Origin of the sequence: Pseudomonas sp. GL-B-19 (assembly GCF_019956415.1) — a bacterium.
Lineage (GTDB): Bacteria > Pseudomonadota > Gammaproteobacteria > Pseudomonadales > Pseudomonadaceae > Aquipseudomonas.
In genome coordinates, this window is record NZ_JAHBDK010000033.1 from 1 (window position 1) to 57,671 (window position 57,671).

46 protein-coding genes, 4 tRNA genes and 1 pseudogene (1 of these 51 running past the window's edge) are annotated in these 57,671 nt (G+C 59.2%); 37 read left to right on the plus strand and 14 right to left on the minus strand.

What is annotated here, in order from left to right:
- Positions 1-305: 305 nt before the first annotated feature.
- From KGB06_RS14415 to pyrF, 8 genes are all read left to right on the plus strand, one after another.
- Positions 306-1,973, plus strand: a complete 1,668-nt coding sequence (locus tag KGB06_RS14415) for an AMP-binding protein (RefSeq protein ID WP_223516810.1) — start codon at positions 306-308, stop codon at positions 1,971-1,973.
- A gap of 32 nt (positions 1,974-2,005) precedes the next feature.
- A complete protein-coding gene (locus tag KGB06_RS14420; RefSeq protein ID WP_223516812.1) occupies positions 2,006-2,449 on the plus strand; it encodes a hotdog fold thioesterase in 444 nt (147 codons plus the stop codon).
- 291 nt (positions 2,450-2,740) lie between these two features.
- Positions 2,741-3,547 carry an alpha/beta fold hydrolase gene (locus KGB06_RS14425; protein ID WP_223516814.1) on the plus strand — a complete coding sequence of 269 codons (807 nt, stop codon included), beginning with the start codon at positions 2,741-2,743 and terminating at the stop codon, positions 3,545-3,547.
- Entirely contained in the window at positions 3,544-4,398 is an 855-nt protein-coding gene (locus tag KGB06_RS14430; RefSeq protein ID WP_223516816.1) for an alpha/beta hydrolase, read from the plus strand. The genes KGB06_RS14425 and KGB06_RS14430 overlap by 4 nt, the downstream gene beginning before the upstream one ends.
- A gap of 50 nt (positions 4,399-4,448) precedes the next feature.
- Entirely contained in the window at positions 4,449-5,108 is a 660-nt protein-coding gene (locus KGB06_RS14435) for a glutathione S-transferase family protein (protein ID WP_223516817.1), read from the plus strand.
- An 8-nt stretch (positions 5,109-5,116) separates the two neighbouring features.
- On the plus strand, positions 5,117-5,923 hold the full coding sequence (locus KGB06_RS14440) for a DUF4892 domain-containing protein (protein ID WP_223516819.1): 807 nt from the start codon (positions 5,117-5,119) through the stop codon (positions 5,921-5,923).
- Positions 5,924-5,992: 69 nt separating this feature from the next.
- The gene (locus tag KGB06_RS14445; protein WP_223516821.1) at positions 5,993-7,048 is read left to right on the plus strand and encodes an AI-2E family transporter; all 1,056 of its coding nucleotides are present in this window, start codon (positions 5,993-5,995) and stop codon (positions 7,046-7,048) included.
- A 130-nt stretch (positions 7,049-7,178) separates the two neighbouring features.
- Positions 7,179-7,877 (plus strand): orotidine-5'-phosphate decarboxylase, encoded by a 699-nt coding sequence (gene pyrF / locus KGB06_RS14450; RefSeq protein ID WP_027924005.1) that lies wholly within the window; start codon positions 7,179-7,181, stop codon positions 7,875-7,877.
- Between the two features lie 153 nt (positions 7,878-8,030).
- Here pyrF and KGB06_RS14455 read toward each other — a convergent pair whose 3' ends face one another.
- The gene (locus KGB06_RS14455) at positions 8,031-9,035 is read right to left on the minus strand and encodes an NADP-dependent oxidoreductase (RefSeq protein WP_223516823.1); all 1,005 of its coding nucleotides are present in this window, start codon (positions 9,033-9,035) and stop codon (positions 8,031-8,033) included.
- Entirely contained in the window at positions 9,032-9,169 is a 138-nt protein-coding gene (locus tag KGB06_RS14460) for a hypothetical protein (RefSeq protein WP_223516825.1), read from the minus strand. The genes KGB06_RS14455 and KGB06_RS14460 overlap by 4 nt, the downstream gene beginning before the upstream one ends.
- A gap of 103 nt (positions 9,170-9,272) precedes the next feature.
- On the opposite strand from KGB06_RS14460, the gene KGB06_RS14465 reads away from it, so the two are divergent.
- The 4 genes and pseudogenes from KGB06_RS14465 (at position 9,273) to KGB06_RS30105 (ending at position 13,680) form a co-directional block, all read left to right on the plus strand.
- Positions 9,273-10,034 carry an SDR family oxidoreductase gene (locus KGB06_RS14465; RefSeq protein WP_223516827.1) on the plus strand — a complete coding sequence of 254 codons (762 nt, stop codon included), beginning with the start codon at positions 9,273-9,275 and terminating at the stop codon, positions 10,032-10,034.
- A gap of 184 nt (positions 10,035-10,218) precedes the next feature.
- Entirely contained in the window at positions 10,219-11,604 is a 1,386-nt protein-coding gene (locus KGB06_RS14470; protein ID WP_223516828.1) for a PLP-dependent aminotransferase family protein, read from the plus strand.
- Between the two features lie 987 nt (positions 11,605-12,591).
- Positions 12,592-12,816, plus strand: a pseudogene (locus tag KGB06_RS30100) (HAMP domain-containing protein); the annotation flags it as partial.
- Positions 12,814-13,680 (plus strand): methyl-accepting chemotaxis protein, encoded by an 867-nt coding sequence (locus KGB06_RS30105; RefSeq protein WP_411741851.1) that lies wholly within the window; start codon positions 12,814-12,816, stop codon positions 13,678-13,680. The pseudogene KGB06_RS30100 and the gene KGB06_RS30105, both read left to right, overlap by 3 nt.
- Before the next feature lie 159 nt (positions 13,681-13,839).
- Here KGB06_RS30105 and KGB06_RS14480 read toward each other — a convergent pair whose 3' ends face one another.
- Complete coding sequence (locus tag KGB06_RS14480) at positions 13,840-14,610, minus strand: hypothetical protein (RefSeq protein ID WP_411741850.1); 771 nt, start codon at positions 14,608-14,610, stop codon at positions 13,840-13,842.
- 377 nt (positions 14,611-14,987) lie between these two features.
- Here KGB06_RS14480 and KGB06_RS14485 point away from each other — a divergent pair.
- The 5 genes from KGB06_RS14485 (at position 14,988) to KGB06_RS14505 (ending at position 16,703) form a co-directional block, all read left to right on the plus strand.
- Positions 14,988-15,063 (plus strand) — tRNA-Glu (locus KGB06_RS14485).
- Positions 15,064-15,065: 2 nt separating this feature from the next.
- Positions 15,066-15,141 (plus strand) — tRNA-Gly (locus KGB06_RS14490).
- Between the two features lie 105 nt (positions 15,142-15,246).
- Positions 15,247-15,322, plus strand: a tRNA-Glu gene (locus KGB06_RS14495).
- A gap of 3 nt (positions 15,323-15,325) precedes the next feature.
- Positions 15,326-15,401, plus strand: a tRNA-Gly gene (locus KGB06_RS14500).
- Between the two features lie 540 nt (positions 15,402-15,941).
- Positions 15,942-16,703, plus strand: a complete 762-nt coding sequence (locus KGB06_RS14505) for a response regulator (protein ID WP_223516834.1) — start codon at positions 15,942-15,944, stop codon at positions 16,701-16,703.
- Positions 16,704-16,748: 45 nt separating this feature from the next.
- Here KGB06_RS14505 and KGB06_RS14510 read toward each other — a convergent pair whose 3' ends face one another.
- Positions 16,749-18,257: a sensor histidine kinase gene (locus KGB06_RS14510; protein WP_223516836.1), complete on the minus strand. Its 1,509-nt coding sequence runs from the start codon at positions 18,255-18,257 to the stop codon at positions 16,749-16,751.
- Between the two features lie 72 nt (positions 18,258-18,329).
- Between KGB06_RS14510 and KGB06_RS14515 the strand changes: the two genes are divergently transcribed.
- Both KGB06_RS14515 and KGB06_RS14520 read left to right on the plus strand, forming a co-directional pair.
- Positions 18,330-18,854: a hypothetical protein gene (locus KGB06_RS14515; RefSeq protein ID WP_223516838.1), complete on the plus strand. Its 525-nt coding sequence runs from the start codon at positions 18,330-18,332 to the stop codon at positions 18,852-18,854.
- A 298-nt stretch (positions 18,855-19,152) separates the two neighbouring features.
- A complete protein-coding gene (locus tag KGB06_RS14520; protein WP_223516840.1) occupies positions 19,153-29,943 on the plus strand; it encodes a peroxidase family protein in 10,791 nt (3,596 codons plus the stop codon).
- A 260-nt stretch (positions 29,944-30,203) separates the two neighbouring features.
- On the opposite strand, the gene KGB06_RS14525 is transcribed toward KGB06_RS14520, so the two are convergent.
- The gene (locus KGB06_RS14525; protein WP_223516842.1) at positions 30,204-31,073 is read right to left on the minus strand and encodes an AraC family transcriptional regulator; all 870 of its coding nucleotides are present in this window, start codon (positions 31,071-31,073) and stop codon (positions 30,204-30,206) included.
- A 420-nt stretch (positions 31,074-31,493) separates the two neighbouring features.
- On the opposite strand from KGB06_RS14525, the gene KGB06_RS14530 reads away from it, so the two are divergent.
- From KGB06_RS14530 to KGB06_RS14585, 12 genes are all read left to right on the plus strand, one after another.
- Positions 31,494-31,694 (plus strand): Flp family type IVb pilin, encoded by a 201-nt coding sequence (locus KGB06_RS14530; protein WP_223516844.1) that lies wholly within the window; start codon positions 31,494-31,496, stop codon positions 31,692-31,694.
- 156 nt (positions 31,695-31,850) lie between these two features.
- Entirely contained in the window at positions 31,851-32,051 is a 201-nt protein-coding gene (locus KGB06_RS14535) for a Flp family type IVb pilin (protein ID WP_223516846.1), read from the plus strand.
- A gap of 31 nt (positions 32,052-32,082) precedes the next feature.
- Positions 32,083-32,613 carry a prepilin peptidase gene (locus KGB06_RS14540; RefSeq protein ID WP_223516848.1) on the plus strand — a complete coding sequence of 177 codons (531 nt, stop codon included), beginning with the start codon at positions 32,083-32,085 and terminating at the stop codon, positions 32,611-32,613.
- Positions 32,614-32,615: 2 nt separating this feature from the next.
- Positions 32,616-33,944 carry an AAA family ATPase gene (locus KGB06_RS14545; protein WP_223516850.1) on the plus strand — a complete coding sequence of 443 codons (1,329 nt, stop codon included), beginning with the start codon at positions 32,616-32,618 and terminating at the stop codon, positions 33,942-33,944.
- Between the two features lie 15 nt (positions 33,945-33,959).
- Positions 33,960-34,775 carry a Flp pilus assembly protein CpaB gene (gene cpaB / locus KGB06_RS14550; protein WP_223516852.1) on the plus strand — a complete coding sequence of 272 codons (816 nt, stop codon included), beginning with the start codon at positions 33,960-33,962 and terminating at the stop codon, positions 34,773-34,775.
- 75 nt (positions 34,776-34,850) lie between these two features.
- The gene (locus KGB06_RS14555) at positions 34,851-36,197 is read left to right on the plus strand and encodes a Tad domain-containing protein (RefSeq protein ID WP_223516916.1); all 1,347 of its coding nucleotides are present in this window, start codon (positions 34,851-34,853) and stop codon (positions 36,195-36,197) included.
- A gap of 8 nt (positions 36,198-36,205) precedes the next feature.
- Positions 36,206-36,685 (plus strand): TadE/TadG family type IV pilus assembly protein, encoded by a 480-nt coding sequence (locus tag KGB06_RS14560; protein WP_223516854.1) that lies wholly within the window; start codon positions 36,206-36,208, stop codon positions 36,683-36,685.
- Positions 36,685-37,179: a TadE/TadG family type IV pilus assembly protein gene (locus KGB06_RS14565; protein WP_223516856.1), complete on the plus strand. Its 495-nt coding sequence runs from the start codon at positions 36,685-36,687 to the stop codon at positions 37,177-37,179. Before KGB06_RS14560 ends, KGB06_RS14565 begins: the two co-directional genes overlap by 1 nt.
- Positions 37,173-38,393, plus strand: a complete 1,221-nt coding sequence (locus KGB06_RS14570) for an AAA family ATPase (protein WP_223516858.1) — start codon at positions 37,173-37,175, stop codon at positions 38,391-38,393. Before KGB06_RS14565 ends, KGB06_RS14570 begins: the two co-directional genes overlap by 7 nt.
- Before the next feature lie 3 nt (positions 38,394-38,396).
- Positions 38,397-39,839, plus strand: coding sequence for a CpaF family protein (locus tag KGB06_RS14575; RefSeq protein ID WP_223516860.1), 1,443 nt, complete (start codon positions 38,397-38,399; stop codon positions 39,837-39,839).
- A complete protein-coding gene (locus KGB06_RS14580) occupies positions 39,836-40,822 on the plus strand; it encodes a type II secretion system F family protein (RefSeq protein WP_223516862.1) in 987 nt (328 codons plus the stop codon). The genes KGB06_RS14575 and KGB06_RS14580 overlap by 4 nt, the downstream gene beginning before the upstream one ends.
- A gap of 29 nt (positions 40,823-40,851) precedes the next feature.
- A complete protein-coding gene (locus tag KGB06_RS14585; RefSeq protein WP_223516864.1) occupies positions 40,852-41,817 on the plus strand; it encodes a type II secretion system F family protein in 966 nt (321 codons plus the stop codon).
- Positions 41,818-42,016: 199 nt separating this feature from the next.
- Here KGB06_RS14585 and KGB06_RS14590 read toward each other — a convergent pair whose 3' ends face one another.
- From KGB06_RS14590 to KGB06_RS14620, 6 genes are all read right to left on the minus strand, one after another.
- The gene (locus KGB06_RS14590; protein WP_223516866.1) at positions 42,017-42,286 is read right to left on the minus strand and encodes a DUF3613 domain-containing protein; all 270 of its coding nucleotides are present in this window, start codon (positions 42,284-42,286) and stop codon (positions 42,017-42,019) included.
- Positions 42,287-42,304: 18 nt separating this feature from the next.
- The gene (locus tag KGB06_RS14595; RefSeq protein ID WP_223516868.1) at positions 42,305-43,018 is read right to left on the minus strand and encodes a hypothetical protein; all 714 of its coding nucleotides are present in this window, start codon (positions 43,016-43,018) and stop codon (positions 42,305-42,307) included.
- Positions 43,019-43,137: 119 nt separating this feature from the next.
- The gene (locus tag KGB06_RS14600; protein ID WP_223516870.1) at positions 43,138-44,361 is read right to left on the minus strand and encodes a type II and III secretion system protein family protein; all 1,224 of its coding nucleotides are present in this window, start codon (positions 44,359-44,361) and stop codon (positions 43,138-43,140) included.
- Between the two features lie 593 nt (positions 44,362-44,954).
- Entirely contained in the window at positions 44,955-45,593 is a 639-nt protein-coding gene (locus KGB06_RS14610; protein WP_223516872.1) for a LysE family translocator, read from the minus strand.
- A 1-nt stretch (position 45,594) separates the two neighbouring features.
- Positions 45,595-46,365, minus strand: a complete 771-nt coding sequence (locus tag KGB06_RS14615) for a 2OG-Fe(II) oxygenase (protein WP_223516873.1) — start codon at positions 46,363-46,365, stop codon at positions 45,595-45,597.
- Positions 46,366-46,457: 92 nt separating this feature from the next.
- Positions 46,458-47,084, minus strand: coding sequence for an alanyl-tRNA editing protein (locus KGB06_RS14620; RefSeq protein WP_223516875.1), 627 nt, complete (start codon positions 47,082-47,084; stop codon positions 46,458-46,460).
- Between the two features lie 90 nt (positions 47,085-47,174).
- Between KGB06_RS14620 and KGB06_RS14625 the strand changes: the two genes are divergently transcribed.
- The gene (locus tag KGB06_RS14625) at positions 47,175-48,155 is read left to right on the plus strand and encodes a LysR family transcriptional regulator (protein ID WP_223516876.1); all 981 of its coding nucleotides are present in this window, start codon (positions 47,175-47,177) and stop codon (positions 48,153-48,155) included.
- Between the two features lie 158 nt (positions 48,156-48,313).
- Here the strand turns inward: KGB06_RS14625 and KGB06_RS14630 are convergent, their stop codons facing one another.
- Together KGB06_RS14630 and KGB06_RS14635 are read right to left on the minus strand one after the other, a co-directional pair.
- Entirely contained in the window at positions 48,314-48,721 is a 408-nt protein-coding gene (locus KGB06_RS14630; RefSeq protein WP_007905217.1) for a PA2817 family protein, read from the minus strand.
- Positions 48,722-48,804: 83 nt separating this feature from the next.
- Positions 48,805-51,252, minus strand: a complete 2,448-nt coding sequence (locus KGB06_RS14635) for an acyl-CoA dehydrogenase (protein WP_223516878.1) — start codon at positions 51,250-51,252, stop codon at positions 48,805-48,807.
- 248 nt (positions 51,253-51,500) lie between these two features.
- Between KGB06_RS14635 and KGB06_RS14640 the strand changes: the two genes are divergently transcribed.
- The 4 genes from KGB06_RS14640 to KGB06_RS14655 all read left to right on the plus strand — a co-directional run bounded on the left by KGB06_RS14640 (position 51,501) and on the right by KGB06_RS14655 (position 54,667).
- Positions 51,501-52,160: a transglutaminase-like domain-containing protein gene (locus tag KGB06_RS14640; protein WP_223516880.1), complete on the plus strand. Its 660-nt coding sequence runs from the start codon at positions 51,501-51,503 to the stop codon at positions 52,158-52,160.
- Positions 52,161-52,203: 43 nt separating this feature from the next.
- Positions 52,204-52,827, plus strand: a complete 624-nt coding sequence (locus KGB06_RS14645; protein ID WP_223516882.1) for a glutathione S-transferase family protein — start codon at positions 52,204-52,206, stop codon at positions 52,825-52,827.
- 131 nt (positions 52,828-52,958) lie between these two features.
- Entirely contained in the window at positions 52,959-53,891 is a 933-nt protein-coding gene (locus tag KGB06_RS14650; protein ID WP_223516884.1) for an ABC transporter ATP-binding protein, read from the plus strand.
- Complete coding sequence (locus tag KGB06_RS14655) at positions 53,888-54,667, plus strand: ABC transporter permease (RefSeq protein WP_223516886.1); 780 nt, start codon at positions 53,888-53,890, stop codon at positions 54,665-54,667. The genes KGB06_RS14650 and KGB06_RS14655 overlap by 4 nt, the downstream gene beginning before the upstream one ends.
- Before the next feature lie 173 nt (positions 54,668-54,840).
- Here the strand turns inward: KGB06_RS14655 and KGB06_RS14660 are convergent, their stop codons facing one another.
- Positions 54,841-55,356, minus strand: coding sequence for a DUF2062 domain-containing protein (locus KGB06_RS14660; protein ID WP_223516887.1), 516 nt, complete (start codon positions 55,354-55,356; stop codon positions 54,841-54,843).
- 135 nt (positions 55,357-55,491) lie between these two features.
- Between KGB06_RS14660 and KGB06_RS14665 the strand changes: the two genes are divergently transcribed.
- Positions 55,492-57,671 carry the 5' portion of a DNA internalization-related competence protein ComEC/Rec2 gene (locus KGB06_RS14665; protein ID WP_223516889.1) on the plus strand. It continues 55 nt past the right edge of the window, so 2,180 of the gene's 2,235 nt are visible here — the first part of the coding sequence; its start codon is at positions 55,492-55,494; its stop codon lies beyond the right edge, outside the window.

Genomic DNA, 57,671 nt, shown 5'->3' on the forward strand with positions numbered 1-57,671 from the left:
GTGAAATCAGACGATGCGGTGTTTCAGGAAGACCGAAAACTCAGGTTTTACGACTGCTGCGCAGCCGGACGCAGGCTTCGCCAGCTGCTACGGATCGCGTTATGGCTTAACTGACTGGCATTAGGGCTTGCCCGCGATGCAGGCACCTCGGTATTTCTGGAACACCGAGGTGACATCATCGCGGGCAAGTCGGATCGCCGCACCGCCGGCTCCTACAGGGCGCTGAATTTTGTGTGAAATAGTCAACCAAGCAACCGCTTGGTTGACTACGCTTGCTCCAGAATAAAAATTCAGGAGCGAGTCGCATGTCTGCTGCTTTTCGTTTGCCGCTGGATGTCTTCTACGAACGCGAGGCCCGTCATCCACGTCAGCGTTTTCTGGTCCAGCCCACGGGCGGCGGGCAGGTCGAGACCCTGTCCTGGGCCGACGTCGGTCATCAGGCGCGCTGCGCCGCGCATTGGCTGAGGGCGCGCGATCTGCCACAAGGCAGCCATATCGCTCTTGTTTCGAAGAACTGTGCCCACTGGATCATCGCCGACCTGGCGATCTGGATGGCCGGGCATGTCTCTGTACCGTTGTACCCCAACCTGACCGCTGAGTCGGTGGCTCAGGTGCTCGACCACTCTGAAGCGGCGCTGGCGTTTATCGGCAAACTCGATGACTGGCCGAGCATGTCCCATGGTGTCAGCCCTGACTTGCCGACGATCAGTCTGCCGCTGCATCCACCGGGCCGCTTCGATTTCAGTTGGTCCGATTTGCAGCGCAACTCGCCCATCCAGGATGACCCCAAACCCGCCGCCGATCAGTTGGCGACCATCATTTATACCTCTGGCACCACTGGCCTGCCCAAAGGCGTGATGCACAGTTTCGGTAATCTGGGGTTCGCCAGTACGCGCGGTACGCAGTTGTTTGGCCTCAACGAGTCGGACCGGCTGCTGTCCTATTTGCCGCTGTGCCACGTGGCTGAGCGGATGTTCGTCGAGCTGGCCTCGATTTACACCGGGCAAACCGTGTTCTTTGCCGAGAGCCTCGACACCTTCCTGACTGACTTGCAGCGTGCGCGGCCCACCGCCTTGTTCGGGGTGCCACGGATCTGGAGCAAATTCCAGATGGGCGTGTACAGCAAGATCCCGGCAAAACGCCTCGATTTTCTGCTTGGCTTGCCCTTCGTTGGCAAGCGGGTCGGGCATAAAGTCCTCGCCGGACTGGGGCTGGACGCGTTGCGCGTCGCCTTGTCCGGCGCGGCGCCCGTGCCACAAACCTTGCTGCTGTGGTACCGCAAACTGGGGCTGGATGTGCTTGAGGTTTACGGCATGACCGAGAGCTGCGGCTACTCCCACATTTGCCGACCCGGCGAAAACAAACCCGGCTGGATCGGCAAGCCTTGCCCGGAGGTTGAAGTGCGGATCGCCGAGTCGGGCGAGGTCATGGTGCGCAGTGGCGCGACCATGCTCGGCTATTTCAAGGAACCGCAGAAAACCGCTGAAACCATCACTGAAGACGGTTTCTTGCGCACCGGCGACAAGGGCGAGCAAGACGCGGAAGGCAACCTGCGCCTGACCGGACGGTTGAAGGAAATCTTCAAGACCAGCAAGGGCAAATACGTGGCGCCGGCACCGATCGAAAATCGACTGGCGGTGCATTCGCGAATCGAGCAAGTGTGTGTGGTCGGTGATGGCTTGAGTGCGCCGCTGGGGCTGTGTGTGTTGTCGGCGGTCGGGCAACAAGACGCCAGCGGAACGGCGAGGGCGGGGCTGCATTCAAGCCTCGAAAAACTGCTGGATGAGGTCAATGGCGTCCTCGACAAACATGAGCGTTTGCGGCGTCTGGTGGTGGTCAAGGACAGCTGGGCCGTGGAAAACGGTTTCCTGACGCCGACCCTGAAAATCAAGCGCAACGTGATCGAAGCGGCTTACGGAGCCCGCTTCGAAGAATGGAGCGAGCGCAGCGAGGCGGTGCTGTGGCAGGATTGAGCGACGAACAACACCTACAAAGGAAAGCAGCGATGAGTCTGTGGCGTACCACTCCCAACATCGAGCAGTTGAACGCAATCCAGAAAAACACCATCGGCGAAGTGCTGGATATTCGCTTCGAAGCATTCGACGAAGGGTCCCTGACCGCAAGCATGGTCGTTGATCACCGCACTCACCAGCCTTACGGCCTGCTGCATGGCGGTGCCTCGGTGGTGCTGGCCGAGACGGTCGGTTCAATGGCCAGCTACCTGTGCATCGACACCCGCAAGTTTTATTGCGTGGGTCTGGAAATCAACGCCAACCATTTGCGCGGCCTGCGCAGTGGGCGAGTGTCCGCAGTGGCCACGCCGATCCACATCGGTCGCACGACGCACGTCTGGGATATCCGTTTGACCAGCGATGAAGGCAAGGCCAGTTGTGTGTCGCGGTTGACCATGGCGGTTGTGCCGTTGGGCGAGAACCCGCCAGCCCGGTAAACCCGGCTGTCCAAACCTGCATCCGGCTCGTGTAGCAGCTGTCGAGCAGCGCGAGGCTGCGTTCGCGGTCAACCTGAAACACCGCGTTGGTAGATTTCACGACTGCTTCGCCCGAGCGCGGACCGAGCCGGACGCAGCCTCGCGCTGCTCGACAGCTGCTACAGGGCTCTGCATCACCGTTTCGGACATTGCCTTGACCGGACTGTCATCATTCCTGTCACTTACAGTCATTGCTGTCAGCCGTCGTCTTACGGACAATCAACGCCTGTTCTCGCTCATGGATTTGCCGGTATGTCGCAACAGATATTTTTCGCTCACGCCAATGGTTTTCCTTCAGGGACCTACGGCAAATTGTTCGCGGCGCTGGCGCCCGAATATCAGGTGACGCATCTGGAGCAGCACGCTCATGACCCGCGTTTTCCGGCGGACGACAATTGGTACAACCTGGTGGATGAGCTGATCCATCACCTCAAGCAACAAGCGGAACCGGTGTGGGGCGTCGGCCATTCCTTTGGCGGCTTGCTGCACTTGCACGCGGCACTGCGTTGTCCTGAGTTGTATCGCGGCGTGGTGATGCTCGATTCTCCGGTCCTGACCCTGACCGATCGATGGGTCATCCGCGCCGCCAAGCGTTTCGGTTTTATCGACCGTTTGACCCCGGCCGGTCGCACCCTGGGGCGCCGGGAAGAGTTCGCTGACATCGAAAGCGCCCGCCGCTATTTCTCGGGCAAAACCCTGTTCCGCAGTTTTGATCCGGAATGCTTTGATGCCTACCTGCAACATGGTTTGCAAAGGGTCGGGGACAAACTGCGCTTGCGTTTCAATCCCGCTACGGAAATCAGCATCTACCGTGGCGTGCCCCACACCAGCCCCGGTCGCACGCGTCAGCTGAAAGTGCCGCTGGCGGTGGTGCGCGGGCACAAGAGCCGCGTGGTGATGCGTCATCATGCAAGCTCCGTCGGGCGCATGCCGCTGGGTGAATCCCTGACCGTGCCCGGTGGCCACATGTTTCCTCTTGAACGTCCACATGACACGGCCACGCTGCTGAAAAATCTGTTCAGCCGTTGGGACGGTCGCAGCCAACAGGATTGCGCATGAGCAATGCCGTCGAAGAAGTTCGCCTGTGCCTGCCGCACATCGAGTTGGCGGCGCATTTGTTCGGTCCTGAAGACGGCCTGCCGGTGATTGCGCTGCATGGCTGGCTGGACAATGCCAACAGCTTTGCCCGGCTGGCGCCCAAGCTCGATGGCCTGCGCATCATCGCCCTGGACATGGCCGGTCACGGTCATTCCGGGCATCGCCCCCCCGGCGCCGGATACGCGATGTGGGATTACGCCCATGACGTGCTGCAAGTTGCCGAACAGCTTGGTCTGAAGAAATTTGCGCTGATGGGGCACTCCATGGGGGCGATCGCTTCTCTGATCATTGCCGGGTCGATGCCGGAGCGCGTCACCCACCTGGCCCTGATCGACGGCATCATTCCTCCTACAGACAAAGGCGAAAATGCTGCCGAGCGCATGGGCATGGCCCTGCAAGCGCAACTGGATTTGCGGGAGAAACAAAAACCGGTCTACAACACCCTCAATCGCGCCATTGAAGCGCGCATGAAAGGGTTGGTGGCCGTCAGTCGCGAAGCGGCCGAGCTGCTGGCCCAGCGGGGCTTGATGCCGGTGCCGGGGGGGTACACCTGGCGTACCGACAGCCGGCTGACGCTGCCTTCGCCGTTGCGCCTGACCACCGAACAGGCCATGGCGTTCGTCCAGCGGGTCAGTTGTCCTGCCAAACTGGTGGTCGCGGCGGACGGCATGCTCGCCAAACATCCCGAGTTGCTGGAGCGTCTACCCTTTAGCCGAGAACAACTGCCTGGCGGTCATCATTTGCACCTGAATGACGAACCCGGCGCCGACCTTGTCGCAGACTGTTTCAATCGGTTCTTCGCCGTTCCTTGACTTGCGCCGGGCAACTGTCGAGGCTGGGCGGGTTGAAATGGGAGACAACCATGATAGATCTCTACACCGCTGCGACCCCGAATGGCCACAAGGTCTCTATCGTGCTCGAGGAACTCGGCCTGCCCTACACGGTGCATACCCTGAGTTTCGACAAAAAGGAACAGAAGTCCGAGGACTTCCTCAAGATCAATCCCAATGGGCGGATTCCGGCGATTGTCGACCGCGCCAATGGCGATTTCGCCGTGTTTGAATCCGGCGCTATCCTGATTTACCTCGCTGAAATGACCGGCAAGCTGATGCCCCTGGACCCGAAAGGGCGCTCGATGGTATTGCAATGGCTGATGTTCCAGATGGGAGGCATCGGTCCGATGCAAGGGCAGGCCAACGTGTTTTTCCGCTACTTCCCGGAAAAACTCCAGGGCGCCATCGATCGCTATCAACATGAAACCCGACGCCTCTATGAAGTGCTCGATACCCGTCTGCAAACCGAAGAATTTCTGGCCAGCGAGTACAGCATTGCCGACATCGCCACGTATCCGTGGGTGCGTGGACATGAGTGGTCCGGGGTCGAGGTCGACGGTTTGACTGCCTTGCAGCGCTGGATGGCAACCATGGCAGCGCGCTCTGCGGTGCAGCGCGGTTTGCTGGTGCCGGAACGTATTGACGATGCCAGCGTCGTCAAGGGTGCCCAGGCCATGCTGATCCGATGAGCCTATCCATGCGTTCACTCAGTCTGCTGGCGCTGTGTTGTTTCAGTCCTTTATCGTTTGCCGCCGATGTCCCCGGCAGTCAGGACCTGCCGATCCTGCCGCGTATGGAAGATGCGCAGATCGTCGATTATCGTCCGGCCGTCGAACTTGAACGGATCTACCCGCTGGGGTCCATCCGCAAGATCAGCGGCCAATTGCGCTTTGATGGTCAGATCACGGCTCGTGGGCAAACCACGTCGGTCACCTACGAGTTGCCACCGGAACACTCCTCCACCGAAGCCTTTACGGCCGCGCGTGAAGCCTTGCAAAAGCAGGGCGCCGAGTTGCTGTTCTGGTGCCAGGCCCGCGATTGCGGCGAAAGCAGCCTGTGGGCCAACGGAGTCTTCGGCAATGCCAAGCTCTACGGTGCTGACGATCAGCAGGCGTATTTGCTGCTGCGACTGGCGGCGCCGCAGGACAATTCGCTGGTGGCGCTTTACAGCATCACTCGCGGTAATCGCAAAGCCTATCTGCACGTCGAGCAATTCGATGCGACGGCGCCGTTGGGCGACCTGTTGCCGACTTCCGCCACCTTGCTGCGCCAGCTCAAAAGCACTGGTGTACTCGATTTTCCCAAACTGGTTGCTGATCCCGACGAAAAGTGGCTGCGTCTGATTTCTCGTGGGCTGAACCTGGACACCACCTTGCGAGTCAGTGTTTCCGGCGCCAAGGCTGAAGCCTGGCGCGAGGCACTGATCAGCCAGGGCGTACGTGCTGCGAGAATGGAAGCCGGCAACGTTGAAGGCTCTGGCCTGCACATCGAGCTGTTGCGATAAGCTGTACAGGCGAACGCGGATTGCGCGTTCGTCTACCCATTTTTTTGACTGACTTTTTTGAGACTTTACATGCCCAATAACGATCGCCTGTTGGTGCAGATTCTGCTCCTGGTGCTGTTTGGCGCGAGCTTCTGGGTGATGGCGCCCTTCTGGTCTGCGCTGTTCTGGGGCGCGGTGCTGGCGTTTGCCAGTTGGCCGTTGATGCGCTTGTTGACCCGTTGGCTCAATGGCCGTGAATCCCTGGCGGCCGCATTGCTGACCCTCGGCTGGATGGTGCTGGTGGCGGTGCCGCTGGTTTGGCTGGGTTTCAACCTTGCTGACCATGTGCGTGACGCAACGGTTTTTATCAAGGATGTACAGGTCGATGGCCTGCCTGAAGCGCCGGCCTGGCTGGACAGCATTCCTTTGGTTGGCGCACGGCTGGTGGTGATCTGGAACAGCATCGATCAGCAAGGCGCCGCAATGATGGTGTCGCTCAAACCTTATCTGGGACAGGTCGGTAACTGGCTGCTGGCGCGCAGTGCGCAGATTGGCGGCGGTATTCTCGAACTGACACTGAGCATCGTGTTTGTGTTCTTTTTCTATCGCGACGGCCCACGGTTGGCGGTGTTTGTTCATGGGTTACTGGAGCGCCTGATCGGTCAGCGCGCCGAGTATTACATCGATTTGGTGGCGGGCACGGTGCAGCGGGTGGTGAACGGTGTAATCGGTACTGCAGCGGCGCAAGCGGTGCTGGCGTTGATCGGTTTCCTGATTGCCGGGGTGCCTGGTGCATTGGTGCTGGGCATCGTGACCTTCTTGCTCAGTCTGATTCCGATGGGGCCGCCGCTGGTGTGGATCCCGGCCACAGCCTGGTTGGCCTGGAAGGGTGAGTACGGAATGGCGATATTTCTGGGAATCTGGGGCACGTTCATCATCAGCGGCGTCGACAACGTGCTGAAGCCGTACCTGATCAGTCGGGGCGGGAATCTGCCGTTGGTGATTGTGCTGCTGGGGGTGTTTGGCGGGTTGATTGCGTTTGGCTTTATCGGGTTGTTTATCGGCCCGACATTGTTGGCCGTGGCTTACAGCTTGCTGACTGACTGGAGCAAGAGTCAGGCGCGGGTGGACGATCATCGGCCTTAAAGTGTTTGTTGCGGTTCCAAAAGACTAGTCTTGCTTGAGCGCCGATGACGAATTACCGATCATCGGGTCCCGCAGCGCCGCTGGTTCCGCTACAATGCGCGCCGATTTCGTCCTGCCTGAGAGCCCGCACATGTCCGTCTGCCAGACTCCTATCATCGTCGCCCTGGATTTCCCCACCCGTGACGCCGCACTGAAGCTGGCCGATCAGTTGGACCCAAAACTGTGCCGGGTAAAAGTCGGCAAGGAACTGTTCACCAGCTGCGCTTCGGAAATCGTCGGCACCTTGCGTGACAAGGGCTTCGAAGTGTTCCTGGACCTGAAATTCCACGACATCCCGAACACCACCGCCATGGCCGTCAAAGCTGCAGCGGAAATGGGCGTGTGGATGGTCAACGTCCATTGCTCCGGCGGCCTGCGCATGATGGCGGCCTGCCGTGAAGTGCTGGACCAGCGTACCGGGCCTAAACCGCTGCTGATCGGTGTGACCGTGCTGACCAGCATGGAGCGTGAAGATCTGGCGGGTATCGGTCTGGACATCGAGCCGCAAGAGCAGGTGCTGCGCCTGGCCGCGCTGGCGGAAAAAGCCGGGATGGACGGTCTGGTGTGTTCGGCGCTAGAGGCCCAGGCCTTGAAGTCGGCGCACCCGTCGCTGCAACTGGTGACCCCTGGCATTCGTCCGGCAGGCAGTGCGCAAGACGATCAACGCCGCATCCTGACCCCGCGCCAGGCACTGGACGCCGGTTCAGATTACCTGGTGATTGGTCGTCCGATCAGCCAGGCGGCGGATCCGGCCAAGGCACTTGCCGCCGTAGTCGCCGAACTCGCTTAACCAAACACCGAAGATCAAAATGTAGGAGTGAGCCTGCTCGCGATAGCGGTGTATCAGTCAATAATGATGTCGACTGATACTCCCTCATCGCGAGCAGGTCGAATCGTCGCACCGTCACTCCTACAGTTGTTTTGCGGCGTCTGAAAGGACTGTTTAAACCTTCAACACCAACTTCCCGAAATTCTCGCCGCTGAACAATTTCATCAGCGTCTCCGGGAACGTCTCCAGTCCTTCGACAATGTCTTCCTTGCTTTTGAGCTGCCCCTTGGCCATCCAACCGGCCATTTCCTGCCCGGCGGCAGCGAATTGGGCTGCGTAGTCCATCACGACAAAACCCTCCATCCGCGCGCGGTTGACCAGTAGCGACAGGTAATTGGCCGGGCCCTTGACCGCTTCCTTGTTGTTGTACTGGCTGATTGCGCCGCAAATCACCACGCGCGCCTTCATGTTCAGTCGGCTCAGCACTGCATCGAGGATGTCACCGCCGACGTTATCGAAATACACGTCGACCCCTTTCGGGCATTCGCGTTTAAGACCGGCGATGACGTCTTCGTTTTTGTAGTCGATAGCGCCGTCAAAACCCAATTCGTCGATCAGGAATTGACACTTGTCTGCGCCGCCGGCAATCCCGACCACGCGGCAACCTTTGATTTTGGCGATCTGCCCGGCAATGCTGCCCACCGCGCCGGCAGCCCCCGACAGCACCACGGTGTCCCCGGCTTTCGGCGCACCGACATCGAGCAGAGCGAAGTAGGCGGTCATCCCGGTCATGCCAAGGGCGGACAAGTAGCGCGGCAATGGCGCCAATGCCGGATCAACCTTGTAGAAACCTCGTGGTTCGCCAAGGAAGTAATCCTGCACGCCGAGGGCACCGTTGACGTAGTCCCCGACGGCAAATCCTGGATTATTCGAGGCGACGACTTTGCCTACGCCCAATGCGCGCATCACTTCACCCAGACCGACCGGCGGAATGTAGGACTTGCCCTCGTTCATCCAGCCGCGCATGGCCGGGTCCAGGGACAGGTATTCGTTTTTGACCAGAATCTGACCCGCAGCCGGCTTGCCGACCGGTACTTCTTGATAGGTAAAGGTCTCGCGGGTCGCCGCGCCCACCGGACGTTTGGCGAGCAGGAACTGGCGATTGGTCTGGGTAGTCATGACAGGCACTCAAGATGAATGAAGCCTTGTTGATAGCCCTTCATGGTCAATGCCGCAAGTTTGGCTGATGCGGCGAATGCACCGCGATCCAGTGCAGTGATAATCGGCGCCAGGGTTCTATCACTGCCACTCATGGCCGCCCAACCGGCCTTCTGATAGTGCTGCCGTGCCGAAGCCCTCCATGCCTAGACTGAAACCAGTCAATCCCCCCGTATTCTTCTCTTCGAGGACATAACAATGAGCATGACGTTTTCCGGTCAGGTCGCCGTAGTGACTGGCGCTGCCAACGGTATTGGCCGCGCGACCGCCCAGGCATTCGCTGCCGAAGGGTTGAAGGTGGTGGTCGCCGATCTGGACACCGCCGGCGGCGAAGGCACCGTCTCGTTGATTCGTACGGCGGGTGGCGAAGCGACCTTCGTGCGTTGCAACGTCACGCTGGAAAGCGATGTAAAAAATCTGATGGACGAAGTGGTGAATACCTACGGCCGTCTGGATTATGCCTTCAACAACGCTGGCATCGAGATCGAGAAAGGCAAACTCGCCGAAGGCACGCTGGATGAGTTCGACGCGATCATGGGTGTCAACGTCAAAGGCGTCTGGCTGTGCATGAAGTATCAATTGCCCTTGTTGTTGGCCCAGGGCGGCGGTGCGATCGTCAACACCGCTTCGGTAGCCGGCCTGGGGGCCGCACCAAAGATGAGTATTTATGCCGCGTCCAAACATGCGGTGATCGGGCTGACCAAGTCGGCAGCGATCGAATACGCCAAGAAGAAAATTCGCGTGAATGCGGTATGCCCGGCAGTGATCGACACCGACATGTTCCGCCGTGCCTATGAAGCGGATCCGAAGAAGGGCGAGTTTGCCAACGCCATGCACCCGGTGGGTCGCATCGGCAAGGTCGAGGAAATTGCCAGCGCCGTGCTGTACCTGTGCAGCGACGGCGCAGCGTTCACCACTGGCCATTCGCTGGCGGTGGATGGTGGCGTTACGGCGTTTTGAAATCAGGTGCTGCAACGTAGGAAAAAGCCCGCATTTCTGCGGGCTTTTTTACAGTTCCGTGACGGGGCTGGGCAATGTGTTTCAAAGGGTTAGATTCGAGGGATTTAGCGGCGTTGTCGCACATCCGATCCAGCGCTCCTGTGATTAACTGTTTCCCGCAAAACGGACAGGAGTGTGCTTGCTCATGGAATTGAGAATCGATCGACAGGCATTGGTGCCGGTCGTGCAGCAAATCGTCGACGCATTGGCCGGCTGGCTCCGCCAGGACGGGGTACTGCCGGGGACGCGTTTGCCTTCTGCGCGGCAAATTGCACGGGCCAATTTGCTCAGTCAATCCAGCGTCGTCGAAGCCTGCGAACGTCTGGTAGCGCAAGGCGTGCTGGCGCCGCGTCAGGGTGCCGGTTTCATTGTTGCGGTGCTGGTCGCTGATGGGCGACAGGATGGCCCTTGGTTCGAAGGGGCTGAAATGACGCTCGGCGGCGCCTCGGGCGAACTCAAACTGGGTTGTGGCGGCCTACCCGAAAGCTGGCGTGAAACTGACGATTTGACCTACGCGATCCGTCAGGTGAGCCGCACCGACATGGCCGGGTTGTTCAACTACAGCACGCCACTGGGTTTACCTGCCTTGCGCGAGCAAATCCTCAAGCGTCTCCTGCAACTCGACATCGAAGTTGACAAACGACGGATTGTGACCACTTCCGGGGCTACTCACGGGCTCGATCTGATCGTGCGCACGTTGCTCAAACCGGGAGATTGTGTGGTGGTGGAAAGTCCGGGGTATTCGATGTTGTTCGATCTGCTCAGGCTAAATGGCGTGACGATGATCGAAGTGCCGCGCACCCCGTGTGGGCCTGACACGCAGACGCTTGAAGCGCTGCTGGTGAAGTACCGGCCCCGTGCGCTGTTCATCAATAGCTTCTACCACAACCCGACGGGCAGCAGCCTGACACCCGTGATAGCGCAGCAGGTGCTGCAACTGACCAAAGCCCATGGCGTGCTGGTCATTGAAGATGACGTCTATGCCGATTTGCACAGCGGCCCCGGCACTCGCCTCGCGGCAATGGGGATCGATGACAATGTGATTTATGTCGGCAGTTACTCCAAGACCCTCAGCAGTTCATTGCGCGTCGGCTTTGTCGTGGCCAGTGACGCGATAGTTTCGCGACTGGCCGAGGTCAAGATGACCAGCAGCATGGGCGCCTCAAGGTTCTGCGAGGCAGTGCTGGCTTGTCTGTTGGCCAGCGGCGCGTATCGCAAACTGGTTCAGCGTCAGCGCCAGCGCTTGAACACTGACAGAGAAGCCGCTCTGCAAGTGCTCGAAGACACCGACTGGGAGGTTTTCGGCAAGCCGGTGGGGGGGCTGTTCATCTGGGCGCGATCACGCAGTTGCGACTTTGCTCAGGTGTGCATACAGGCCCGACGCTTCGGGGTGCTGTTGTCTTCTGTTACAGCATTCAGCCCCGGCGGTGAGGCCACGGACTGGCAGCGCATCAATGTGGCGTATGCCTGTGATCCTCGGGCACGGGCATTTTTTCAGGCCACCGCTCTGAATCGACCTCAAGCGTTCTGAAAACGACGCTGGCGTAGCTTTTTGCCATTATTGTGGCGCCAGAGACTTGTGTTGGCTCAGGCCCGTTGCGAATCTGCATCAACAGACTATGTCAGGGGACTAAGTGCAATGATTTCGGCCGTGCAAGGACGTTTTGCCAACCTCGGTATGGCAAAAAAAATGGGTGTCGGGTTCGTCCTGGTGCTGCTGTTGACAGCGCTGGTCGCCGCCATCGGCGTATGGTCCCTGCAAACCATCAGTCAGCGCTTTGATGGGCTCAAGCAGATGTCATCGCTCAATAGCGGTTTGCTCAAGGTGCGACTGCTTGAGCAGGAGTACGCCTTGCACGGCAACCCGAAAACCGCCGATGCCCTGCACGAGGGCGTTGACGGCCTGATTGCTCTGGCGACGCGACTCAAGGCGGCATCGATGGCTAACGTGCCAGTGATGAATGACGTCGAGCAGTCGCTGGGTGCCTATCGCAAGGCGTTCGATGAGTTCGTCTCGCTGAGTCAGGCCAAGGACCTGGCGCTCGAAATGGCCAGTTGGTCGGTGTCCAGCGTGGCCAATAACCTTGATGTCCTGCAAGCCGGACTGGCCGATGACGGCGCCTATACCTTTAAGCAATCCGAGGGCAAGGATGGTGGGCAGTTTCTCGAGCAGGCCAGCCAGGTCAGCCAGGTCTCGCGATTGATGTTGCAGGCCATGAACGAAGCGCGCGTGCGTCTGGACCAGAGTCGCAAGGGCGACGACAGCGCGGGCCAGGGCAAGATCGAGCAGGCGGATCAGGCGCTGACTCAGGCCGAACAGCTGAAAACCACGGTCAAGGACGAGGGCTATCAGACGGTCCTCAATGAAGTCACTGGCCACATCGGCAGTTTCAGCGAAAAACTCACGGAGTACACCGGTCTGTTGGCCCAGGAGAAAACCGTCTACGAACAACTGCACCAGCGCGCCGCGCAAGTGGTGGAGCGGGTGGATCAGGCCTATGTTGCCGAAGACCGGTCGATGCAGGCCGAGCTGAAAAAGAACTCGTTGCTGATCCTCGGTTCCTCGGCCCTGGCGTTGCTGGTCGGGTTGGTGGCAGCGTGGGTGATTACCCGGTTGATCGTGGCGCCGCTGCGCAGTGTGATCCGTGTGGCGCAGCAGATCGCGGCGGGTGATTTGAGTGCGACGGTTGAAGTGACTCGCCGTGACGAGATCGGCCAATTGATGCTGGCGATGCAACAGATGGGCGCCGGGCTCAGCCGTATCGTCAGTGGCTTGCAGGCCGGTATCGAGCAATTGGCGAATTCTGCGCATTCGCTGTCGGCAGTGACCGAGCAGACCAACCTGGAAGTCAGCAGCCAGAAAGAAGAAACCGAGCAGGTCGCCACGGCGATGAACCAGATGACCGCGACGGTGCACGACGTGGCGCGTAACGCCGAGGAGGCCGCCCAGGCTGCGCAGACGGCGGATGGCAAGGTTGAAAGTGGTCAGCAAGTGGTGCGCCAGAGCATGGCGCGCATCGAGCAGCTGGCGGATTCGGCGACGTCGGCCAGTTCCAGCATCGAAAGCTTGAGTGCAGAGATCCAGAACATCGGTACGGTGCTCGGCGTGATCAAAAGTGTTGCCGAGCAGACCAACCTGTTGGCGCTTAACGCGGCGATCGAGGCCGCGCGGGCGGGCGAGCAGGGCAGGGGCTTTGCCGTGGTGGCCGATGAGGTTCGGGCGCTGGCCAAGCGTACCCAGCAATCGACCGAGGAGATCGAACGCCTGGTCAGCGCCTTGCGCTCGGCTGCTCAGTCGTCGGTAAAGCAGATTCAGAACAGTGGCGAACTGGTGAAGCTGGCGGTCAGTGATGCGTTGCAGACCGAGAGTGCGTTGGGGAGTATTGCGGCGGCGGTGTCGTTGATTCAGCAGATGAACCAGCAGATTGCCGCAGCAGCCGAGGAACAGAGTTCGGTGGCTGAGGAGATTAATCGCAGCGTCACGAGTATCCGCGCGAGTGCGGATCAGTCATCGCTGGCGATGCAGGGTAACGCGGCGTCCAGCATTGAGCTGGCTCAGCTGGGTGTTGAGTTGAAGGGGATGGTGGGGCACTTCCGGCTCTTGTAGGAGCTGGCTTGCCAGCGAAAGCGGCCTGCGGATACCTCCAACCCCTTGTGGGAGCAAGCCGGCTCGCGATGACGGCCTGACAGCCGACCTGTCTTTCCCGGGATTTCGTGAAGAACCAAAAAAAGCCACCTACCCAGGTGGCTTTTCTGTTTGCGCTAATCAGTCGTAAATCACTTTCTTTTTCCAGTCGGCATCGGCTTCGACGTCTTTGAGGCCTACGTTCAACTGGTTTGCCTCACCCTCAACCGCAGCGACGTTGTCCATCACCATCGCGTTGGCGCGAGCCAGGAGTTTCTCCAGGTACTCCAGCTGCTCGGCGTAGACCTGTGGCTCTTGTTGTTTGCGCAGGTACTGCACACCGCGTTCGAACGCCAGTCGCGCCTGACCCGGTTGGTTCTGTTGCAAGCAATGCTGGCCGAGGTTGTTGAAAAATTCGATGTGCAGCAGCACCAGGATATGGCGGACTTCGCGGATCCAGCGCTTGGCTTCGTTGGTCGGCAGGAAACCGTCCTGGGCGGCGCGGGTGATTTGGCCATGCAAGGCTTCGAGCAGGAAGCGTACATCCTTGGCCTTGGCTTCGGTCTGGATCGGTGCCGGCGGGTTGTTGACCGGGATCGATTCGCCCTGAGCAGCAAGGGCCTCCAGTTCGGTAATCCGTGTCTTGAGGTTGGCGCTGGTTTTTTCCAGGTTAAGCAGGCGCAGGCAGACGTTGAGTTCCAGGCGGGTCAACAACAGCTTGAGTGCCGGTGTCATCAACTGACCGGGAAAGGTCTCGGTGATTTCGCCGCAGCGGCGCAGGCGGTCGTTGAGCTCAACCTTGGTGCGGGCCTTTTCCAGCTTGTTGTTTTCCACCACATGGTTCATGTAGCCAATGGCGATCAATAGTGCGATGCCGGCTACGACGAGCAGGGTGATCATGAGTGGTGTCACCGGTAAGACCTCTTATAGGGTTCGCGATCGAGAGTAGTGGCATGGCATTGGGGCGCATAGGCCGTTCGATCACTTGAATCAGCTATGGCCCATCTATGTATCGGCCGTTGTTCGGCTTAGATAAATGGTGGCGAATAGGTTTCGGATTGCCATCATCTTGACCGCATGGACTATAGCGCCTTGATGGATGTCGGAAAATAGGCGTCAAAGGTCTGGCTGCGGAAAAGCCTGAAACGTGTCTGAAAGCAGGGCGAAGTCATTGATTTAAATAAATTTATAACTGGGGGTTGACGACCCCTCAATCCATCCATAGAATGCGCGCCACTTACAGCGGAAAGCACACAGCGAAACGCGGTAGGGAGTGAAGTTGTACGTGTGTCCCCTTCGTCTAGTGGCCTAGGACACCGCCCTTTCACGGCGGTAACAGGGGTTCGAGTCCCCTAGGGGACGCCAATGCGGGAATAGCTCAGTTGGTAGAGCACGACCTTGCCAAGGTCGGGGTCGCGAGTTCGAGTCTCGTTTCCCGCTCCATTTTTAAGCAGCGTTGCTTTCGGGCGACGTTGAGTGAAACCAGAACCGACATCTTCGGATGCGGATTTGGGCACTGAAATACACACCATGTGTTTCAGTTAGCGTGTCCCCTTCGTCTAGTGGCCTAGGACACCGCCCTTTCACGGCGGTAACAGGGGTTCGAGTCCCCTAGGGGACGCCATTTGCGGGAATAGCTCAGTTGGTAGAGCACGACCTTGCCAAGGTCGGGGTCGCGAGTTCGAGTCTCGTTTCCCGCTCCATATTTAACGAAAACGCCGCTCAGCAATGAGCGGCGTTTTTGTTTGCGCGTACAAAACCAAATTGAAAAAATGGGCTTTTAGCCCAATTTTTCATCCAGTGAGCTCCACTGGAAGCCACCTCCAGCCAGTGTCTACGCCCCCAGGGGGATCCACTGCTAGCCGAGCGCTGTCATTGCGCGACTGGTCCGAGTGGCTGTTTGCCAGAAGCGACCCTTCTCGACCCGTTCAATCCACGTCGCCTCAGGGCAAGCAGACCCTACCAAAAGCGGTCGGTGAAATAGGGCCGCTACTATCCCCATAAATGGGGCATTACACCCACCCAACCGGGCGTTTACCACCTAATTTGAGGAGTATTCCCCCCTCACCCTTTCTCTCGCTTGAAACAATCAGAAACAGCTTGTTAATTAGTTTGAATTTTTTCTTCGCCCTAGAGCAATGGCTCATTAGTTGCACCCCCCCTGGTACCCGCAAGAGCTGTCGTCCCGAACATCATGGAGACGGCGGGGCTTGCCAGATTCGGCATGACGCGAGGGGTGAAAAATGACACGCGCGACACCACCATGCAGCTCCGTCGTCTCTTATGAGGAGCTTCTTAGTTCCACGATCAAGATTGGCATCGTTGATGATCACCCGCTGTTAAGGGATGGGGTCACAATGGCGCTGAAGAAAGTAGCTGACTTTCAGGTGGTCGAGCAGGGCGGTTCTGCCGATGATGCCCTGGAAATTGCCGCTCGTTTTGCTCCGAATGTTTTGCTGATGGATGTAAATATGCCGGGCGATAGCTTTGCCGCCGTGCGAGCGATCTCAGCTTCTTCGCCGGCAGTTAAAATTTTGATGCTGACGGTATCCGAGTCCATTGAGGACGCCTATTCTGCCCTCGAAGCGGGCGCGCAGGGATATGCGTTGAAAGGCATAAGCGGTCGTGAGCTTGTACAAGCCATCAGAAATATTGCCGGTGGTGAAACCTTCATTACACCCAAGCTTGCCAGCAAGCTGTTAGGCAATTTCAGAAAGCACGCGGGTGATAAGCAAAAGGTCGAGCTGACCCATCGCGAAGAACAAGTTATCCGGGAGGTATCGAAGGGCCTGACTAACCGCGAGGTCGCTATCAAGCTTGAGCTCTGCGAGAAGACCATCAAGCACTACATGACGAATGTCATGTACAAGCTACGGGTTCGTAACCGCACGCAGGCAGTCGCAGCTGTGAGACGGCATTGGGAGAGTGACCATATACCTGGCTTATGTGGTGTTCTTCAACGCCGCGACTTGAATGACAACGGTAAGACAAGTAACGGGCGATAAGCGCTTGCGGTTACTTGGGTGCAACGATCGTTTTGGCACAGGTGATCAGATTTTGAATTGCGCCCTGGCTTTGGTACCGGCATGGGGCGCCGATTCAATGATGAATATTCCGCCGAGGGATTCGACGCGATAGCGCATGCCGACAAGGCCCAGATGAGTTCTACCTCGACCTGGCGCACTCGGTTTTTCGGATGAAATACCCACTCCCGCATCCTCGACTTGCACTTCCAATAGCCCTTCGCAGTGAGAGGCGCTGAGCTTTTGGCCTTTTCCTCCGGCGTGAATATAGGCATTGTTCAATGCTTCCTGGGCGAAGCGGTAAATACAAATTTTATGCGCTATCGGTACATCCTCTGGAAGAGTATCAAGCTCCAGTTCGACTCGCGTCTCGGTTCGCTCTTCGTGCCGCTCGGCAAGCAATACCAGCGCATCGTGCAGGGTCAGATCATTGACTTCCGGAAGTGCCAGGCCGAGTGATATTTCCCGCACTTCGTTTAAAGCATCCTTGCCGGCACGTCTGATCATTTCGAGGACTTCCCCATCTGAGGCGCCTTGCGAATCTTCGAGCTCTTCAAGGCGAAGGAGAATAAGAGACAACAGCTGAGCAGGACCATCATGAAGATCTGCCCCGATCCGACGAAGAGTGAGTTCATTGATTCTGGAGAATTCGCGATTAGCTGTAGTGACTTTGCGCTGAAGGGCGGCATTATTTGAGTGCAACTTGGCTTGCTCATGCATTCGCCATTTAAGTGCTGTTTCTTGCTGCTTTATTATCTTGTCGTCACGCCGAACGATAAAAAATAACAATAAAAGCATGGCTATCGTTGCTGTACCAACAATCACCCATACTTTCTTGCGAACGTTATTGATTTCGCGCTGTAACGCTTCCGCGGTTTCGTAGAACTCACCCACCGCAACAATCTTTCCAGTACCCGCTTCGCGCAGTGGAGCAAAAATTTCATAGAGCGGAATATTCAGGCTTCGCTCAAAAGCATCCTCAGTAGCATCCGCAGTATCATCTTCAAGATCATTGTCCAGCTCTGTATAGATCTTGCCTGTCAGCGCCTTTGAGATCTCCTCTGTCGGAAAATGTTTTTTAACCGCGGATTTGTCGGTGCTGTAGACAATCGTGCCGTCTGGAAGCCAGATCTTCACCGAGACAACATGTGTACTGAACGAGGTGCTGGACAGCAGGTGATCAATGGTCTGAATAGTGCCATCGGGGAGTTCTTTGGCAGTGGTTAATCCTTGGACGAAAGGTTCGAGGAAGTTCTGCATATAACGCGCCCCCGTCTCTGCCGCCGTTTGAACCGTTGCTTCTTCGATACTCTGGCTTACGAGGTTTCCAACGAACGTCATGGTCAAACCCAGAATTATTGTGGCGCAGATCACGAACTGGGTTGAGCGGCTTAAATGGCGCAATTTCGCACGGGTGCCCTGGCTCCCGGGCATTCCACCACTGGACGTTTGGCCAGTATCTGATTCGACCAAGGTCTGATCCGAATCATTGACCAAGGTCTCAGAATTTGATTGGGCTTTCGTCTCTGTACACATCCGGGTAGCCCTTCAATACTCATTTTTAATGGAGTGTAGAGCTAGCGTTTGAGGTCGAAGGCGGGAGGCGCGATGAATAGTTTAAAAAGATTCTCGATCAATCTGGATCATCGCTATTTCCGGCAACAACGGCCGGGGGTTATTGCCAATAATGTGGTCGGCCATTCGCGCCCTGAACTGTCACCTTACGGCCATACAGGCCAGGATGTCTGCACGCTGGGCATTCAAGTCGAACTCAGTTCACTTGAAATCTCTGTTGAGAAAACGTTCCAGTACCATTTTCAGTACAACAGTGCGGGTGTACCACTCAATCACAACCAAACCTATGGTTCTAATGATTTCCTGACTCCGCCACCAAACGTGTGGAACCACTCTCCAATACATACTAGTCAATTCGTAGTCGATGCCCAGTTGCTCATGGATAAAAGGCTTGTTGACGAAGCCGCATGGACGCAGAACCGTGCCATCACCCCTCAGGAAGTCCCGGACTATGGCGATCTTCGCGAGCCTATTCCGGCCAATGACTCTGATCGCTGGATGTCTGGCATCTGTGACAAGCCCCCTATGCCTGAGAGAGCGTTATGGACAAATGCATAGAGCCCCGATACGTGACGGGGCCTTTAGTAAGTTGCACCTTCTATTCAATCTGCGTTCATGGGCCGTCGCCTCCTTGAGGGGCAATACCAGCCTGTAAGTACGGTTGTCATGGGGAATTGATCCTCAGTTGAGCACTGCTGATTGCACGCAATTCAGCAGGGGCTCGGTGCGGCCGTGGTACCAGGTCCCGTCGTTCAATTTGCAATTTTTATTGATGGGTTTCAGCACTAAACCACGCGTTTAGAGCCGTGCTTTATGCATGTGGTTTCCTGACTAGCTAAGCATCGAGGAAACAGCCATGGCCAGCTTCATCAAGTCCGATCTTGAGTTCATTCTCGAACAAATTTTCATCGCCGAACGGCATGCGGCAGGCGCGAGTCTGGCTGAAATGCTGCCGAACGTAGAAGTACCCTTCGGCCTGCGCACCGTCTCCGGCTTCGACAACAACCTGGCCAATCCCCAGTTCGGTGCCGCCGACAATTTCTTTCCGCGCATGACGACGCCGGTGTTCAATACCGCGCAGGTCCAGCCGGCCGGCTTCTTCGGCCCCGCCGATCCTGGCGGAACCACGCCGACCTCCTACCTCCAGACCAGCGGTGCCGTCTTCGACTCTCAGCCGCGCACCATCAGCAACCTGATCGTGGACCAGACCGCCAACAATCCGGCGGCAGTCGCGGCTGCAGCGGCCAATCCAGATTCACAAGTCGTCACCAGCCCCGGTCTGGATGGCCTGTTCGGCACCGCCGACGACGTTTCCGTCTTCCAGATCCCTAATATCACGCCGGACGCGGGCCTGACCGCGCCCTTCAACGCCTGGATGACCTTCTTCGGCCAGTTCTTCGACCACGGCCTCGACCTGGTCACCAAGGGCGGCTCGGGCACGGTGTTCATTGCGCTGCAACCCGACGATCCACTGTTCGTGCCTGGTAGCCCGACCAACTTCATGGTGTTGACGCGGGCCACCAATCTGCCCGGCGCCGACGGCATTCTCGGCACGGCCGACGACATCCACGAACAGCAAAACACCACCTCGCCGTTTGTCGACCAGAACCAGACCTACAGCTCGCATCCCTCGCATCAGGTGTTCCTGCGCGCCTATGAGCTCAACGCAGCTGGCGATCCAGTGGCCACCGGCAAGTTGATCACCAATCGTGACCTGGGCGCCGATGGGCATTTCGGTACCGCTGATGACGTCGAAATCGGCGGCATGGCCACCTGGAAAGTGGTCAAGGCACAAGCCCATGATCTGCTCGGCATCAATCTCACTGATGCCGATTTCGACAACGTGCCATTGCTGGCGACCGATGATTACGGCAACTTCATCAAAGGGCCTAATGGCCTCCCCCAAGTCGTGATGATGGGCGCGGATGGCATTGCCGGCACGGCCGATGACGTGCTCGTCGAGGGTAATCTGGCTGCACCCATCAGCCTGACGAACGCCGTGCGCACCGGCCACCAGTTCCTCATCGACATTGCACACAGCGCCGATCCGACCGGAGGCCTGACGCCTGACGCGGACACCGTCATTGGCGGCCTGGGTGCGCCCGGCACTTACGACAACGAGTTGTTGGATGCGCACTACATCGCCGGCGATGGCCGGGTCAACGAGAACATCGGCCTGACCACGGTGCATTCCATCTTCCACAGCGAGCACAACCGGCTGGTTGACGATACCAAGGCGACGGTGCTGGCCTCCGCCGACCTCGATTTCCTGAACAAGTGGTTGATGCCCGATGCCCAACTGACAGCGCTTCCAGTGACGCCGACCGACATCGCGGCCTTGCACTGGAACGGCGAGCGGTTGTTCCAGGCGGCCAAATTCGGCACCGAGATGCAGTACCAGCACCTGGTGTTCGAGGAGTTCGCGCGCACCATCCAGCCGCAAGTGGACGTCTTCCTGGCGCCTATGGGTAACGACACCACCATCGATCCGTCGATCGTCGCCGAGTTCGCGCACACGGTCTTTCGCTTCGGCCACTCGATGCTGGTGGAGACGGTCGATCGCTTCGACCCCAACTTCAACGTCGTCGGCGACGGCAATCCGACTGAGCCGGGCAATCAACAAACCGGCCTGATCGCGGCCTTCCTCAACCCGTTGTCATTCGCTGGGAGCGGCCCTACCCCTGAGCAGGCGGCAGGCGCCATCGTACGCGGCCTGACCCGCCAGGTCGGCAACGAGATCGACGAGTTCGTGACCGACGCTGTGCGCAACAACCTGGTCGGTCTGCCGCTGGACCTGGCCGCCCTCAACCTGGCGCGCGGCCGCGACACCGGCATCCCGTCGCTGAATGCGGCGCGGCGCGAGTTCTACCACATGACCGGCGACAGCCAGTTGACCCCCTACACGAGCTGGGCCGATTTCGTGCAGCACATGAAACACCCGGAATCGCTGATCAATTTTATCGCCGCCTACGGCACGCACTCGACCATCACTGGCGCTACGACGATGGCGGAAAAGCGCGCCGCGGCTGCGGATCTCGTGCTCGGCAGCGCCACGGCGCCGGCTGATCGCCTGGACTTCCTGCACAGTACCGGTGCCTGGGCCAGCAACGCCGGTGCGGACGGAATTCTGAACACCGCAGACGACGTGACCATCACCGGCCTGGACAACGTCGACTACTGGATCGGTGGCCTGGCCGAGGAGAAAATGCCCTTTGGCGGCCTGCTGGGTTCGAGCTTCAACTTCGTCTTCGAAACCCAGTTGGAAAACCTGCAAAATGGTGACCGCTTCTACTACCTGGCACGCACCGCGGGACTCAACTTCGGCACTGAGCTTGAGAACAATTCGTTCGCCAATCTGGTGATGCTCAACAGCGACGCAACACACCTGTCGGCTAACATATTCCTGACGCCGGCCTTCACCCTGGAGACCGACCCGACGCGCCAGTTCAACGCAAGCGTGGTGGCCGGGCCGGATGGCATACTGGTCGACAATCCATTGACACCAGTCAATGAGGCCGCCGACAACCTGCCAGCCAACGCCGACCCCTTTGGCCCGTCGGTGCACCCGATCGGCTCACCACGTATTGACCATTTCACGCCGCTGGTGATCCGCGACAACCCCGACACAGTGGGCCCGGATACCAACTACCTGCACTACACCGGCGGCGATACGGTCGTGCTTGGCGGCACGGCCGGCGACGACATCCTCATTGCCGGCGACTCGGACGACGACACCGTCTATGGCGACGCCGGCAACGACCGCCTCGACGGCGGCTACGGCAACGACAACGTCTTTGGCGGTGCCGGCGACGACATCATCACCGACATCGGCGGCAGTGACACCCTGCGCGGCGAGGACGGCAACGACGTCATCCAGGCCGGCAACTCGACCCTCGGCCTCAACAACCTGGTCTTCGGCGGCGCTGGCAAAGACTTCATCATCACCACCGAAGACATCACGATGACCTTCGCCGGCGCGGGCGACGATTTCATCCTCGGCGCCAAGGTCAACCTCGCGCCGACCGGCAACGAAGGCGACGACTGGATCGAGGGCGGCACCCAGGACGGTGCGCCCGGCGATAACATGAGCCCGACATTGTCCGACGATGTGCCCGGCAACGACATTTTCATCGGCACCGGCGGCTTCGATGAAATGATCGGTGAGGGCGGCGACGACACCTTCGTCGCCAGCGACGCTCAGGACAAGATGGACGGCATGTCCGGGTTCGACTGGACTACCTACAAGAATGACAAGTACGGCGTGACCGTCGACATGGTAGTCCCCTTCTTCAGTCCCTATCACGCGGTGCCCGACGCTGCGGGCAATATCGTGGGCGCGGTGGCGCAATCGCCCGATTCGGTCTATGACCGGTTCGCGGAAGTGGAGGGCCTGTCGGGGTCGGCCTTCGCCGACTTCCTGCGCGGCGACGAACAAAACGCGGCCATCATCGCCAACATCACGGCCAGGGGCAGCATCCTCACCAACTTCGATCTCGTCAGCGGCCTGCGGGCCTTCGTCGGCAGCGCCGGTTTCGGTGCCGACGGTATCGGGGGGACGGCCGACGATCAGTTCGGCGCGGGCAACATCATCCTCGGCGGCGATGGCAGCGACATCATTGAAGGCCGTGGCGGCAGCGACCTCATCGACGGTGACAGTTGGCTCAACGTGCGCATCAGCGTGCGTCAGAACGTGGATGGCACCGGGCCGGAGATCGCCACTTTCGACAGCATGACGCCGATGATCCCGCTCATGCTGAACGGCACCTACAATCCTGGTCAGCTCGTCGCCGTGCGTGAGATCCTGCCGGGCGTGGGCGGATTCGACACCGTCAACTTCATGGGCCCGCTGGCGAACTACACAGTCACCGTCAACGATAACGGCACCCCGGTCAACTTTGCCGACGACATCGTCACCGTGACCGACAATGTCGGCAAGGAAGAAACCGACCGTCTCACCCACATCGAACGGCTGCAGTTCTCCGATCAGTCGATGGTCCTCGTGCCGGGGCTCAACGCTGAGCCGGTAGGCGCGCTGACGGTGGATAACACCGCGCCGACCGTTGGCCAGACGCTGACCGTGTCGGCGGCAGGCATCACCGATGGCGACAACGCGGGCGGGGCGATCCACAATTCCATCAGTTACATATGGCAGTTTGAAGCGACACCGGGCTCGGGCGTCTTCGAGGACATCATCCTCGGGCCAGGTCGCATCGGTATCGGATTTACACGAGCGGACGCGCCCACTCTCACGGTGACGTCGGATCTTGCCGGCCTGGCTGTGCGCGTTAAAGCCTTCTATGCGGACGATCATGGCGTGACCGAGCAGGTATTCTCGGCACCGACTACGGCAGTAGTGGCCGCGGCGCCAGCCCCCGCACCGGCGCCTTCGCTGATCGATCCGCAGACCAGTGCCCCCAGCAATGGTGTGCGTTACACTCAATCCGACCTGGCGTTCATCCTTGACCAGATCAAGATAGCGGAACACCACGCGGCTGGTGAGAACCTGGTTTCTCTGCTGCCGAACGTACGAGTGCCGTACGGATTGCGAACGGTCGAAGGGACGGACAACAACCTGCTCCATCCCGAGTTCGGTGCCGCCGATAATGTATTCCCGCGCCTGACCACGCCGGACTTCCGCACGGCCGACGCCGGCACGAGCTACACCCAGACCAGCGGCCTGGTGAACGACTCGCAGCCGCGCACCATCAGCAACCTGATCGTCGACCAGACCGCCAACAACCCGGCGGCGGTCGCGGCCACCTTCGATCCCGGTCTGGATGGCATCCTCGGCACCGCTGACGATGTCTTGAAGGTTGGTGCACAGGTGGTTACCGGAACCCGCACCGATGGCACGACGTTCCAGACCTTCTTCGACCCGAACGTGAGCCCCGACGCGGGCCTGACCGCGCCCTTCAACCAATGGATGACCTTCTTCGGCCAGTTTTTCGACCATGGCCTGGACCTCGTCACCAAGGGCGGCTCGGGCACCGTGTTCATTCCGCTGCAGCCGGATGACCCGCTGTTCGTGCCCGGTAGCCCGACCAACTTCATGGTGCTGACGCGCGCCACCAATCAGCCCGGCCCCGATGGCATTCTGGGCACGGCCGACGACATCCACGAGAACACCAACACCACCTCGCCGTTTGTCGACCAGAACCAGACCTACAGCTCGCATCCTTCGCACCAGGTGTTCCTGCGTGCCTATGAGCTCAACGCAGCGGGCGATCCGGTGGCCACCGGCAAGTTGATCGAAAATCGTGATCTGGGCGCCGATGGCGTGTTCGGTACGGCCGATGACGTCGGGATCGGTGGCATGGCCACCTGGAAGGTGGTCAAGGCGCAAGCCCATGATCTGCTCGGGATCAATCTCACCGATGCCGATTTCAACAACGTGCCATTGCTGGCGACCGACGCCTACGGCAATTTCATCAAGGGTCCGAACGGTTTCCCTCAGGTGGTGATGTTGGGTCCGGACGGTATTGCCGGCACGGCCGACGATGTGCTCGTTGAAGGCAATCCGGCGGCGCCCATCAGCCTGGTCAACGCCGCGCGCACCGGCCATGCCTTCCTCAACGACATCGCGCACACCGCGGTTCCGGTGGACGACCAGACCGGCGCAGCACTCCTGCCCGATGCGGACAATATCATTGGAGGTACACCTGCGCCGGGCTTCTACGACAACGAACTATTGGACGCGCACTACATTGCCGGCGACGGCCGGGTCAATGAGAACATCGGCCTGACCACTGTCCATTCCATCTTCCACCATGAGCACAACCGCTTGGTCGATCACACCATGGCGGTGGTCCTGGCGACAGCGGCAAGCGGCGACGTGTCGTTCCTGAACGAGTGGCTGCTGACGCCCGTCACTGCCGTTCCCGCCGACACCTCGACCCTCGACTGGAACGGCGAGCGCCTGTTCCAGACGGCGAAGTTCGGCACCGAGATGCAGTACCAGCACCTGGTGTTCGAAGAGTTCGCGCGTACGATCCAGCCGATGGTCGATCCCTTCTTCGCCCCTGGCCAGGTGTACGACACCGCGATCGATCCGAGCATCGTTGCCGAGTTCGCGCACACCGTCTATCGCTTCGGGCACTCGATGCTGCTGGAGCAGGTCGACCGGCTGGATCCGAACTTCGCCTCGAGCGATATCGGGCTGATTCAGGCCTTCCTCAACCCGCTCGAGTTCGCGGGCAGCGGCCCCACTCCGGAACAGGCGGCCGGTGCCATCGTGCGCGGCGTGACCCGTCAGGTGGGCAACGAAATCGACGAGTTCGTCACCGAAGCCCTGCGCAACAACCTGCTGGGCCTGCCGCTCGATCTGCCCGCCATCAACCTGGCGCGCGGCCGCGATACCGGCGTTCCGTCCCTGAACGCGGCGCGGCGGGAGTTCTATGCGCCCACCGGCGACGCAGAGCTCAAGCCCTACACGAGCTGGGCCGATTTTGTGCAGCACATAAAGCACCCGGAATCGCTGATCAACTTCATCGCCGCCTACGGCACGCATTCGAGCATCACCGACGCCCTCACGCTGGCGGACAAGCGCGCGGCTGCCTCGCTCATAGTGCTCGGCGGTGCGGGTGCACCGGCTGATCGTATCGACTTCCTCAATAGCACCGGCGCCTGGACCAGCACCGCTGGTACGGACGGCATCTTGCACACGGCAGACGATGTGACCATCACCGGCCTGGATAACGTCGACTTTTGGGTTGGCGGGCTGGCCGAGGAGAAGATGCCCTTTGGCGGCATGCTCGGCTCGACCTTCAACTTCGTCTTCGAGAACCAGATGGAGAAACTCCAGGACGGAGACCGCTTCTACTATCTGGAACGCACCGCCTCGATGGACTTTGGCGCCGAGCTTGAGAACAACACGTTCTCCGCGCTGGTGATGGCCAATACCGACGCAACACACCTCTCGGCCAGGGTTTTCCTGACGCCGGCCTACACTCTGGAGGTCAACCAGGCGAACCAGTACAACCCGAGTGTGATTGCCGGTCCCGACGGCATTGTCGGCACCGTCGATGATCTGCCGGCCAACGCCGATCCTTTTGGTCCGTCGGACCACCCGATTGGCTCACCACGCACTGACTTCCTCACACCGCTGGTGATCCGCGACAACCCCGCCACACCGGGACCGGATAGCAACTACCTGCACTACACCGGCGCCGACACGGTCGTATTGGGCGGCACGCCCGGCAACGACATCCTCATTGCCGGCGACTCTGACGACGACACGGTCTATGGCGATGCCGGTAACGATCGGATCGATGGCGGCTACGGCAACGACCAACTCTTTGGCGGTACCGGTGACGACATCATCACGGACATGGGCGGCGACGACGTCATCCACGGGGAGGACGGCAACGACGTCATTCAGGGCGGCAACGGCCTCAACCTGATCCTCGGCCAGGCCGGTCAGGACTTCATCGTCACCGGCGAGGACGCGGCCGACACCAGCGGCGGCCTGGGCAACGACTTCATCCTCGGCAGCAAGGCGAACGAATTCGCGCGCGGTGGCGAAGGTGACGACTGGATCCAGGGCGGATCCGCCGATGGCGTTGCCGGCGACAACTTCGACCCATTCGGAAACGATCCGATCAATGGCAACGACGTCTTCATGGGCGATGGCGGACCGGACAACTTCGACGGGGAGGGCGGTGATGACATCATGATCGGCAGCCCCAGCGAGGCGGACCGTTTCATCGGGTTCTCCGGTTACGATTGGGCAACCTTCAAGGACGATCCGGCCGGCGTGACCATCGGCCTCAACTCCAGGCTGCGCTTCTTCGATCAACCGGCGGTGCCCGGTTCCACCGCGTCGATTCTTGCCCGGTTGGACCTGGTAGAAGGGCTGTCGGGATCGGCCCACGCCGATTTCCTCAGCGGCGATGACTCCACTGCCGACTTGCTCGCCATCGCTGGCGCCAAGGGCAGCGTGCTCACCAACTTCGATCTCATCAGCGGTCTGCGGGACTTCGTCGGTAGCGCCGGCAACGGCGCGGATGGTATCGCCGGCACGGCCGACGATAAGTTCGACGGGGGCAACATCGTCCTGGGCGGCGCCGGCAGCGACGTCATCGAAGGCCGTGGCGGCGATGACCTCATCGACGGCGACAAGTGGCTCAACGTACGCATCAGCGTGCGGCAGAACATCGATGGCACCGGGCCGGAAATCGCCAGCTTCGACAGCATGACGCCCTTGGTCCCGCTCATGTTGAACGGCACCTACAACCCCGGCCAGCTCCAGATCGTCCGCGAAATCCTGACGGCGGCCGGTCCCGACTTCGATACGGCGCTGTACTCCGGCAATTTTGCGGATTACACCGTGGTCGAAAACGTCAACGGCACCGTTACGGTCACCGACAGTGTCGCTGGCAGGGACGGGATCGACACCCTCAGCAATATCGAGCGGTTGCAGTTCTCCGATCAGGCGATCGTGCTTGGCGGTTTGAACTCGGCGCCAGTCGGTTCGCTGAGGATCGACGATCCTACGCCCGCCGTCGGCCAGACGCTGACGGTATCGGCGGCAGACATCACTGATGCCGACAATACCGCGACCGGCGGCGCGATCACCGGGCCCATCAGTATCTTCTGGCAGTTCGAAGCGCGCCCGGGCTCGGGCGTATTCGAAGACATCACCTTCTTTGCCGCCGGAGAAGTCGCGCGCGCGGAGGGCACGACCGTCACGGTGGGCTCGGAACTCAGGATTGCACCACCGGCGACCCTCATCGGCGCCGTGCCGGCTATCCCTGAACTCGTCGTGCCAACCGGACTGGCTCTGCGCGTCAGGGCGGTCTACAAGGACGCCAATGGCGTGCTGGAGGAGGTGTTCTCGGCGCCGACCGCACCGATCACGGCGGCCGGTACCGGCACCGTCAATGTCCTACCGGTTGGAACGGTGCTGATCAGCGATACGACCCCGACGCCAGGCTCGGCCTTGACCGCCACAGATGCGTTCACCGACGCCAACGGGACCACGACCTCGGTGATTACCCATCAGTGGCAGGTGGGAAGCGGTGCGATTTTTGCTGACATCGCCGGCGCGACGGGCACGACCTTCACGCCCGACCCGACGCAGACCGGTCAGCAACTGCGTGTCGTCGCGAGTTACACCGATGACCTCGGCACACTTGAGCGAGTCACCTCTGCTGCAACGACATTGGTCGGTGATCTGTTTGTCGGTACCGCGGGTGTCGACATATGGACCGGCACGATAGGCGACGACTTGGCCAGCGGAGGTGATGGCAACGACATCCTGAACGGCTTGGGCGGCAACGACATCCTCAATGGTGACGCGGGCAATGACATTCTCATCGGGGGTACGGGTGCCGATACCATGGCCGGCGGTGTTGGCGACGATGTCTACGAAGTCACCGACCTTGGGGACGTGGTGACCGAGCTCGCCGGTGCCGGCAACGACACGGTCTGGACCTCGCTCGGGAGCTACACCCTGAGTGCCAACGTCGAGAATCTGTTTTTCGGCGGCAGCGGCAACTTTGTGGGCATCGGCAACGAGCTCGACAACACGCTCGTAGGCGGTGCGGGTAACGACGTCCTCATCGGTGGCGCAGGTGCCGACACGATGGCTGGCGGTGTCGGCAACGATGTCTATGAAGTCACCGACCTTGGGGACGGGGTGAACGAGCTCGCCGGTGCCGGCACTGACACGGTCTGGACTTCGCTCGCGAGCTACACCCTGGGTGCCAACGTCGACAATCTGTTTTTCGGCGGCAGCGGCAACTTTGCGGGCAGCGGCAACGAGCTCGACAACACGATCGTGGGCGGTGCGGGTAACGACTCCCTGGTCGGCGGCGCAGGTAACGACGTCATCCTCGGTGGCGCAGGTGTCGACACGATGGTCGGCGGTGTCGGCAGCGATGTCTATGAAGTCACCGACCTTGGGGACGTGGTGAGCGAACTCGCCGGTGCCGGCAGCGACACGGTCTGGACCTCGCTCGCGAGCTACACGCTGGGTGCCAACGTCGAAAATCTGTTTTTCGGTGGCAGCGGCAACTTTGCGGGCACCGGCAACGAGCTCGACAACGCGATCGTGGGCGGTGCGGGTAACGACGTCCTCATCGGCGGCGCAGGTAACGACCTCATCCTCGGTGGCGCAGGTGCCGACACGATGGTCGGTGGCGTCGGCAGCGATACCTACGAAGTCACCGACCCTGGGGACGTGGTGAACGAGCTCGCCGGCGCAGACACGGATACGGTCTGGACCTCGCTCGCGAGCTACACCCTGGGTGCCAACGTCGACAATCTGTTTTTCGGCGGCAGCGGCAACTTTGCGGGCAGCGGCAACGAGCTCGCCAACGCGATCGTGGGTGGTGCGGGTAATGACGTTCTCATCGGCGGTGGCGGTAACGACCTGATGAATGGCGGCTTCGCCGGCAACGATACTTTCGTGTTTGCTGCCGCAGGTTTCGGCAACGATACGATCCTGAACTTCGGAGCCAATCCGGGCGGCGCGCAGGACTTGATCGATATCACGGGGCTGGGGATCAGCAGCGCGACGTTCGCTGCCAACGTGACCATAACGGCTGACGGGGCGGACACGGTGGTTGCGATCGGGGCGGACACCATCCACCTTGTGGGTGTCAGCAGTGCGACCGTTGATCAGACGGACTTCAATCTGGTGGGATAAGGAGGCCTTTTCGACAAAGTTGAGCTCAAAGCAATTTGAGGTGTGTGGCGGTTGCCACACACCTTTTTTGTGCGCCTGGCAGGGCGCACTCACTCGGAGGTGCAGTCCATGTTTGTGCCCGTTGAAAGTGTAGTGCTCGATAAAAGTCTAATAATTTCAAAGAGTTAAAGCTTGGATTGGAGTCTCGTTTCCCGCTCCATATTTAACGAAAACGCCGCTCGGCAATGAGCGGCGTTTTTGTTTGCGCATATAAAACCAAATCAAGCGCCGAGGCTTTGTACCAGGCTTTCGAGCGCTTCAGTGGTTTTCTCGTCCAGCACCAGTTGCGCAGTTGCAGCCGCTCTGAGTTGGCGTGCCAAGCGGTATTCGCTGGGTGTGCAGTTTGCAAACTGCTTGAAGGCCCGAGCGAAGTAGGAAGGATCCTTGAAGCCGGACTCATAGCCGATGCTGGTAATAGGCATCTGGCTGTTGTCGAGCAGTTCTTTGGCGAAGTTCATGCGCTTGTTCAAGATGTAATCCGTGAAGCCAAGTCCATTGGCTTCCTTGAACAGGCGGCTGAAGCGAAATGACGTCATGCCGCAGCGCTGCGCCAAAACCCTCTGATCGATGCTGTCTCGAAAGTGCTGTTCGATGTACAGCATGATGCTGTTCAGCGCCTGGTGTTTTTGGTGTCCTGAGGTCAACCGGATGCTGTCCGGCAGGGTAGGGGAGTGGTCGATCTGCGATGACTTGCCCTGGCCGTTGGCATTTCGGCGCAGTTCGCAGAGCTGCACCACCGCCGTCAAGTAACGCTTCTTCTCCGCGGCCGAGAGCGGAAGCACCATGTATTCCCAGACGCTGGAGCGCATGGCCCATACAGCCAGTTCCTCTGAGTGCTGCACGGTGAACATGGTGATCGGGATGGTGGGGGTGGTGCGTTTGATCTCCAGCAGTAGCCTTAAACCCGAAGTATCAGGGCGATCAAAATGGATGCAGATCATGTCTGCCTGTTCCCTGATGGGCAACACGGAGTTTTTCGCCAATTTGCAGTCGCAGGTATCCTCAAACTGCGCGATGAGTTCCCGGGTGGACCGATCATGAGTCAGATCGAACCATAGGAGCGATGGCCTTCTGTTGAAATTGGACGTCATGTTTTTACTCTAGAGTTCTTAATGCCTCTCTTCGCTACGCAGTATTACCAATGTGCCATTACTTTGCAGATTTAATCGCGATAAGAAAAACTATTATTCGTTCTATTCGTTCTATTAGTTCTATGTGTTGCTTGGAAGGCTGCGCTGGGCGAGTGTTTGTTGGTGTGTTGTCGACGAACCCGGGTTTTACCGCTTGTCGCTTGTGAATCAATGACAATTGCCTTTGCGTTTCAATGCCTTGTTTACCTCCTCCCGTTACCTCTGCAAAGGCCCGCGCCCCGTCTTTGGCCGTCCCGCAAAAAAATCCTAACGATGTGCAAAATCCTCCTAACGCCTATGCCTGCACCCTGACTAGGGTTGCATCAGGCAGCGCAGAAAGTACTGCCTCCGGAAAAACAACATTCGAGTGAGGTGGGCAAAATGATCATGCAAACAATCAAGGCTTCGGTACTGAAGTTCATCAAAGACGAAGATGGTCTGACCATTGTGGAATACGCGGTGGCGGGTGGGTTGATTACGGTAGGTGTTGTCGTGGCGTTCACTACCCTTGGATCAAATGTGAATCTCCAAATCAAGGGGCTGTGCAATGCCGTTAAAGCTAATGGCGGTACAGCTTGCTAATAACGATGACTCCCGCCAGGGGACGGGGCGATGTCCATCGAGTAGTTCGTGCCTCTATTTTGCTGTTAGGGCTGCCGGACATTCTTCTAAATGGGCTTCGCATCGTCTCTGCCGATGAACATTTTGAGCAGTATGGCCGCTAGAGAGGTGAGCAAAATGATCATGCAAACAATCCAGGCTTCGGTACTGAAGTTCATCAAAGATGAGGATGGCCTGACCATTGTGGAGTACGCGGTGGCGGGTGGGCTGATTACGGTAGGTGTTGTCGTGGCGTTCACTACCCTTGGATCAAATGTGAATCTCCAAATCAAGGCGCTGTGCAATGCCGTTACCGCTAATGGCGGTACAGCTTGCTAATAACGATGATTCCCGCCAGGGGAGACGCGCCATGTCCATGGAATTGCTGGTGTCGACAGTTGTACTGCTAGGACTGCTGGGCGTCGCGGTGGTGAGCGATCTGCTTCGCCACCGTATTCCCAACATGCTGGTTCTATTGGGCCTTGCCCTGGGCTTGGCCGGTCAGACTTATTCAGGCGGTGTCAGCGGATTGGGTGATAGCTTGCTGGGCATCCTGATCTGTTTTGCGCTGTTTCTGCCCATGTATGCCGTGGGTGGCATGGCCGCTGGCGACGTCAAGTTGATGGCCATGGTCGGCAGTTTTCTTCTGTTCCATTTCGCTTTGTGGGCTGCAATGTTCAGCCTGATTGCCGGCGGCGTGTGCGGCTTGTTGATCGTGTTGTTTCGCGGTCAATTGTTTCAGACCCTGGGGCGCTATTGGCTGATTTTAAGGGCACGGACTTATCTGGTACCAACTTCGGATGAAGTAGCCGGCAAGCCTTTTCCTTATTCGATTGCAATATTGATTGGCACTTTGAACAGCGTCTACTGGCAACTCGTTGCCGGTGGATTCGGAGGTTAGACATGCACGTCATCGTCGATAGTCATGCCTACCCCAGCGCTCGGGAAGCGGTGCAACGGCTGGCACCCCAGCCATGCACCATCCGCGAAACGGGTCTGAGCGACAGTTTTCTCGGCGAGTTGGTGTGCAAGCATTTGCATGACGCCGGTGTGCTGGACATGTCGCGGCTGGTGGAACGCTTGGCGCTGACCGGCGCTGTACTTGAAGAGGTCCTGGCGTTTCTGCGCAAGGATGGCCGTGTCGAAGTGCTCGGCCAGGTGAGTCAAATGGGCGGGCAGTCGCTGCGTTATGGCCTGACCGAACGCGGACGCAGTGCCGCCCGCGATGCGTTGTCGCGTAGCGGTTATATAGGCGCAGCACCGTTTCCGGTGAGTACCTACCGGTCCCTGATCAAACTGCAGACCATTCACCATGGTCGCATCAACGCCGACGATATGCGCAACGCCCTCGCTGGCGTAGTGCTCACGGAGGGGATGCTCGATCAGCTGGGTGTGGCGCTGAACTCCGGGCGCGCGATCATGATTTATGGCCCCGCGGGTACCGGCAAGACCTATGTCAGCAGTCGGCTGATCCGTCTGTTCGCCGAGGCCATCTGGGTTCCTCATGCCATTGTCATCAACGAGGCGGTGATCGAGATCTATGACCCGCAGGTGCATCAGCGGCTCGATGACAACGCTCAGCAGAACAATCTGATGCTCAACGAAGGGATCGATCGTCGACTGCTGTGCTGCAAACGCCCAATCGTCATCACGGGCGGTGAGTTGAGCATGGAACAGCTGGACGTTCGCTATGACCCGTTCACCCGTCAATACCAGGCCGCCTTGCAGCTCAAGGCCAGCAATGGCCTGTTCATCATTGATGACATGGGGCGCCAGCGCATGGCACCCGCCGAGCTGTTTAATCGCTGGATCGTCCCGATGGAAGAGAAACGCGATTTCCTCAACCTGGGCGGCGGTCGGCATTGCGAGTTGCCGTTCGATCTGATTCTGGTGTTTTCCACCAACCTCAATCCCCTGGAACTGGCTGATGAGGCCTTCCTTCGCCGGATTGGCTACAAGCTGCACTTCGGTTACCTGAAGCCCGAGGAGTACGAAAAAATCTGGCGTCAGGAAAGCGAGCGTCTGGGCATTTATTACGACCCGCTGCTGGTGCGTTATGTGCTGCAAAGGCTTTATGCAAGTGAAGGCATGCCCCTGGTGCCTTGCCATCCCCGCGATCTCCTGAACATGGCACTCGATCGCCAGCGTTATATGGGCGGTTCCGGACCACTGTCACCGAAAGAGCTGGAATGGGCCTGGCACAACTACTTCGTCCAGCTCGACTTTCTTTGATACGGAGATACTGACATGAGCTCTCGTACGCTTACCCTGATAGGTGTGTCTCTGGTCATGGGCCTTGGGGCTGCATGGATGGCTGACTCCTGGCTGAGCGCACGGCTCAATGCCAGCCCGGATGACCACCTTCGAAACGTGGTGGTCGCCACGGTAGAGATTCCATTCGGGCAGATGGTCGAGGCCCAGCAGGTCACGACCGTACGCATGCCCATGGATACGATCCCGGATGATGCCTTCGATGCCAGCGAAAAAGCCGTGGGCAAGATCGCAACGTTCGACATTCTGCGGGGCGACATTGTGCGTGGTGCGCGTCTGAGCGAGCACCTGGGGGGCAGCACCCTGGCCTCTTTGATTGCGCCTGACAAACGCGCCATTTCGGTACGTGTGGACGATGTGGTAGGTGTCGGCGGATTCCTCTTGCCGGGTAACCGGGTCGATGTACTGGCGACCAAAGCCTCGAATACCGGCAGTAACAGCGCCACGTCCAGGACCATCCTCGAGAACTTGCGGGTGTTGGCGGTGGATCAGACCGCGGGGACCGACAAGACCCAGCCGGTCGTGGTGCGCGCAGTGACGCTGGAGATGTCGGCTTCTGAAGCGGAAGCCCTGGTCACGGCGCAGACGGAAGGCAAGTTGCAACTGGCACTGCGTAACCCACTGAACCTCGAGAAGAAAATCGCGGCCGTTGCGCCTGTTGCACCTGCTGCCCCGGCCATGGCTGTGGCCACCGCCGAGGCGCCAAAACGCGTGGTACAGCGCAGCAGTGGCGAGGGCGGGGGTATCACCGTTTTCCGCGGGATCGAAGCCAAAGTAGTCAACATTCGTTGACAGGGCGCAACCGGTATCTGGGCACCAGGGTATTGGCGGAGCCGATCCGGATCTGTATCGGCAATCGAGGGCTTGATGATGAATCTTCGTATTCAGCAGCCGTTCACTTCGACGCCAAGGCGCCAGGAAGGATCGGTAAGTGTATTGATGGTGATCGCGTTGGCGTCGATGGCCATGATGGCGGCGTTGGCTTTGGATGGCGGGCATATGATGCTGAACAAAACGCGCCTGCAGAATGTGGTGGACGCCGCCGCCCTGAGTGGCGCCAAGACCCTGAGTCAGGTGGAGGGAGGCGTCAACAGTGTCAGCGCGGCCAACGCGACGCGTACCGCCGCGCTCAATACGCTGATACAAAATGCCAATGCCACGGGCAACAACGAATTGGCCACGGCGGTCGGCGGCAACGCCGGTACATTTGCAGTGGTGGAACTGGCAAGCAGCGTCTATGGCCCGTTCGCCTTTCCCGGGCCGACGGATGCCAAATACGTTCGGGTTTCGGTACAGAGCTATAAGCTGACGGGGTTTTTCTGGAACTTCGCCCAGGCATTCGGCCCTGGTGGCCTGGGAACCAAAGCGGTGGCGGCGATTGCCACCGCTGGACCCAGCCCTACCAGCCCCTGCGATCTCGCGCCTTTGATGGTCTGTGGCGATAAGACTAAAAACGACCCGGCCGCTGGCATGTTCTGGGGTTTTCAATTTGGTAACTTGCAGGTATTGAAGACGGGTTCCGGCAAATCGTCCGACCCCATTGGTCCAGGCAACTTTCAATTGCTCGATTTTGGCACGGGCGGCAATGCGGTCAAAGAAGAAATGGCCGGAGGTGGCAAGGTCTGCCGCAATGTGGGGGACAATGTCCTGACTGAACCTGGCAACAAGGTCGGCCCTGCGTCTCAAGGCCTGAATACGCGCTTCGGCATCTACCAGGGCGGCCAGATCAGTGCCTCGGCCTATCCGCCGGACTTGGTGACCACGTCCAGTGACCCCGCAATCACTGACGACGGCACAGGCCCGAAGTACAACGGGCAAGCCGTCACCTCGAACAATGGCAATCTCACGGCGGGCGGCAACCCGATACTGGACTACAACGACTGGCGTACGAGCGTTGCCGCGTGTATGGCAGGGGCCAGTGGCTGTGAGAGCAATGGGGTATTCGAGCGCCGGATGCTGAAAATCGTGGTGGGCGACTGCGCCGGGAAAAATAATGGTGCAACCTCGATCCCCGTCCTCGGTTTTGGCTGCTATTTCGTGGTGCAGCCCATGGATGGCGGCGGCAAAGACGCGGAGATCTTCGGCCAGTTCGTGCAGAAGTGCGAAGGTGACAACGTGGCCGGCCCCTCGCCGTCAACCGATGCCGGCCCGCAGATCATTCAGCTCTACAAAACCTATCTCACCGGCAGCGGCACTCCGAGCACTGACTCGTAGGAGGCGTCATGAGACGTCACGGATTTAAATATCGGCAGCGCCAGCAAGGCCTGGCCATGGTGGAATTCACCCTGGTCCTGCCGGTGTTGCTCCTGATGTTGCTGGCCTTCGGTGAGTTCGGCCGCATGCTCTACCAGTACAACATCCTGTTGCAGGCCAGTCGTGATGCCGGCCGTTTTGTCGCCAGCCAGGCCTGGAACTCAACGCTTGGCAAGGTCGTTCTGAGCACTACGCTGCAGACCGAGACGAAAAACGTTGCGGTGTTTGGCGTGCCTGTCGACACCGGGGATGAGGTGTTGTCAGATTTGACGATTGGCAACGTTATCGTCGCCCCAGAGGGCACTGACCATGTGCGGGTCACCATCACTTATACGTACTGCCCGGTGATTGGCGGTGGCATTTGCTCCGGAGCGCTTCCCGGCTTTTTTGGTAATCAGATTGCACTGAGCATTCCGCTGGTTGCCACTACCGTGATGAGGGCTCTGTGATGAACAGAAAACACATGCGTGGCATCTATACGGTGGAGTTCGCCATCGTTGGTCTGCTGGTGTTCACACTGTTGTTCGGCGTAGTGGAAATGGGCCGCCTGTACTTCACGGTCAATGCGCTGGATGAAGTCGTGCGCCGTGGTGCGCGCTTGGCGGCGGTGTGCAATATCAAGGATGAGGTGGTGAAGCAGCGGGCGATCTTCAACACGGCGGGCGATGCAGGTAATAGCAAGCTGATCGGCGATCTGGCCACCACCCACCTGACGTTGACCTATCTGGACGTAAACGGTGCTCCGGTGGCCAACCCCCTTGACACTGTCAGCGCCACCGGTTTTCGTGCCATCCGCTATGTCCAGATGAGTCTGTCAGGCTTCGTATTCAAATTGTTTATTCCCGGGTTCGGCGTGCCCATTACCTTGTCCCCATTCAGGGCAACGTTGCCACGCGAAAGCCTCGGGCGTCATTCCGATTCCGGGGAGATCACGCCATGCTGAATACCAAGGAAACTCCCGTCTCTACCTCGACCGGCAAAGCCGGGCTACGGTTGCTGATCAGCAGCCGTGACGCCGCGTCGTTGCGCGACCTGCAGAGCGTCTGCCAACGCATGCCCAGCCTGGAAGTGAGTACTCGCCTGGTGAGCAATGGGCATGTCGACCCGCTCTACGGCCTGGACCGGATGCCCGATCTGCTGCTGTTGCGCGTCAGCCACCTGTGGCGCGAGGAGCTGGCGGCACTGTTGCAGCGCCCGGCCCATGAGCGTCCGCCGATGTTGGTGTGCGGACTGTTGAGCGAACAGGAAGGCATGCGCCTGGCGATGCAGGCCGGCGCCCGTGACGTGCTGCCGGAGCCCGTCGCCGAGACAGAACTGGTTGCCGCCTTGAATCGGCTGGTCATGGAGGTTCGGAACGGCAGTGGGGCAGAAGGGAAATTGATCGCTGTGATGAGCGCCAAGGGCGGTTCCGGCGGAACCTTGCTGGCCTGTAACCTGGCTCAGCAGCTCAGCATGAAGGATGGCAGTACCCTGTTGCTGGATATGGACCTGCAATTTGGCAGCGTGACGCATTACCTGGATGTGGCGCAAACGCACAGCCATCTGGAGGTGTTGCATCAGATCGACGGCATGGACAGCGTCGCGTTACGCGGTTTTTGCAGCCACTTCAGCCAGACTTTGCATGTGCTGGGTGGCCGGGCCGGTGAGCTGTGTCTGCCGCAGGACGCCCAACCCGAGCAACTTGACACCCTGTTGCAGTTGGCCCGTGCCAGCTATAACTGGGTAGTGATCGATCTACCGCGGCAAATCGACCACCTCACCGGCTCTGTGCTGGAACAGGCGGATCGGGTGTACGTGGTGGTGCAACAGAGCGTCAGCCATCTGCGCGATGCCAGCTCTCTGGTGCGGATTCTTCGCGATGACCTGGGTGTGCGCGGGGATCAATTGCAGATAGTGGTCAACCGCTTTGACAAGGCCGCAGCGATCAGCCTCAAAGATATCGGCGAGGCGATGCGCTGCACGAATCTGTCGAAATTACCCAACGACTTCAACCTGGTCAGCCAGAGTCAGAACACTGGTGTGCCTTTGGGGCTGCATGCGCCGAGGGCGGCGATCACCATTGCCCTGCACAACATGGCTGAGGACCTGGTCGGCAACCAGTTGGCTGACAACAAAGGCTTGTTCAAACGCGCCTTCAACCGTTTTTTCGGGGGATGACCCATGATCAACGACTTTCGTAACCGCTTGCGCAAACAGGCCGGTAAGCCCGCCTCATCGCCGGCTAACCAGCCGGGTGACGACCTGCTGGATCCGGCAGAGGAAATAATGGCATGGGAGCGTGCAACGCCGGACATTCTTTACGAAACCAAAAGTCAGGTCACCCCGGTGGAGGCCGAGTGGCGAGAAAAGATCTACCAGCAGTTGCTCAAGGTCATGGACCTGTCCTTGCTGGACTCCCTTGAACAGGCTGAGGCCGCGCGGCAGATTCGCGATATTTGCCAGCGCCTGCTCGATGAACACTCGGCACCGGTGAGTACTTCCAGCCGGCAGTTGATCATCAAGCAGATCACCGACGAGGTGCTCGGTCTGGGGCCTCTGGAGCCGCTGCTGGCCGATCACAGTGTGTCCGACATTTTGGTCAACCGGCATGACTCAGTGTATGTCGAGCGCTTCGGCAAGCTGCAACGCACCGATGTGCGTTTTCGCGATGATCGGCATTTGCTGAACATCATTGACCGCATCGTCTCCAGCCTGGGTCGGCGTATCGACGAGTCTTCGCCGTTGGTGGATGCGCGGCTCAAGGACGGTTCGCGGGTCAACGCGATTATTCCGCCGCTGGCCATCGACGGCCCGAGCATGTCGATCCGGCGCTTTTCCGTGGACCTGCTCAATACCGACAGCCTGATCCAGGTGGGGGCGTTGACCCCGGCCATTGCCCTGCTGCTCAAGGCGATTGTCCGTGGGCGCTTGAACGTGCTGATTTCCGGCGGTACCGGCAGCGGCAAGACCACCATGCTCAATGTGCTGTCCAGTTTCATCCCGCACAACGAGCGGATCGTTACCATCGAAGACTCCGCCGAACTGCAGTTGCAACAGCCCCACGTGGTACGCCTGGAAACCCGACCTTCGAATATCGAGGGGCGTGGCGAGGTGAGCCAGCGGGAGTTGGTGCGCAACAGCTTGCGGATGCGTCCGGACCGCATTGTGATCGGCGAAGTGCGCGGCGCCGAGGCGCTGGACATGTTGACAGCGATGAACACCGGTCACGACGGTTCGCTGACCACGATCCACGCCAACACCGCACGCGATGCATTGGGGCGAATCGAGAACATGGTGTCGATGACCGGGGCGACCTTCCCGATCAAGGCCATGCGCCAACAGATCGCTTCGGCCATCGGAGTGGTCATCCAGCTGGAACGCCAGGAGGACGGCAAGCGCCGCCTGGTCAGCGTGCAGGAGATCAACGGCATGGAGGGTGAGATCATCACCATGACCGAAATCTTCTCTTTCGTGCGCCATGGCATGGGTGAAAACGGCGAAGTACTCGGTGATTTTCGGCCCAGCGGCATGATCCCCGCCTTCCGCGATGTGCTGGCCAAGCGCGGTATCGAGTTGCCGCTTGCGATGTTCAGGCCCGAGTGGATGGAGGCACGGCAGTCATGAACCATATTCCTGGTGAATTCATTCTGATGTTCCTGGGCATGGTATTTATCGCCGTCTTCCTCCTGTCTCAGAGTGTGGCAGTGCCGGTGTTTGGCGAGGCCGGCAAGATGCGCAAGCGCATCCGCGGCCGCCTGCACGTACTGGAGAAAGCCAACAATCTGCCCAACATGCAGACGGTTTTGCGGCAGAAATACCTGACGCGCTTATCGCCACTGGAGGCAATGCTCGAGCAGTTGCCCTTTATGCTGAGCCTGACCCAGGTGATCGAGCAATCCGGCCATGAATATCGTGCTTATCGGGTGCTGTTGCTCGGGCTGTTCCTGGGCGCCTGTACAGGCATCTCGATCTGGATGATCTCGTCAGTCTGGTGGATGGCGCTGCTGGCGGGCTTCGGAGTGTTCTGGGTACCACTGCTGAAAATTTCTCATGACCGTGGCAAACGCTTCGCTGAGTTTGAGGAAGGCCTGCCGGATGCGCTGGATGCCATGTGCCGTGCCCTGCGCGCTGGACACCCGTTCAACGAAACCCTGCGCCTGGTCGCCGAGGAGCACAAGGGGGCGGTCGCTCATGAGTTCGGCCTGACCTTTGCCGATATCAACTATGGCAACGATGTGCGCCGGGCCATGCTCGGCCTGCTTGAGAGGATGCCGAGCATGACGGTGATGATGCTGGTGACCTCGATCCTCATCCATCGCGAGACCGGCGGGAATCTTACCGAGGTGCTGGAGCGTCTGAGTCGACTGATTCGCGGGCGCTTCCGCTTCCAGCGCAAGGTCAAAACCCTGTCGGCGGAAGGGCGCATGTCGGCCTGGGTGCTGGTGGCGATTCCCTTCGTGCTGGCGATCGCGATCATAGTCACCAGCCCCAGTTACCTGCCTGTGCTGATCAATGATCCCCTGGGCCACAAGCTGATCATCGGGGCGTTCTGCGCCATGTTGCTCGGGATTTTCTGGATTCGCAAAATCATCCGGATTCAGGTTTAAGCGGTATTCGCTACCGGGAGGTACAGGTCATGGATTTTTTGCTCGGGTTGTTCAGTCGGGTTACGGGGAACGAGGAGATGGCACGCCTGTTGTTCCTTGGCGCGATCGGTTTGAGTACGGTGCTTGCGGTCGTCGCCGTGATCTTGCTGATGCAGGGGCTTCAGGATCCGGTGCAGCGTCGTCTGGCGCTGATCAAGCGTGGTCATTTAGGTAACACCACCGGGCAGGAAGCTCCAGGTAACCTGCAACTGTTACTGGAGCGGGTCGGCCAGCGCTTTGCCTCGGCCGAATCGGCTCAGACGTCCGCCACCCAGGCCCTGTTGACGCATGCGGGGTACCGTTCCTCTTCGGCAGTGCAGATGTATTGGGCAGTGCGCTTGATGTTGCCGCTGTTATTGATCGGTATTGCGTTGCTGCTGTTGCCGATGATTCCCAAGGTTTCCCTGACCATGGGGCTGCTGTTGGTGGCCTTGGTGGCCGGTATCGGATGGTTGGTGCCAGCGCTGTATGTCGCCAAGCGCAAGCAGTTGCGACAAGGTCGGCTGCGTGCCGCATTTCCGGATGCGCTGGATCTGATGGTGGTGTGCGTGGAGTCGGGGCTGGCCCTGCCCACGACCATCGAACGAGTGGCTGAGGAGATGTCGGTCAGTCAGGCCGAACTGGCTGAAGAACTGGCCCTGGTCAATGCGCAAATCCGCGCGGGCATTTCCAGTACCGAGGCGCTCAAGCAACTGGCCGTACGCACTGGCCTGGATGACGTACAAGGTCTGGTCAGCCTGTTGGCGCAGAGTATCCGCTTTGGTACCAGCGTTGCCGACACCCTGCGCATCTATGCCGATGAGTTCCGTGACCGGCGTACGCAGGCCGCCGAAGAGATGGGGGCGAAAGTCGGTACCAAGCTCATATTCCCGCTGATTCTCTGTCTATGGCCGAGCTTCTTTCTGGTCGCTATCGGCCCCGCCATAATCGGGGTATTCAGAGTATTCGGTAAGTGAACAGGGGTGGCTTGCTGTCGAACAGGATGGCTGTACTGCATTAGAACGGGGTGGATCAGGCGAGTAGAGTGCATTCACTCCAATCGCCTGCTCCACCTTGTAGTATCTGGACTGTATTTTCCTGCACACGTGATTGAGCCTGGCTTTTTAGCCAGGCCACTCTGGACGACGCCAGACGCTGATCACACATCGATATGCCTCAGTTGCCGATGGTCATTTGTCCTGCTGAATCCTGGTCAAAAAACTGCGGAATCGGGTAGCTGAAGCTATTCAGCCAGCGCTGCATGGCCAGGTCACGTTCGGTGGCCGAAGCGGTTTGCAGTTTAGTGGAGGCAACCACACCGCGAATCTGCAGCTGCAACCACTGTTCGGTGCCTTGTTGATACGGCGAAGAGGGGCCCGGCTCAATTGCCCAGGCAGTGGTGGACAGGCAAGCCATGCACACGATCAACAGCCTTTTGGTCTTCATCTCGACTCCTCGTACGTTCTACTTGTTCGCACTGGACGAGGTATCGGCTACCTCAGTCCTGCGATTCCCCTCGGATGCCACCACTTTATTGGCGGAGGCCTTGAGTTTTTCCGCGCGGGTTTGAGCCTCTATGACTTGCTTGGGGCTCAAGTCGGCGCGGGTCACGAGTTCAGCAGCCGCCTTCCAGTTATCCTGGTAGATCAGCAGCGTCACCATATTGAGTGCCGCCAGTGTATTTGCCTGCTTGAGCTCCATGGCGGTCATGAACTCAAAGCGTGCTTCAGGGATCCGTCGCTGATTGAGGTAGACGACCCCCAGGTCATTTCGCATCCTGTCGTCGGTGGGGGCCATCTTCACCGCATGCTCAAGGTGTGTGGCAGCGGTGGCGTTATCATTTTTGGCGGCGGCCAACTGGCCCAGGCCATGTTCCCCTTCAGCCGCCAGACAGGTGCCGTGCAAGCTTTCATACAACGGCTGCGCGTCCCCGCTACGCCCCATCAAGCGCAGCACCCGAGCCTTGCGCAGGCGAACCTGGACCAGGTCATCGGGCAATCCTTCCAGATTCGCCAGGCTGGCATACAAACGGCCTTCTTCGGCCATGCTGTCGGCCAGGTTCAGGGCCAGTTCTTGATCTGAACCGGGCTTGGCACAGTTAGCTGGTTGCGAAGACATGCCATTGCTGGCACAACCTGCGAGCATAAATGTCGCCGCTATTGCAATGACTGCTTTCATTGAAGGTCCTCTGGCTACAACACGTTGAACGCCTGGCCAATGGCAATACAGCTGGCCCGGCAAGCGTTCAAAGTCACCGTTACGAGTGAGGGCGAGGCAAGTCTGGTTCAGGCTTCGGTTCATTGCGAGAGCCCGCTGAGGCTGTCGAAGTCGCCATTTTCCAGGAAAAACATGCGGTAGAAGTTCGGGTCGTAATTGCGCATTTGCTCGCCAGGCAATGACGGTAGTTGTGCATTGGCGGCCAGTGGCTGGACCAGATGCGGGGTGACGATCATCAGCAGTTCGCGCTCCTCACGGTTGATGACGTTGTCGCGGAAAAACGCGCCCAGAACCGGGATATCCCCCAGCCCCGGAAACTTGTTCACATGGGAGTCGTTGTGGGTGCTGATCAGGCCGCTGATGACGAAGCTTTCGCCGTCGGCCAGGGAGATGCTGGTATCGGTACGGCGCACGGTCAGGGCCGGGACTACCGTGCCGGCGATGCTCACGGCGTTGGTGAAGTCCAGTTCACTGACTTCCGGCGCCACCTTCAGCGCGATACGGTTTTTCCCGATGATGGTCGGCGTCAGGGTCAGGCGGATACCGAACTCCTTGTACTCGATGAACACGTTATCGCTGCCTGAACTGGGCACCGGAATCGGTATTTCACCGCCGGCCAGGAAGCTCGCACTCTGCCCGCTGAGCGCTACCAGGCTTGGCCGCGCCAGCGTGTAGGCGAAACCACTGCCTTCCAGCGCGTTGAGCGCCACCAGGGTATTGCCGGTAGCAAAAGTGAGGTTGAAGTTGTTGTTGTTCACCGGTACCGCCGGCGTGACAATGCCGCCGATGGTGGGCAAGGTTCTCGGCGAGCCGAACAGCCAGTTGCCACGGATGCCGAAAATCGAGGCGGAGGCTTCCTTGAGCTTGGTCCGGCTGACTTCTACGAAGCGGATATCGGTCTGCACCTGGCTCGGCAGCAGCGGGTCTTCGGAAGGCACCGACGGCACGCTGGTCAGCGCCGACGTGGCTTTACCCTTGACGAATACCATGCTTTGGCGCGGCGTTTTCGAACAGGCGGTCCAGACCATCAGGCTGGTGGTCCCCGGCGCAACGCCCGTGAGTATGAACGCGCTGCTGCCGCTGGGTTGTACGTCGGCAATTTTCGGGTCCCCCACCGCCAGTTGTGTTATCGGAACGGGGCTGCGCAGTTCATGCTGCAGCCCCTGACCGACCTCGTACGTTGTCGGCCAATTGTCCAGCTGTGGACAATTGGCCGGCGCGGCCTGAGCCGCATCCACGCTGAGGCCCATCCAGAACAGGCCATGGATAATTCGCTTGATAGCGGGCACGGGACGAAGGCTCATTAAGTACATCCTTTTAGGCTGACTGAGTTGTCACGGATCACTTCACGGGGATCGGACAATCCCCCCCAATGCGCCAGACCACTTATCCATGACCTCGGCGTTATTCCTTGCGTGCTACATACGAGCAGGCGCAATTCACTGATCTGGCTGGACAGCGAGCGACCTTTGCTAAAACGATTTTTAGTGATCCGCTGACCAGGACTGCCCGACAGAGCGACACTCGCGGCTATGGACCGTACTGTCCGCCGACCTGGCTCCCCCGGAAAGTAATCGGCAATGAAGGTACATCGCCGGAAAACGCCTGCCAGGATCATAGTGAGGTAACTCCTTTTGCCAATTCGCCATCTGATCACTGAAGCTAACGTGGAAATTCGAGCCGTTATGACTTCTTATTGTTTGAAGGTAGTTCAATCAAGCCAAAGTGCCATCGTTTTAAAAAAAACCATTGGTGTAAAGGCTGGAGAAAGGCGGACGGGCGAGCGGTGCGGGCAAGGTCGCAGCGCAGTGCGATTGCCTGATATTGACGGGGTGTGCTGAATGCAAAAAAAGGCCCGTCAGTCTGACTGCGCGGGCCTTTTGCGTTTGTGCAGGTTTTACATCGAGAGGATCAAGCGCCCGGCAAACAGGATCAGAATTACCCCCATTGTCCGTTCAAACCAGTGGCCCATACGCATGAACAGCACTCGCACCCGGGCACTGGAAAAGAACAGCGCGACAATGACAAACCACAGCGCGTTCACAAAGCACATCCAGACCCCATACAGCGCCTGGATTTTCAGAGGCGTCGTGGCGCTGATGATGGTGGTGAAAATCGCCAGGAAAAACAGCGTCGCCTTGGGGTTGGTTGCGTTGGTCAGAAACCCGGTGATAAATGCCTTCGACAGCGTTTGTTCGGCGACGGGCTCGTCCGAGCCTTTATCGCCCTCAAGCGCGGACTTGGGTTTGCTGCGCAACAGGCTGACACCGAGGTACAAAATGTAGGCGCCGCCCGCGACCTTGGCCACGGTCAACAGCCAAGGCGTTGTATGCATCAGCGCGCCGACCCCGAGCAGGGTGTACAGCACGTGCACGGAAATCCCTGCGCCGATACCCAGCGCCGTGCAGATGCCCACCAACCGGCCGAAACGCACGCTCTGACGAATGGTCACGGCGAAATCCGGCCCGGGTGCGACCACGGCCAGAAAGTGAATAGTCGCCAGCGCCAGAAATTCGCCCAGGTAATTTGAAAACATCTCAACTCCAGAAGGTAAGGGGTGAAGCATTGCCGCGGTAACCGACAAAGAACGAAAGGCTCAGTCGCGGATCCGCCACGCCCGGAGTCACCGAGTGCATGCGGCGCGAATTGAACATGATGAAATCGCCCGGCTCAGGGCGAATCTCCAGGGTCGGAGGGCCTAGCAGGGCGGGGTCGATGCCGTAACTGTCGCCGCGCATGTCGTCGAACTGATCCGGCGAAATATCGTCGTCCCACACCTGCAGCGCACCGCCCTCGGTCGGCATGTTCAGGTAAACGTTGCAGGCGAACTGCGCTTCCAGGCTTCTGGCCTGATAACTGTCCGGAGCGTCCTTGGCGAAAATGTCGTGGTGGGCGAGGAAGCACACCCCCGGTTTCACCACTCGCGACAGCCCGACGTACATCTTGCGGCCGTAGAGGTTTTCCAGGTGTGCACCTGCCGGCCAGGATTCATCGAGCATGCAGCGCAGGGTGTCGACCGGGGACGAATAGGGCGCGCAACGGTTACGCAACTCCGCAATGTTGCGCGTGGCGCGTTCGAAGTAGTCCTCGATCAGCAGCGGCTGGTTTTCCGCTTCATAAAACGCCATGCCGATGCGGCCGATGCTCGGCGCATTGATATAGCCTTCGAAGCCCGGGGCGAGGATCTTGTCGCCAATCTGAATCGCCAGCGGCGGGGGCAACAAGCCCTTGACGCGGATGGCGAGGACTTCTTCATTGACCAGTTTTTTTATGCACGTCTCATCGAGACGCTCGACGTCAAGCATCATGTCTTAGGTCCATCTATCAGATAGTCAACAGAACCCGCGAACACAGGTTCCCCCGGCGTCAGGCGATGACAGTGCCGGCATCGCCCAAATGCTCAATCCACGTTGTAGTGGACTGACAGCGTTCCCTTCTTCAATGAAAGGGACGCGATCGTGACTGTGCCCAACTCCTTCAGGCTCCGTACATGGGTGCCGCCGCAGCCATAGGCGGGCAGTTCACCGAAACCGATTTCCCGGGCGCCATCGCGCAACGACGTCAGCCGCGGGAAATCCTGGGTAACCCACTGTTCGATGCCGAGTTGAATGGTTTGGGCATCGACGTCCTGTGCGCATTCCAGCGCCTTGAACTGCACGCGGCCTTCGCCCGGCCAGTGATGCGCCTTGATCGGCATCCAGCCCTTGGCCTGGACGAAGTGGCCGATCAGATGCCCGGCTGAATGCATGCGTGTATTGAACTGGCGATGCTCCCCGTCCACCCGAATCAGGGTCATGCCGGGTTTTACCGGTTGGTCGACGAAATGCATGATCCGGTCGGGATCCTGGATGACGCGCAGTACCTGGCTATCGCCGATCCAGCCCGTATCAAAGGGCTGTCCGCCACCCTGGGGGTGAAACAGCGTGGCGCGCAGAACCACCGCATATTCGTTCTCGTAGGGCGTGCAATCCAGGACTTCCACATTAGCCTTGAGGTCATCACTATGGAAAAAGAGGCGAAGCGTCATATTCCATGCCCTTATTAAAGTTTCTATTTTTATTATATGAAGCGTGGAATTGCGTGATAATCCGCTCAATCATCAAAGGACTGTTGCGCTGTGAGCATAAATCTTCCGCTACCGCTGCTCGGTGAAATGGCGATTTTCGTCAAGGTGGTCGAAACCGGCAGCTTTTCTGAAGCGGCCCGTCAACTGGGCACTTCTCCTTCGGCAGTCAGTCGTAGCATTTCACGCCTGGAGAAGGCGCTGGCCACGCGTCTGCTGCAACGAACCACGCGTAAATTGCGGCTGAGCGACGGGGGCGAAGAGGTATTCAAGCGCTGCCAGGAAATGGTCAGCGCCGCCAAATCGGTGATGGAAATCAGCGGGCAGTTCACCCAAGAAGCCGAAGGGTTGGTGCGAGTCAGTGTGCCCAAGGCCGTGGGGCGATTCGTGATTCACCCGCATATGCCGGAGTTTCTGCGGCGTTATCCCAAAGTCGATGTGGAGTTGTTGCTTGAGGATCGGCAGGTGGATCTGATCGACGACCATGTTGATCTCGCCATCCGGATTACCGATCGACCACCCGCCGGTTTGGTTGGAAGGCAATTGCTGACCATCGACCATTTGCTCTGCGCCACGCCGCAATACCTGGCTGAACACGGTACACCGACACATCCCCACGATTTGCTTAACCACAGTTGCATCTATCTGGGTGAAACCCCGAGTGATGCGCGCTGGAAATTCAAGAAAGGCACCAAAGCGGTCACTGTCGGCGTGCGTGGTCGGTATGCCGCCAATCACACCGGTGTGCGATTGGGCGCGGTGTTGCAGCACATTGGCATTGGCAGCCTGCCGTATTTCACGGCGCGTTATGCGCTGGAGCAGGGGTTGATCGTGCAGGTGTTGCCGGACTGGACGTTTCTGGCGTCGTACCACGGCGGCGCCTGGTTGCTGCATTCGCCGACGCGTTATCTGCCGCCGAAATTGCGGGTGTTTATCGATTATCTGGTGGAGTGCCTGGAGAAGGAGCCGACCTTGAGCAAGCCGGGGAAGATTGCGGCTGAGTATGAGTTGCCTGAGAGTGATGGGTTGCTTTGACTGGCCCTTTCGCGAGCAGGCTCACTCCCACATTTGACCGCGTTCCAATGTGGGAGTGAGCCTGCTCGCGATAGCGGTTGTCCAGACAATGCATCACGCAGCCAATAAAAAGGCCCGCATGTTCAACCATGCGGGCCTTTTTCATTACTGAGCCGGGATCAGTGCTTGCTGTCTTGATTCGACATCGCCAGCAGTTGTTTTTCCTGGTTCCAGTCAAACGGTTCGTCGTTCTGTTCAGCTTCGAAGCGACGTTCTTCCAGCGCCTGATACAGATCGATTTCATCATCGGGCATGTAATGCAGGCAGTCACCGGCGAAGTACCACAGCAGGTCGCGCGGGACCAGGTGGGCAATTTGCGGGTAGCGGGTGATCACCTGGCAGAGAATGTCCTGGCCCAGGTATTGGCTTTCGATCGGATCGACCGGCAGCAACGCACGCAGTTCGTCGAAGCGCTCCAGGAACAAGGCATGGCTTTCTTCGGGAACCTGTTCGGCCTCACCCACGGCGACCAGGATGCTGCGCAAGTGGTCAAGCAAGACGAGATGGTCGGCAACGACGTTGGACACGAGATAAGTCCTCAAGAGCAAAACGGGCGCGGGAGTATAAAGCGCCCGCGCCCATTTTGCATTGGCCTACAAGCGTGGCTGGATCAGCGGACCTTTCCTTGCGCCAGTGCCAACTCTTCTTTATCGAAATCATCGACATCAATCACCTTGCGCCGCGCCGCTTCGGCGGCACGCAGGGTCTGCGCTTCCCCTGCCTGCAATACGCCGGCCTCCAGCGCTGCATCGATGATGTTCTCCCCGGCTGCCGGCTCGAGCTGGCCACTTCTGAGCGCCATGTGCAGTTTTTTCTGCAGGGGTTGCGCTGCATTGAGCAAATTGCAGGCGTGTTGCAAAGCCCCGACGGCGTCATCGGCCGATTGCGGTCGATAGCAACCGCCCAGCAACTCTTCGAGCGTCGGGTCGCCCTTGGCGCGGCCAATCACGGCGGCCACTTCGGCGCCAAGTGCGTCCGATGGCCCTTTGTGTCGACGGCCGAACGGGAACACGATCATCCGCAACAGGCAGCCCAGCACCTTGTTCGGGAAATTGGTCAGCAGTTCATCCAGCGCGCGTTCCGACTGGCCAAGACTTTCCTCCATGGCCCAGGTAAACAGCGGCGTCATGTGCTCCGGTGAATCGAGGTCGTGATAGCGCTTGAGGGCGGCAGAGGCGAGGTACAGGTTGCTGAGCACATCCCCCAGGCGTGCCGACAGGCGTTCGCGACGTTTCAGTTCACCGCCCAGCAGCATCATGCTCAGGTCCGCCAGCAAGGCGAACGCCGCGGCCTGACGGTTGAGCGCCCGGAAGTAACCCTGGCTGAGCTTGTTGCCCGGTGTGTGTTCGAAGTGCCCTAAACCCAGGTTCAACACCAGTGTGCTGGCGGCGTTGCTCACGGCAAAACCGATGTGCTTGAGCAGCAGACCATCGAACTCGGTGAGCGCCTGGTCCTTGTCTTCGCGGCCAGCGAGGGCCATTTCCTTGAGCACGAACGGATGGCAACGAATCGCCCCCTGGCCGAAGATCATCAGATTGCGCGAGAGAATGTTCGCGCCTTCCACGGTGATGAAAATCGGCGCGCCATTCCAGCCGCGGCCAAGGTAGTTGTTCGGCCCCATGATGATGGCTTTACCGCCGTGAACATCCATCGCATGGCTGATGCACTCGCGGCCGCGTTCGGTGAGGTGGTACTTGAGAATCGCCGACAGCACCGACGGTTTCTCGCCCAGATCCACTGCGTTGGCGGTCAACATGCGCGCCGCGTCCATCATCCAGGCGTTGCCGCCGATGCGCGCCATGGCTTCCTGAATCCCTTCGAACGCCGACAGTGGCACGTTGAATTGTTCGCGAACCTGAGCGTACTGACCGGTCACCAGACTGGTGAATTTGGCCGCGCCGGTGCCGACGGCTGGCAACGAAATCGACCGCCCGACCGACAGGCAATTCATCAGCATCATCCAGCCTTTGCCGAGCATTTCCTGACCGCCGATGAGGAAGTCGAGCGGCACGAACACGTCCTTGCCGGAGTTCGGGCCGTTCATGAACGCGGCACCCAGAGGCAAGTGGCGACGACCGATTTCCACGCCAGCGGTGTTCGTTGGGATCAGGGCCAGGCTGATGCCCAGGTCTTCTTCGTCACCCAGCAAATGGTCCGGGTCATAGGCCTTGAAGGCGAGGCCGAGCAGGGTCGCCACCGGGCCGAGGGTGATGTAACGCTTTTCCCAGTTCAGGCGCAGGCCGAGGGTTTCCTTGCCTTCCCATTCACCTTTGCAGATCACCCCGGTGTCGGGCATTGCCCCAGCGTCGGAACCGGCCAGCGGGCCGGTCAACGCGAAGCAGGGAATGTCGTCGCCGCGCGCCAGGCGTGGCAGGTAATGGTTGCGTTGTTCGTCGGTGCCGTAATGCAGCAACAGTTCGGCGGGGCCGAGGGAGTTGGGGACCATCACGGTGGAAGCAAGGTCGCCGCTGCGGGTCGCCAGCTTCATGGCGACCTGTGAATGCGCATAGGCAGAGAAGCCTTTGCCGCCAAATTCTTTGGGGATGATTAGCGCGAAGAAGCCGTTCTCCTTGATGTGCGTCCAGGCCTCGGCGGGCAGGTCCATGTCTTGCCCGATTTGCCAGTCGGTGACCATGGCGCAGAGCTCTTCGGTCGGGCCGTCGATGAAGGCCTGTTCCTCTTCGCTCAGTTGGGCTTTTGGGTAGGAAAGTAGCTTGTCCCAGTCGGGGCGACCGCTGAACAGTTCGCCGTCCCACCACACGGTGCCGGCATCAATGGCGTCGCGTTCGGTTTGCGACATCGGCGGCAGGGTTTTCTGGAACCAGTTGAACAGCGGCGCGCTGAAGAACTTGCGACGCAGATCGGGCAGCAACAATGGTGCCGCAACGGCTGCGATCAACACCCAGTACAACAGCAGCAGCCAACCGGGCGCGCGGCTGAAAGCCCCCATTGCCACCACGTAAACGGCAACGATGCAGAGAGCGGGCAGGGGAGCGATGCGACGATGGGCTAACCAGGCTATCCCGACAACCAGAACCAGTATCCACAACAGCAGCATATTTAATCCTCCGTGAACCAGGGTAAAACCAACCTTCAGAGCTTAGACGGCATCCGCCAAAGAGGGTGGTCAGAGCGATGTGATTGAAATCGTGGGAAACCTTGGGTGAGATTTGCAGGCTCGGTTGGCAACATGCTCGGGAAATGGTTCGTTTCCTACGCGGCAATGCGCTCATGTTTGGCCGAAACGTCGTTATCTCTGTGCTGAACCTGTCGTTAGACTCGGGGCTTCCCCAGGAGATTATTCTCATGCACGAGTACTTGAGTCCCGGCCGCTTCATCGATAGTGACCATCCCTCGGTGGTGGAGTTCGCCGAACAACATCGCGGCAGCCGTCGAGACCCGGTCGAACAGGCGATCCACCTGTATTACGCGGTGCGCGAGGCCGTGCGCTACAACCCCTACACGTTCAGCCGCGACCCGCAGACCCTGCGCGGCAGTTATGCGCTGGCAACCGGGGAAAGCTATTGCGTGCCCAAAGCCACTTTGCTGGCTGGTGCCGCGCGACATTGCGGGATCCCGGCGCGGATCGGTCTGGCCGATGTGCGCAATCACCTGTCGACCCCGCGTTTGCTCGAATTGCTCAAGAGCGATGTGTTCGCGATGCATGGTTATACGGAGTTGTATCTGAATGGCCGTTGGGTGAAGGCAACCCCGGCGTTCAACCAAAAACTCTGTGAACTGTTCAATGTCGCGCCGCTGGAATTCGACGGGATCAATGACAGTGTCTTTCATCCCTACAATCGCGATGGCGCGCAGTTGATGGAATACCTGGTCGATCACGGCCAGTTCACCGATGTGCCGGAAGCGTTCTTTTTCGAACACCTGGAAAAGTGCTATCCGCACCTGTTCAGCGAGCAACTGCCCATGCTGCTGGGCGATATGCAGAGCGATTTGAGTCGCGCCTGATCCGGCGTATGCTGCCTGCCCACTTGTCGAAAAAGAGGCGGTCATGCTGAAGATCTGGGGTCGGAAAAACTCGTCTAATGTCAGAAAACCGTTGTGGGCCGCCGAAGAACTGGGGCTGGCCTACGAGGCCATCGACGCGGGCGGCGCCTTTGGTGTCGTCGATACGCCGCAGTATCGGGCGATGAACCCCAATGGCCGCGTGCCGGTGATTGAAGACGACGGTTTTGTGCTGTGGGAATCCAATGCCATCGTGCGTTACCTGATGGCCCTTCATGCCAACGGCAGCGCTTGGTATCCGGCGGATATAAAAGCTCGCGCCACGGCCGACAAGTGGATGGACTGGACGACCTCAAGTTTCGCCGGCCCATTCCGCACCGTATTTTGGGGCGTGTTGCGCACCCCGGCAGACAAGCAGGATTGGTCGGCTATCAACGCCGCTATCAAGGAGTGCGAAGATCTGCTGTCACTGGCCGATCAGGCACTGGCCGCCCAACCGTACCTGTCCGGCGACGAAATCGGCATGGGCGACATCCCGCTCGGTAGTTTTATTTATGCCTGGTTCGAGATGCCGATCGAGCGCGTATCACAGCCGCACCTTGAAGCCTGGTACGCCCGGTTGAAACAGCGTCCGGCGTATCAAAAAGCCGTTATGACTGCGTTGACTTAATACTCACTATCGACACACTTGACTGTACTTGTGTGGCGGCGACAAGCACCATTGCGCTCACGCGCCGCGGCTGTACCTGTCGCCGCCGGCCGTTTTTTATTCCTTTCTTCCTTCTTGGTGCGTAATCCGATATGAGTTCCGCTCTGTCCATCCGGCAGCTAACCAAAACCTACGGCAACGGTTTCCAGGCCCTGAGTGGTATCGATCTGGATGTCGCCGAAGGTGACTTCTTCGCCTTGCTGGGCCCTAACGGCGCCGGCAAATCCACGACCATCGGCATTCTGTCGACCCTGGTGAACAAGACCAGCGGAACGGTGAATATCTTCGGTCACGACCTCGACAAAAATCCTGCGCAACTCAAGCGCTCCATCGGCGTGGTACCCCAGGAATTCAACTTCAACCAGTTCGAAAAGACCTTTGATATCGTCGTGACCCAGGCCGGTTACTACGGCATTCCGGCGAAAATCGCCAAGGAACGCGCCGAGCAATACCTGACCCAGCTGGGACTGTGGGACAAACGTGACACGCCTTCACGCTCGCTGTCTGGCGGTATGAAGCGACGACTGATGATCGCTCGTGCGCTGGTTCATGAACCGCGCCTGCTGATCCTCGACGAACCGACGGCAGGTGTGGACATCGAACTGCGTCGCTCGATGTGGACCTTCCTCACCGAGCTGAACCAGAAAGGCATCACCATCATCCTCACCACGCACTATCTGGAAGAGGCTGAGCAGTTGTGTCGCAACATCGGCATCATTGACCACGGCACCATCGTCGAGAACACCAGCATGAAACAGTTGCTCAGCCAACTGCATGTGGAAACCTTCCTGCTCGATGTAAAAAACACGTTGACCAGTGCGCCGCAGTTGCTCGGCTACCCGACCAGGCTGATCGACAGCCACACTGTGGAAGTCCAGGTCGACAAAGCCATGGGCATCACCGCGCTGTTCACTCAGTTGGCGCAGCAAAACATTGAAGTACTGAGCCTGCGTAACAAAACCAATCGCCTCGAGGAGTTGTTCGTGTCTCTGGTGGAGAAAAATTTGTCGAAGGTGGCGGTATGAGTTCGGAGCTGCAACCCAACCTCGTTGCCCTCAATACCATCGTTTACCGTGAGGTCCGGCGTTTTACCCGGATCTGGCCGCAGACGCTGCTGCCGCCGGCCATCACCATGGTTCTGTACTTCGTGATCTTCGGCAATCTGATCGGTCGCCAGATCGGTGATATGGGTGGCTTCACTTACATGGAGTACATCGTGCCGGGGCTGATCATGATGTCGGTGATCACCAACTCCTACGGTAACGTGGTGTCGAGTTTCTTCGGCAGCAAGTTCCAGCGTTCCATCGAGGAATTGATGGTGTCGCCGGTCTCGCCGCATACGATTCTGATCGGCTACACCTTGGGCGGCGTGCTGCGCGGGCTGATGGTCGGGATCATTGTGACGTTGCTGTCGCTGTTCTTTACAGATTTGCAGGTGCATCACCTGGGCGTGACCATTCTGGTGGTGGTGTTGACGGCGACGATCTTCTCGCTGCTGGGCTTCATCAACGCTGTGTTTGCCCGCAATTTCGATGACATCTCGATCATCCCGACGTTCGTGCTGACACCGCTGACCTACCTGGGCGGGGTGTTTTACTCGATTTCCCTGTTGCCGCCGTTCTGGCAGACCGTGTCCCTGGCGAACCCGGTGCTGCACATGGTGAACGCTTTCCGTTACGGCATCCTCGGCGTTTCGGACATCAAGATCAGCATCGCGATTACCTTTATGCTGGTGGCGACCATCGTGTTGTACATCGGTTGCGCACGGTTGCTGGTCAGTGGTCGCGGGATGCGTACCTGATCAGGACCGCGGCGCCCCCCCCTTCGCGAGCAGGCTCGCTCCCACATGGGATCTGTTGTGAACACAAAATCTGTGTTCAGCACCAAACCCTGTGGGAGCTACCTGCTCGCGATGGCGTCAGCACAATCACCGCAATAAAAACGGCCTCCAAAAATGGAGGCCGTTTTGTATTCCTACATTCTGCTTTTCTTGCGCCGCTTCCACTGCCGCGCCACCCACCAGCGCCAATACATCATGGTCAGGAAATAGGCGAGGGCACCCAGCACCACTCCGGTGACGATCGAGCCCAGCAAAAACGGCTGCCATAACGTAGACAACTCGCCGCTGACCCATTCCCAGGACAATGAGTCCGGCAACTGGCGGGTGGGCACATCCAACAGCCAGGCACCGGTCTGGTACGTGCAGAAAAACACGGCTGGCATGGTGATCGGGTTGGTCAGCCAGACCAGACTCACCGCAATCGGCATATTGCCCCGCACCAGGATGGAAAGCACGGCGGCCAACAGCATTTGCATCGGGATCGGCAAAAACGCCGCGAACAGGCCGACTGCCATCGCCCGGGCCACAGAGTGGCGGTTGAGATGCCAGAGGTTGGGGTCATGCAGCAAGCTGCCGAGAAAGCGTAAGGATTTGTGTTCCTTGATGCTGGTCGGGTCTGGCATGTAGCGTTTGAACAAGCGCCGGGGCATAAGGCTTCTCGGTCGGTTAAGGCGGCAAGTATGTCTGGATTCTGCGAACCACCCATTCAGACTTTGTGACAATTATTAACGGCGTCTGTGCAACTAGCCGGCTAAGCCTAGGTGGGAACTCTCCAGGATGAGTGTATGCGCACAGGGATGTTGGCGCTGGCATTGGGTCTGTTGACCCTGCGTTTTTTGCCGATTTTACCGCCGGTCGGGTTATGGATGTTACTGCCGCCAGTGGGTTTGATGTTGTTGCCGTTTCGGACGTATCCGTTGGCGTTTTTCCTGTTCGGCTTCAGCTGGGCGTGTGCGAATGCACAGTGGGCGCTGGATGATCGCCTGCCACTGAAGCTGGATGGCGAAACCCGCTGGATAGAAGGACTGGTGACGGGGTTGCCGCAGAATGCCGACGGCGTGGTGCGATTCGAACTGACGGACAGCCAATCACGCCGAACGAAGCTGCCCGCGAAACTTCGGCTGGCCTGGTACGACGGGCCGTCCATCAACAGTGGCGAGCGCTGGCGACTGGCGGTCAAATTGAAGCGACCCTCCGGGCTGCTCAATCCGCATGCCTTCGATTACGACGCCTGGTTGCTGGCGCAACACATCGGCGCGACCGGCACGGTCAAGGCGGGTGAGCGACTCAACGAAGCCCGAGGGGCTTGGCGCGACGGCATCCGCCAGCGTTTACAAGCAGTCGATGCCCAGGGCCGAACCGCAGCGTTGACGGCGCTGGTACTCGGAGATGGCGCCGGGCTGAGTCGTGAGGAGTGGCAAGTGCTGCAAGACACTGGCACCGTGCATCTGCTGGTGATTTCCGGGCAGCACATCGGATTGTTGGCGGGGTTGGTCTATCTGCTGATCGCCGGGCTGGCACGTTTTGGCCTGTGGCCAGGACGTTTGCCCTGGCTGCCCTGGGCATGCGGGCTGGCGTTCCTGGCAGCGCTGGCTTACGGGCTGTTGGCCGGCTTCGATGTTCCGGTGCAACGCGCTTGCGTGATGATCGGTCTGGTGCTGTTGTGGCGGCTGCGCTTTCGTCACCTCGGGGCCTGGTGGCCGCTGCTACTGGCTCTGAATGGCGTTTTGCTGCTGGATCCGTTGGCTAGTCTGCAACCGGGATTCTGGTTGTCCTTCGCCGCCGTGGCAGTGTTGATCTTCACCTTTGGCGGGCGATTGGGGCCTTGGCGATGGTGGCAAACCTGGACCCGGGCTCAATGGCTGATCGCAATCGGGCTGTGCCCGTTGTTGCTGGTGCTCGGCTTGCCGATCAGCCTCAGCGGCCCGGTGGCCAACTTGCTGGCGGTGCCCTGGATCAGTCTGGTGGTGTTGCCACCTGCCTTGCTCGGGACATTGTTGTTGCCTGTGCCTTATGCGGGCGAAGGGTTGCTGTGGCTGGCAGGCGGTTTGATTGACGGGCTGTTCAAGGCGCTGACTTTGATGGCCGGGCAATTGCCCGCATGGGTGCCGGTGGCGGTGCCGTTGTGGTGTTGGGGACTTGGTACTTTGGGGGCCTTTCTACTCTTGCTGCCGCGCGGTGTGCCGTTGCGCCCATTGGGGTGGCCGTTGTTGCTGTTGCTGGTTTTTCCGCCTCGGCCGTTGTTGCCTGAAGGCATGGCCGATGTCTGGCAACTGGACGTCGGCCAAGGGCTGGCTATCTTCGTGCGTACCCGCCATCACACGCTGTTGTATGACGCCGGACCGCGTTTCGGCGACCTCGACCTCGGTGAGCGGGTGGTGCTGCCGTCATTGCGCAAACTCGGGGTAAAGGCGCTCGACCTGATGCTGATCAGCCACGCCGATGCCGATCACGCCGGCGGTGCGCGAGCAGTGGTCAATGGCTTGCCTGTCAAGCGGGTACTCAGTGGCGATCCCGAGGGTTTACCTGTCGAACTGCAAGCCCAAGGGTGTGAAAGTGGCCGGCAATGGAACTGGGACGGTGTGAATTTCCAACTGTGGCAATGGACGTCAGCCCATGACAGCAATCAGAAGTCCTGCGTCTTGCAAATAGAGGCCAGCGGCGAGCGTCTGTTGCTGACCGGCGATATCGACATCGCTGCCGAACGGGCCTTGCTTGAGAGTCCTCTGGCGGTGGCCACTGATTGGTTGCAGTCACCGCATCACGGCAGCCGCAGTTCCTCGTCGATGGCCCTGTTGAGTGTGCTGCAACCCAAGGCAGTGTTGATTTCCCGTGGGCAGGGCAATTCTTTTGGCCATCCGCACCCCACGGTCGTGGCGCGCTATCAGAAACGTGGCATGGCGATTTACGACAGCGCCGAGCACGGAGCCATTCGTCTGCAACTGGGGCATTTCAAGCCACCGTG

Bases quoted from the DNA above. Each gene is read 5' to 3' on its own strand.
- KGB06_RS14425 (WP_223516814.1), top strand. From the start codon at position 2,741: ATGTCGCAACAGATATTTTTCGCTCACGCCAATGGTTTTCCTTCAGGG.
- KGB06_RS14540 (WP_223516848.1), top strand. From the start codon at position 32,083: ATGTCCATGGAATTGCTGGTGTCGACAGTTGTACTGCTAGGACTGCTG.
- KGB06_RS14515 (WP_223516838.1), top strand. From the start codon at position 18,330: ATGAATAGTTTAAAAAGATTCTCGATCAATCTGGATCATCGCTATTTC.
- KGB06_RS14635 (WP_223516878.1), bottom strand. From the start codon at position 51,252: ATGCTGCTGTTGTGGATACTGGTTCTGGTTGTCGGGATAGCCTGGTTA.
- KGB06_RS14615 (WP_223516873.1), bottom strand. From the start codon at position 46,365: ATGATGCTTGACGTCGAGCGTCTCGATGAGACGTGCATAAAAAAACTG.
- KGB06_RS14580 (WP_223516862.1), top strand. From the start codon at position 39,836: ATGAACCATATTCCTGGTGAATTCATTCTGATGTTCCTGGGCATGGTA.
- KGB06_RS14570 (WP_223516858.1), top strand. From the start codon at position 37,173: ATGCTGAATACCAAGGAAACTCCCGTCTCTACCTCGACCGGCAAAGCC.
- KGB06_RS14460 (WP_223516825.1), bottom strand. From the start codon at position 9,169: ATGAGTGGCAGTGATAGAACCCTGGCGCCGATTATCACTGCACTGGAT.
- KGB06_RS14655 (WP_223516886.1), top strand. From the start codon at position 53,888: ATGAGTTCGGAGCTGCAACCCAACCTCGTTGCCCTCAATACCATCGTT.
- KGB06_RS14435 (WP_223516817.1), top strand. From the start codon at position 4,449: ATGATAGATCTCTACACCGCTGCGACCCCGAATGGCCACAAGGTCTCT.
- KGB06_RS14525 (WP_223516842.1), bottom strand. From the start codon at position 31,073: ATGACGTCCAATTTCAACAGAAGGCCATCGCTCCTATGGTTCGATCTG.
- KGB06_RS14445 (WP_223516821.1), top strand. From the start codon at position 5,993: ATGCCCAATAACGATCGCCTGTTGGTGCAGATTCTGCTCCTGGTGCTG.
- KGB06_RS14415 (WP_223516810.1), top strand. From the start codon at position 306: ATGTCTGCTGCTTTTCGTTTGCCGCTGGATGTCTTCTACGAACGCGAG.
- KGB06_RS14640 (WP_223516880.1), top strand. From the start codon at position 51,501: ATGCACGAGTACTTGAGTCCCGGCCGCTTCATCGATAGTGACCATCCC.
- KGB06_RS14535 (WP_223516846.1), top strand. From the start codon at position 31,851: ATGATCATGCAAACAATCCAGGCTTCGGTACTGAAGTTCATCAAAGAT.
- pyrF (WP_027924005.1), top strand. From the start codon at position 7,179: ATGTCCGTCTGCCAGACTCCTATCATCGTCGCCCTGGATTTCCCCACC.
- KGB06_RS14440 (WP_223516819.1), top strand. From the start codon at position 5,117: ATGCGTTCACTCAGTCTGCTGGCGCTGTGTTGTTTCAGTCCTTTATCG.
- KGB06_RS14585 (WP_223516864.1), top strand. From the start codon at position 40,852: ATGGATTTTTTGCTCGGGTTGTTCAGTCGGGTTACGGGGAACGAGGAG.
- KGB06_RS14530 (WP_223516844.1), top strand. From the start codon at position 31,494: ATGATCATGCAAACAATCAAGGCTTCGGTACTGAAGTTCATCAAAGAC.
- KGB06_RS14575 (WP_223516860.1), top strand. From the start codon at position 38,397: ATGATCAACGACTTTCGTAACCGCTTGCGCAAACAGGCCGGTAAGCCC.
- KGB06_RS14420 (WP_223516812.1), top strand. From the start codon at position 2,006: ATGAGTCTGTGGCGTACCACTCCCAACATCGAGCAGTTGAACGCAATC.
- KGB06_RS14645 (WP_223516882.1), top strand. From the start codon at position 52,204: ATGCTGAAGATCTGGGGTCGGAAAAACTCGTCTAATGTCAGAAAACCG.
- KGB06_RS14660 (WP_223516887.1), bottom strand. From the start codon at position 55,356: ATGCCCCGGCGCTTGTTCAAACGCTACATGCCAGACCCGACCAGCATC.
- KGB06_RS14555 (WP_223516916.1), top strand. From the start codon at position 34,851: ATGATGAATCTTCGTATTCAGCAGCCGTTCACTTCGACGCCAAGGCGC.
- KGB06_RS14510 (WP_223516836.1), bottom strand. From the start codon at position 18,257: ATGTGTACAGAGACGAAAGCCCAATCAAATTCTGAGACCTTGGTCAAT.
- KGB06_RS14595 (WP_223516868.1), bottom strand. From the start codon at position 43,018: ATGAAAGCAGTCATTGCAATAGCGGCGACATTTATGCTCGCAGGTTGT.
- KGB06_RS14465 (WP_223516827.1), top strand. From the start codon at position 9,273: ATGAGCATGACGTTTTCCGGTCAGGTCGCCGTAGTGACTGGCGCTGCC.
- KGB06_RS14505 (WP_223516834.1), top strand. From the start codon at position 15,942: ATGACACGCGCGACACCACCATGCAGCTCCGTCGTCTCTTATGAGGAG.
- KGB06_RS14430 (WP_223516816.1), top strand. From the start codon at position 3,544: ATGAGCAATGCCGTCGAAGAAGTTCGCCTGTGCCTGCCGCACATCGAG.
- KGB06_RS14455 (WP_223516823.1), bottom strand. From the start codon at position 9,035: ATGACTACCCAGACCAATCGCCAGTTCCTGCTCGCCAAACGTCCGGTG.
- KGB06_RS14610 (WP_223516872.1), bottom strand. From the start codon at position 45,593: ATGTTTTCAAATTACCTGGGCGAATTTCTGGCGCTGGCGACTATTCAC.
- KGB06_RS14650 (WP_223516884.1), top strand. From the start codon at position 52,959: ATGAGTTCCGCTCTGTCCATCCGGCAGCTAACCAAAACCTACGGCAAC.
- KGB06_RS14520 (WP_223516840.1), top strand. From the start codon at position 19,153: ATGGCCAGCTTCATCAAGTCCGATCTTGAGTTCATTCTCGAACAAATT.
- cpaB (WP_223516852.1), top strand. From the start codon at position 33,960: ATGAGCTCTCGTACGCTTACCCTGATAGGTGTGTCTCTGGTCATGGGC.
- KGB06_RS14545 (WP_223516850.1), top strand. From the start codon at position 32,616: ATGCACGTCATCGTCGATAGTCATGCCTACCCCAGCGCTCGGGAAGCG.
- KGB06_RS14565 (WP_223516856.1), top strand. From the start codon at position 36,685: ATGAACAGAAAACACATGCGTGGCATCTATACGGTGGAGTTCGCCATC.
- KGB06_RS30105 (WP_411741851.1), top strand. From the start codon at position 12,814: ATGGGCGCCGGGCTCAGCCGTATCGTCAGTGGCTTGCAGGCCGGTATC.
- KGB06_RS14620 (WP_223516875.1), bottom strand. From the start codon at position 47,084: ATGACGCTTCGCCTCTTTTTCCATAGTGATGACCTCAAGGCTAATGTG.
- KGB06_RS14590 (WP_223516866.1), bottom strand. From the start codon at position 42,286: ATGAAGACCAAAAGGCTGTTGATCGTGTGCATGGCTTGCCTGTCCACC.
- KGB06_RS14560 (WP_223516854.1), top strand. From the start codon at position 36,206: ATGAGACGTCACGGATTTAAATATCGGCAGCGCCAGCAAGGCCTGGCC.
- KGB06_RS14600 (WP_223516870.1), bottom strand. From the start codon at position 44,361: ATGAGCCTTCGTCCCGTGCCCGCTATCAAGCGAATTATCCATGGCCTG.
- KGB06_RS14470 (WP_223516828.1), top strand. From the start codon at position 10,219: ATGGAATTGAGAATCGATCGACAGGCATTGGTGCCGGTCGTGCAGCAA.